55 protein-coding genes (2 of these 55 only partly in view) are annotated in these 56,481 nt (G+C 57.9%); 32 read left to right on the plus strand and 23 right to left on the minus strand.

The annotated features are described in order from the left end of the window. A protein-coding gene (locus tag B9Z41_RS04075) for a carbohydrate kinase family protein (RefSeq protein ID WP_100145339.1) crosses the window boundary here: on the plus strand, positions 1–687 show its 3' portion. It extends 213 nt beyond the left edge of the window; only the last 687 of its 900 coding nucleotides appear in the window; the start codon falls outside the window, past its left edge; it ends in the stop codon at positions 685–687. Here B9Z41_RS04075 and B9Z41_RS04080 read toward each other — a convergent pair. The 7 genes from B9Z41_RS04080 to B9Z41_RS04105 all read right to left on the minus strand — a co-directional run bounded on the left by B9Z41_RS04080 (position 657) and on the right by B9Z41_RS04105 (position 7,963). Beyond that, positions 657–938, minus strand: a complete 282-nt coding sequence (locus tag B9Z41_RS04080) for a DUF167 domain-containing protein (RefSeq protein WP_233202508.1) — start codon at positions 936–938, stop codon at positions 657–659. The genes B9Z41_RS04075 and B9Z41_RS04080 overlap by 31 nt on opposite strands. 133 nt (positions 939–1,071) lie before the next feature. Then, positions 1,072–1,515, minus strand: coding sequence for a histone H1-like DNA-binding protein (locus tag B9Z41_RS04085; RefSeq protein WP_100145343.1), 444 nt, complete (start codon positions 1,513–1,515; stop codon positions 1,072–1,074). A 188-nt stretch (positions 1,516–1,703) separates the two neighbouring features. Further along, a complete protein-coding gene (locus B9Z41_RS04090; protein WP_100145345.1) occupies positions 1,704–2,915 on the minus strand; it encodes a ribonucleotide-diphosphate reductase subunit beta in 1,212 nt (403 codons plus the stop codon). Between the two features lie 97 nt (positions 2,916–3,012). Further along, positions 3,013–5,931 (minus strand): ribonucleoside-diphosphate reductase subunit alpha, encoded by a 2,919-nt coding sequence (locus B9Z41_RS04095; RefSeq protein WP_100145348.1) that lies wholly within the window; start codon positions 5,929–5,931, stop codon positions 3,013–3,015. Between the two features lie 385 nt (positions 5,932–6,316). Continuing rightward, positions 6,317–6,922, minus strand: coding sequence for a 1,6-anhydro-N-acetylmuramyl-L-alanine amidase AmpD (gene ampD, locus B9Z41_RS04100; protein WP_233202509.1), 606 nt, complete (start codon positions 6,920–6,922; stop codon positions 6,317–6,319). A 10-nt stretch (positions 6,923–6,932) separates the two neighbouring features. Beyond that, positions 6,933–7,154, minus strand: coding sequence for a PP0621 family protein (locus B9Z41_RS17025; protein WP_108300836.1), 222 nt, complete (start codon positions 7,152–7,154; stop codon positions 6,933–6,935). Next, positions 7,151–7,963 carry an inner membrane protein YpjD gene (locus B9Z41_RS04105; protein ID WP_100145352.1) on the minus strand — a complete coding sequence of 271 codons (813 nt, stop codon included), beginning with the start codon at positions 7,961–7,963 and terminating at the stop codon, positions 7,151–7,153. Before B9Z41_RS04105 ends, B9Z41_RS17025 begins: the two co-directional genes overlap by 4 nt. A 56-nt stretch (positions 7,964–8,019) precedes the next feature. Between B9Z41_RS04105 and ffh the strand changes: the two genes are divergently transcribed. Next, complete coding sequence (gene ffh / locus B9Z41_RS04110; RefSeq protein WP_100145354.1) at positions 8,020–9,405, plus strand: signal recognition particle protein; 1,386 nt, start codon at positions 8,020–8,022, stop codon at positions 9,403–9,405. A gap of 65 nt (positions 9,406–9,470) precedes the next feature. Here the strand turns inward: ffh and B9Z41_RS04115 are convergent, their stop codons facing one another. The 3 genes from B9Z41_RS04115 to B9Z41_RS04125 are packed head-to-tail and all read right to left on the minus strand — an operon-like array spanning position 9,471 to position 12,723. After that, positions 9,471–9,800, minus strand: a complete 330-nt coding sequence (locus tag B9Z41_RS04115; protein WP_100145356.1) for a 2Fe-2S iron-sulfur cluster-binding protein — start codon at positions 9,798–9,800, stop codon at positions 9,471–9,473. Between the two features lie 23 nt (positions 9,801–9,823). After that, positions 9,824–11,326: a glutamine synthetase family protein gene (locus B9Z41_RS04120; RefSeq protein WP_100145358.1), complete on the minus strand. Its 1,503-nt coding sequence runs from the start codon at positions 11,324–11,326 to the stop codon at positions 9,824–9,826. After that, a complete protein-coding gene (locus B9Z41_RS04125; RefSeq protein WP_100145360.1) occupies positions 11,323–12,723 on the minus strand; it encodes a Rieske 2Fe-2S domain-containing protein in 1,401 nt (466 codons plus the stop codon). The genes B9Z41_RS04120 and B9Z41_RS04125 overlap by 4 nt, the downstream gene beginning before the upstream one ends. Before the next feature lie 106 nt (positions 12,724–12,829). Between B9Z41_RS04125 and B9Z41_RS04130 the strand changes: the two genes are divergently transcribed. Continuing rightward, a complete protein-coding gene (locus B9Z41_RS04130) occupies positions 12,830–13,231 on the plus strand; it encodes a gamma-glutamylcyclotransferase (RefSeq protein ID WP_100145788.1) in 402 nt (133 codons plus the stop codon). A 7-nt stretch (positions 13,232–13,238) separates the two neighbouring features. Here the strand turns inward: B9Z41_RS04130 and B9Z41_RS04135 are convergent, their stop codons facing one another. From B9Z41_RS04135 to B9Z41_RS04155, 5 genes are all read right to left on the minus strand, one after another. Beyond that, positions 13,239–13,607: a DUF86 domain-containing protein gene (locus tag B9Z41_RS04135; RefSeq protein WP_100145362.1), complete on the minus strand. Its 369-nt coding sequence runs from the start codon at positions 13,605–13,607 to the stop codon at positions 13,239–13,241. Then, positions 13,604–13,894 (minus strand): nucleotidyltransferase family protein, encoded by a 291-nt coding sequence (locus B9Z41_RS04140; protein ID WP_100145364.1) that lies wholly within the window; start codon positions 13,892–13,894, stop codon positions 13,604–13,606. Before B9Z41_RS04140 ends, B9Z41_RS04135 begins: the two co-directional genes overlap by 4 nt. A gap of 27 nt (positions 13,895–13,921) precedes the next feature. After that, positions 13,922–15,265, minus strand: coding sequence for a tRNA (N6-isopentenyl adenosine(37)-C2)-methylthiotransferase MiaB (gene miaB / locus B9Z41_RS04145; protein ID WP_100145366.1), 1,344 nt, complete (start codon positions 15,263–15,265; stop codon positions 13,922–13,924). Between the two features lie 199 nt (positions 15,266–15,464). Then, a complete protein-coding gene (locus B9Z41_RS04150) occupies positions 15,465–17,213 on the minus strand; it encodes an FAD-dependent oxidoreductase (protein WP_100145368.1) in 1,749 nt (582 codons plus the stop codon). Next, positions 17,210–18,016, minus strand: a complete 807-nt coding sequence (locus B9Z41_RS04155) for a shikimate dehydrogenase (RefSeq protein WP_100145370.1) — start codon at positions 18,014–18,016, stop codon at positions 17,210–17,212. The genes B9Z41_RS04150 and B9Z41_RS04155 overlap by 4 nt, the downstream gene beginning before the upstream one ends. 126 nt (positions 18,017–18,142) lie before the next feature. On the opposite strand from B9Z41_RS04155, the gene B9Z41_RS04160 reads away from it, so the two are divergent. From B9Z41_RS04160 to B9Z41_RS04190, 7 genes are all read left to right on the plus strand, one after another. Next, the gene (locus B9Z41_RS04160) at positions 18,143–18,958 is read left to right on the plus strand and encodes an IclR family transcriptional regulator (RefSeq protein WP_100145372.1); all 816 of its coding nucleotides are present in this window, start codon (positions 18,143–18,145) and stop codon (positions 18,956–18,958) included. Between the two features lie 6 nt (positions 18,959–18,964). Continuing rightward, complete coding sequence (locus B9Z41_RS04165) at positions 18,965–21,358, plus strand: FAD-dependent oxidoreductase (RefSeq protein WP_100145374.1); 2,394 nt, start codon at positions 18,965–18,967, stop codon at positions 21,356–21,358. A 15-nt stretch (positions 21,359–21,373) separates the two neighbouring features. Then, positions 21,374–22,198, plus strand: a complete 825-nt coding sequence (locus B9Z41_RS04170) for a sugar phosphate isomerase/epimerase (RefSeq protein ID WP_100145376.1) — start codon at positions 21,374–21,376, stop codon at positions 22,196–22,198. Between the two features lie 18 nt (positions 22,199–22,216). Then, on the plus strand, positions 22,217–23,377 hold the full coding sequence (locus tag B9Z41_RS04175; protein WP_100145378.1) for an acyl-CoA dehydrogenase family protein: 1,161 nt from the start codon (positions 22,217–22,219) through the stop codon (positions 23,375–23,377). A gap of 15 nt (positions 23,378–23,392) precedes the next feature. After that, on the plus strand, positions 23,393–24,982 hold the full coding sequence (locus tag B9Z41_RS04180; protein ID WP_100145380.1) for an acyl CoA:acetate/3-ketoacid CoA transferase: 1,590 nt from the start codon (positions 23,393–23,395) through the stop codon (positions 24,980–24,982). 187 nt (positions 24,983–25,169) lie between these two features. Continuing rightward, entirely contained in the window at positions 25,170–26,348 is a 1,179-nt protein-coding gene (locus B9Z41_RS04185) for a carbonic anhydrase (protein ID WP_158236134.1), read from the plus strand. Positions 26,349–26,474: 126 nt separating this feature from the next. Further along, complete coding sequence (locus B9Z41_RS04190; RefSeq protein ID WP_100145384.1) at positions 26,475–28,178, plus strand: tetratricopeptide repeat protein; 1,704 nt, start codon at positions 26,475–26,477, stop codon at positions 28,176–28,178. On the opposite strand, the gene fliN is transcribed toward B9Z41_RS04190, so the two are convergent. Genes fliN through B9Z41_RS04210 form a run of 4 tightly spaced genes read right to left on the minus strand, consistent with a single transcriptional unit; the run spans position 28,072 to position 31,981 of the window. Further along, a complete protein-coding gene (fliN, locus tag B9Z41_RS17205) occupies positions 28,072–28,491 on the minus strand; it encodes a flagellar motor switch protein FliN (RefSeq protein WP_100145386.1) in 420 nt (139 codons plus the stop codon). The genes B9Z41_RS04190 and fliN overlap by 107 nt on opposite strands. A 17-nt stretch (positions 28,492–28,508) precedes the next feature. Further along, positions 28,509–29,501, minus strand: a complete 993-nt coding sequence (gene fliM, locus B9Z41_RS04200) for a flagellar motor switch protein FliM (RefSeq protein ID WP_100145388.1) — start codon at positions 29,499–29,501, stop codon at positions 28,509–28,511. 9 nt (positions 29,502–29,510) lie between these two features. Next, positions 29,511–30,101, minus strand: a complete 591-nt coding sequence (gene fliL, locus B9Z41_RS04205) for a flagellar basal body-associated protein FliL (RefSeq protein WP_100145390.1) — start codon at positions 30,099–30,101, stop codon at positions 29,511–29,513. Between the two features lie 38 nt (positions 30,102–30,139). Further along, positions 30,140–31,981 carry a flagellar hook-length control protein FliK gene (locus B9Z41_RS04210; RefSeq protein ID WP_100145392.1) on the minus strand — a complete coding sequence of 614 codons (1,842 nt, stop codon included), beginning with the start codon at positions 31,979–31,981 and terminating at the stop codon, positions 30,140–30,142. Between the two features lie 188 nt (positions 31,982–32,169). Here B9Z41_RS04210 and flhA point away from each other — a divergent pair, with 188 nt between their 5' ends. The 8 genes from flhA to B9Z41_RS04250 all read left to right on the plus strand — a co-directional run bounded on the left by flhA (position 32,170) and on the right by B9Z41_RS04250 (position 40,594). Further along, positions 32,170–34,266, plus strand: a complete 2,097-nt coding sequence (gene flhA / locus B9Z41_RS04215; protein ID WP_100145394.1) for a flagellar biosynthesis protein FlhA — start codon at positions 32,170–32,172, stop codon at positions 34,264–34,266. Between the two features lie 45 nt (positions 34,267–34,311). Further along, positions 34,312–35,712 (plus strand): hypothetical protein, encoded by a 1,401-nt coding sequence (locus tag B9Z41_RS04220; RefSeq protein WP_100145396.1) that lies wholly within the window; start codon positions 34,312–34,314, stop codon positions 35,710–35,712. Then, positions 35,705–36,532: a MinD/ParA family protein gene (locus tag B9Z41_RS04225; protein WP_100145398.1), complete on the plus strand. Its 828-nt coding sequence runs from the start codon at positions 35,705–35,707 to the stop codon at positions 36,530–36,532. The genes B9Z41_RS04220 and B9Z41_RS04225 overlap by 8 nt, the downstream gene beginning before the upstream one ends. A 5-nt stretch (positions 36,533–36,537) precedes the next feature. Then, the gene (gene fliA, locus B9Z41_RS04230; protein WP_100145790.1) at positions 36,538–37,284 is read left to right on the plus strand and encodes an RNA polymerase sigma factor FliA; all 747 of its coding nucleotides are present in this window, start codon (positions 36,538–36,540) and stop codon (positions 37,282–37,284) included. Continuing rightward, positions 37,281–38,075, plus strand: a complete 795-nt coding sequence (locus tag B9Z41_RS04235; RefSeq protein WP_143474144.1) for a hypothetical protein — start codon at positions 37,281–37,283, stop codon at positions 38,073–38,075. The genes fliA and B9Z41_RS04235 overlap by 4 nt, the downstream gene beginning before the upstream one ends. A gap of 93 nt (positions 38,076–38,168) precedes the next feature. Further along, positions 38,169–38,591 (plus strand): flagellar export chaperone FliS, encoded by a 423-nt coding sequence (gene fliS, locus B9Z41_RS04240; RefSeq protein WP_100145402.1) that lies wholly within the window; start codon positions 38,169–38,171, stop codon positions 38,589–38,591. Positions 38,592–38,714: 123 nt separating this feature from the next. Next, complete coding sequence (motA, locus tag B9Z41_RS04245) at positions 38,715–39,575, plus strand: flagellar motor stator protein MotA (protein WP_100145404.1); 861 nt, start codon at positions 38,715–38,717, stop codon at positions 39,573–39,575. Beyond that, entirely contained in the window at positions 39,575–40,594 is a 1,020-nt protein-coding gene (locus B9Z41_RS04250; protein WP_143474145.1) for a flagellar motor protein MotB, read from the plus strand. Before motA ends, B9Z41_RS04250 begins: the two co-directional genes overlap by 1 nt. A 68-nt stretch (positions 40,595–40,662) precedes the next feature. On the opposite strand, the gene B9Z41_RS04255 is transcribed toward B9Z41_RS04250, so the two are convergent. Continuing rightward, positions 40,663–41,760 carry a sigma-54-dependent Fis family transcriptional regulator gene (locus B9Z41_RS04255; RefSeq protein ID WP_100145406.1) on the minus strand — a complete coding sequence of 366 codons (1,098 nt, stop codon included), beginning with the start codon at positions 41,758–41,760 and terminating at the stop codon, positions 40,663–40,665. A 142-nt stretch (positions 41,761–41,902) separates the two neighbouring features. Here B9Z41_RS04255 and B9Z41_RS04260 point away from each other — a divergent pair, with 142 nt between their 5' ends. Genes B9Z41_RS04260 through B9Z41_RS04280 form a run of 5 tightly spaced genes read left to right on the plus strand, consistent with a single transcriptional unit; the run spans position 41,903 to position 45,347 of the window. Next, on the plus strand, positions 41,903–42,421 hold the full coding sequence (locus B9Z41_RS04260; RefSeq protein WP_100145408.1) for an LPP20 family lipoprotein: 519 nt from the start codon (positions 41,903–41,905) through the stop codon (positions 42,419–42,421). 23 nt (positions 42,422–42,444) lie between these two features. Then, positions 42,445–43,536, plus strand: coding sequence for a hypothetical protein (locus B9Z41_RS04265; RefSeq protein ID WP_100145411.1), 1,092 nt, complete (start codon positions 42,445–42,447; stop codon positions 43,534–43,536). A gap of 8 nt (positions 43,537–43,544) precedes the next feature. After that, positions 43,545–43,961 (plus strand): FimV family protein, encoded by a 417-nt coding sequence (locus B9Z41_RS04270; protein WP_143474147.1) that lies wholly within the window; start codon positions 43,545–43,547, stop codon positions 43,959–43,961. A 1-nt stretch (position 43,962) separates the two neighbouring features. Next, a complete protein-coding gene (locus tag B9Z41_RS04275) occupies positions 43,963–45,054 on the plus strand; it encodes a hypothetical protein (protein ID WP_100145415.1) in 1,092 nt (363 codons plus the stop codon). Between the two features lie 17 nt (positions 45,055–45,071). Next, positions 45,072–45,347 carry an EscU/YscU/HrcU family type III secretion system export apparatus switch protein gene (locus tag B9Z41_RS04280; RefSeq protein ID WP_100145792.1) on the plus strand — a complete coding sequence of 92 codons (276 nt, stop codon included), beginning with the start codon at positions 45,072–45,074 and terminating at the stop codon, positions 45,345–45,347. Position 45,348: 1 nt separating this feature from the next. On the opposite strand, the gene B9Z41_RS04285 is transcribed toward B9Z41_RS04280, so the two are convergent. The 3 genes from B9Z41_RS04285 to flgA form a co-directional block, all read right to left on the minus strand. Beyond that, positions 45,349–45,783 carry a flagellar export chaperone FlgN gene (locus tag B9Z41_RS04285; RefSeq protein WP_100145417.1) on the minus strand — a complete coding sequence of 145 codons (435 nt, stop codon included), beginning with the start codon at positions 45,781–45,783 and terminating at the stop codon, positions 45,349–45,351. Between the two features lie 17 nt (positions 45,784–45,800). Continuing rightward, positions 45,801–46,121: a flagellar biosynthesis anti-sigma factor FlgM gene (flgM, locus tag B9Z41_RS04290; RefSeq protein ID WP_100145419.1), complete on the minus strand. Its 321-nt coding sequence runs from the start codon at positions 46,119–46,121 to the stop codon at positions 45,801–45,803. Between the two features lie 119 nt (positions 46,122–46,240). Next, positions 46,241–46,969, minus strand: coding sequence for a flagellar basal body P-ring formation chaperone FlgA (gene flgA, locus B9Z41_RS04295; RefSeq protein WP_158236137.1), 729 nt, complete (start codon positions 46,967–46,969; stop codon positions 46,241–46,243). Between the two features lie 171 nt (positions 46,970–47,140). On the opposite strand from flgA, the gene B9Z41_RS04300 reads away from it, so the two are divergent. The 9 genes from B9Z41_RS04300 to B9Z41_RS04340 all read left to right on the plus strand — a co-directional run. Beyond that, positions 47,141–48,292, plus strand: coding sequence for a hypothetical protein (locus B9Z41_RS04300; protein ID WP_100145423.1), 1,152 nt, complete (start codon positions 47,141–47,143; stop codon positions 48,290–48,292). Positions 48,293–48,479: 187 nt separating this feature from the next. Beyond that, the gene (gene flgB / locus B9Z41_RS04305; RefSeq protein ID WP_100145425.1) at positions 48,480–48,863 is read left to right on the plus strand and encodes a flagellar basal body rod protein FlgB; all 384 of its coding nucleotides are present in this window, start codon (positions 48,480–48,482) and stop codon (positions 48,861–48,863) included. Between the two features lie 6 nt (positions 48,864–48,869). Further along, positions 48,870–49,295, plus strand: coding sequence for a flagellar basal body rod protein FlgC (gene flgC, locus B9Z41_RS04310; RefSeq protein WP_100145427.1), 426 nt, complete (start codon positions 48,870–48,872; stop codon positions 49,293–49,295). A 25-nt stretch (positions 49,296–49,320) separates the two neighbouring features. Further along, positions 49,321–50,031, plus strand: coding sequence for a flagellar hook assembly protein FlgD (locus tag B9Z41_RS04315; protein ID WP_100145429.1), 711 nt, complete (start codon positions 49,321–49,323; stop codon positions 50,029–50,031). Between the two features lie 39 nt (positions 50,032–50,070). Then, positions 50,071–53,853, plus strand: coding sequence for a flagellar hook-basal body complex protein (locus B9Z41_RS04320; RefSeq protein ID WP_100145431.1), 3,783 nt, complete (start codon positions 50,071–50,073; stop codon positions 53,851–53,853). Between the two features lie 34 nt (positions 53,854–53,887). Beyond that, positions 53,888–54,652, plus strand: a complete 765-nt coding sequence (locus tag B9Z41_RS04325; protein WP_100145433.1) for a flagellar basal body rod C-terminal domain-containing protein — start codon at positions 53,888–53,890, stop codon at positions 54,650–54,652. Between the two features lie 30 nt (positions 54,653–54,682). Then, a complete protein-coding gene (gene flgG, locus B9Z41_RS04330) occupies positions 54,683–55,468 on the plus strand; it encodes a flagellar basal-body rod protein FlgG (protein ID WP_100145435.1) in 786 nt (261 codons plus the stop codon). A gap of 12 nt (positions 55,469–55,480) precedes the next feature. Further along, a complete protein-coding gene (locus B9Z41_RS04335; RefSeq protein ID WP_100145437.1) occupies positions 55,481–56,164 on the plus strand; it encodes a flagellar basal body L-ring protein FlgH in 684 nt (227 codons plus the stop codon). Positions 56,165–56,179: 15 nt separating this feature from the next. Further along, positions 56,180–56,481 carry the beginning of a flagellar basal body P-ring protein FlgI gene (locus B9Z41_RS04340; RefSeq protein WP_100145439.1) on the plus strand. 838 nt of this gene lie beyond the right edge of the window, so only the first 302 of its 1,140 coding nucleotides appear in the window; its start codon is at positions 56,180–56,182; its stop codon lies beyond the right edge, outside the window.

A 56,481-nucleotide genomic window follows, 5' to 3' on the forward strand; every position in this document is an offset into this window, starting at 1 on the left:
ATTGACGGCACGGACTATTTGCAGCGTTTGAAAAACTTGGGCATTGCCACTGAATATGTGCGTCAAGTTGAAGGGGCATACACTGCACAGGCCATGATCATGACCGATCATGACAACAACCAAATCACGGCTTTCCATCCAGGCGCCATGATGCAGGCGCACACCACACGTATCGAAAAGCGTGGCGATATCAAGTTAGGCATCATTTCTCCCGACGGACGTGATGCGATGTTGCAGCATGCCGAGCAATTCAACGCAGCCGACATTCCTTTTGTATTCGATCCAGGTCAAGGCTTGCCCATGTTTGACGGTGTTGAGTTGGCGCGTTTCATCGACCAATCCACCTGGGTCACGGTCAACGACTACGAAGGCAAGATGCTCTGTGACCGCACAGGCCTGAGCAGTGCGGATATCTCGCGCCGTGTCCAAGGCTTGGTCGTGACTTTGGGGGCTGAAGGATGTGAAGTCTGGATCGATGGTGAAAAAACGCTGCTCCCACCCGTCAAAGCACAAGCAGTGGTAGATCCCACAGGGTGTGGCGATGCGTGGCGCGGTGCTTTGTTGTTTGGCCTTGAGCAAGGCTGGTCACTTGCCAAATGTGCAGCTTTGGGCAATCAGGTGGGCGCCCTGAAAATTGCACAACGTGGCCCACAAAACTACAGCGTTGACGGTTTGTCTGTGGCTTGATCGCGCAGTGCCGACCAGTTCGCATGGCTGCTCACGGCAGCACTCACACGCAACTGTTTGCGTTTAGATGTTTGCCCACGTGCCAAACTGATATGGCTTTTGGCCACTTGCAAGGTGCTTGCCAACCATGCCATCAATGCCAAGTTGGCTTTGCCATCTACCGGTGGTGCATGTAAACGCACACGTAACGCACCATCGTGCAACCCATCCGCCTGGGTACGTGTGGCATTGGGAATCACGTGAATATCCACGATGACACTTCCATCTTTGTCCGTTCGCAAAAAGCTCAGTTTGGGTAAAGGCATGACGAGGCTAAATAAAAAGCCCGAGGCCTTGCGGCTTCGGGCTTGAGCTGACGGAGAACCGTCGCCACTGATACTGAAATCAGGGCTTGCTGGCGGTCGGGAATGGCCACGCAGCTTGGGGGTTCAGCGTCGTCTGCGCAGGGGCAGCGGGTGCTTTCGCAGCTTTCTTGGCGGCTGGTTTTTTGGCGGCTTTCTTGGCAGCAGGCTTTTTAGCAGCTGGTTTTTTGGCAGCAGCTTTTTTCGCTACTTTCTTGGCTGCAACCTTTTTGGCTGCTGGCTTTTTAGCGGCTGCTTTTTTAGCAACAGGCTTCTTAGCTGCAACTTTTTTAGCTGCTGGCTTTTTGGCCGCTACTTTTTTAGCAACAGGCTTCTTAGCTGCAACTTTTTTAGCTGCTGGCTTTTTGGCTGCTACTTTTTTAGCTGCTGGCTTTTTAGCGGCTACTTTCTTGGCTGCGGGCTTTTTGGCCACAACAGCTTTCTTTGCGGGGGCCTTTTTAGCGGCCGGTTTTTTTGCAGTTGCCATTTTTATGTTCTCCTAGATCAAGTTGAGATCATTGGGTGAAAAGCACTTCGCATCTGTTGGAGCATGCAAAGCGATTCATGGCGCTGGACCCGGGTCCAACCCCATGAACACAGTGAGTCCGGCACATCACCTCGAAGTGGGTGTTTGTGTCTGTGACGGACAAATTGGGTGACATAGTGTGTGTGATATCAATCCCAGGACAGAGCGCCACCTGATTGGTACTCGATCACACGGGTTTCAAAGAAATTGCGTTCCTTCTTGAGGTCGATCATCTCGCTCATCCAAGGGAAAGGGTTCTCTTCATTGGGGAACAACTGCTCCAAGCCAATTTGTGTGGCACGGCGGTTGGCGATGTAGCGCAAGTAACCCTTGAACATCGATGCATTCAAGCCCAGAACGCCACGTGGCATGGTGTCTTCGGCATAGCGGTATTCCAGTTCAACCGCCTTCATGAACAGCGCCTTGATTTCAGTTTTGAACTCAGCCGTCCACAACTGTGGGTTTTCAAGCTTGATGGTATTGATCAAGTCAATGCCAAAGTTGCAGTGCATGGACTCGTCACGCAAGATGTATTGGTACTGCTCAGCTGCGCCAGTCATTTTGTTTTGACGTCCCAAAGCCAGAATTTGGGTGAAACCTACGTAGAAGAACAAGCCTTCCATCAAGCAGGCAAACACGATCAACGACTTCAGCAATGTTTGATCGGTCTCTTGCGTGCCCGTGTGAAAGTTGGGGTTCATGATCGCGTCGATGAACGGGATCAGGAACTCATCTTTATCGCGGATCGATTGCACTTCATGGTAGGCATTGAAGATCTCAGACTCATCCAAGCCCAATGATTCCACAATGTATTGATAGGCATGGGTGTGAATGGCTTCTTCAAACGCTTGACGCAATAAGAACTGACGGCATTCAGGCGCTGTGATGTGACGGTAGGTACCCAACACAATGTTGTTGGCAGCCAAAGAGTCGGCCGTCACGAAGAAACCCAAGTTGCGTTTGATCAGGCGGCGCTCGTCGTCGCTCAAGCCATTGGGATCTTTCCACAACGCGATGTCACGCGTCATGTTCACTTCTTGTGGCATCCAGTGGTTGGCACATGTGGCGAGGTACTTTTCCCAAGCCCATTTGTATTTGAAAGGAACCAACTGGTTCACATCCGTTTGGCCATTGATGATGCGCTTGTCGGCAGCGTTCACGCGACGCTCGCTGGTCGCAGTGGCAATAGATGGTGTGGGAGATGTAGGTGCCGTTGCACCGTCATTGAGCGTGCGAACTGCGGCAGCAGGCTGTGTGGCTTGTGCTGCAGAAAGAGGTGGGAATTCCATCGAGCTGGCAGTTGTGCCGCTTGCTAAAGGTGATGGCGATGAGGGCTTGACTTCTTCGTCCCAGGTCAACATAGAAAATTTTCCAATACGCTAATTATGAATGCAACGAAGAGAAACGCAAAGCGTTGATTCACTTCGTTGCTTATTTTTGTTGCTCAATTGCAAAAAATCACTGACACGATTCGCAGGTGGGATCGTCCACACCACAGAACTTGATGTCAGTGGCAGGGATGGCATTCATCTGTGCTTGCGCAGCAGCGGCTGCTGCTTCGAGCGCACTCATGCCACTGGTGCTGGCACCGCTGGAAGACACCGCGTTGTGCGAGCCTGCTTGTACAGTGGATTTCTCCACTTGTTGTGCGCTGGATGTGCGCAGGTAGTACGTGGTCTTCAAGCCGCGCAACCATGCGAGCTTGTAGGTCTCGTCGAGCTTCTTGCCCGATGCGCCGGCCATGTAGATGTTGAGCGACTGTGCTTGGTCGATCCATTTTTGGCGACGTGCAGCCGCTTCAACCAACCAGGTGGCTTCGACTTCAAAAGCAGTGGCATACAGAGCTTTGATTTCTTGTGGCACGCGGTCAATGGGTCGCAGCGAACCATCAAAGTGTTTCAGGTCCATCACCATCACGTCATCCCACAGACCTAAGCGTTTCAAGTCACGCACCAAGTAGCTGTTGATCACCGTGAATTCACCCGACAAGTTGGACTTGACCGAGAGGTTGCCAAAGCAAGGTTCGATCGAAGCGTCCACGCCAATGATGTTGGAGATGGTTGCCGTCGGTGCAATGGCCACGCAGTTGGAGTTGCGCATGCCGTCTTGTGCAATCTTTTTGCGCAGTGCATCCCAGTCCAGCGTGGCTGAGCGGTCCACTTCCACATAGCCGCCGCGCTCTTTGGCCAACATGTCCAAAGTGTCGAGGGGCAACAGGCCACGATCCCACAGAGAACCTTTGTAGCTGGAGTACTTGCCGCGCTCTTTGGCCAACTCGGTCGATGCCCAGTAAGCGTAGTAGCAAATCGCTTCCATCGATGTGTCGGCAAACTCCACCGCCGCTTGTGATGCGTAAGGAATGCGCATTTCATACAAGCTGTCTTGGAATGACATCACGCCCAAGCCCACGGGGCGGTGGCGCAGGTTGGAGTCACGCGCTTTTTTCACTGCGTAGTAGTTGATGTCGATCACGTTGTCGAGCATGCGCATGGCGACTGTGATGGTGCGTTTGAGTTTGTCGTGGTCGAGCTCTTTGCCGTTGGGGCCGTCTTTCAAGTGCTGCGACAGGTTCACCGAACCCAGGTTACACACCGCTGTTTCGGTGTCGCTGGTGTTGAGCGTGATCTCTGTACACAAGTTGGACGAGTGCACCACGCCTGCATGTTGTTGGGGTGAACGCACGTTGCATGCATCTTTGAAAGTGATCCAGGGATGGCCAGTTTCAAACAGCATGGAGAGCATCTTGCGCCACATGTCTGTGGCTTGCACTGTTTTGCTAGGTTTGATTTCGCCGCGGCGTGCCTTTTCTTCGTAAGCCACATAGGCTTTCTCGAACGCTGAGCCAAACAGATCGTGCAGATCAGGCACATCAGAAGGGGAGAACAAGGTCCACTCACCCTTTTCCATCACGCGACGCATGAACAAATCAGGAATCCAGTTGGCCGTGTTCATGTCGTGGGTGCGGCGGCGGTCATCACCGGTGTTTTTGCGCAGTTCCAGGAACTCTTCTATGTCCAAGTGCCAAGTTTCCAAGTAGGTGCACACAGCACCTTTGCGTTTGCCACCTTGGTTGACGGCCACGGCGGTGTCATTGACCACCTTCAGGAAAGGCACCACACCTTGTGACTCGCCATTGGTGCCTTTGATGTGGCTGCCCAAAGCACGCACACGTGTCCAGTCGTTACCCAAGCCGCCTGCAAATTTGGACAGCAGGGCGTTTTCTTTGATCGACTCATAAATACCGTCCAAGTGATCGGGCACCGTGGTCAAGTAGCAGCTAGAGAGCTGTGAGCGCAACGTGCCGCTGTTGAACAGCGTCGGGGTACTCGACATGAAGTCGAACGATGACAAAACTTCGTAGAACTCAATGGCGCGGGCTTCACGGTCAATTTCGTCCAGCGACAAGCCCATGGCCACGCGCATGAAGAAGGCTTGCGGCAGCTCAATGCGTTGTTTGCGCACGTGCAGGAAATAGCGGTCATACAGCGTTTGCAGACCCAGGTAATCAAACTTCAAGTCACGGTCGGCTTTGAGTGCCAGACCCAAACGCTTCAAATCAAATTGCAACAGGCGCTCATCCAGTAAGTCGTTGTCCACACCCTTCTTGATGAATTGTGGGAAGTAGTCGGCATAGTGTTGATCCATGTCCGAGTGAGCCACTTCTTGGCCCAACACTTCGCGCACGATGGTGTGCATCAACAAACGTGCGGTGGCATAGGTGTAGTCAGGGTCTTTTTCGATCAACGTACGAGTCGCCAAAATGGCGGCCTTGTACACCTCGTCCATAGGCACACCGTCATACAGGTTGCGCATGGTCTCTGCCATGATGGGTTCGGGCTTGACATCTGCGCCCAAGCCCGTGCATGCGTCATGGATCAAGCCTTGCAGATGGTTCAGGTCAAGGGGGACACGTTGTCCGCCATCGATCACATGCAGCGCAGGTACGGCGGGAGTTTGTTGTTCTTTGGTATGTGCACGTTCCTGGGTACGACGCTCGCGGTACAGCACATACGCACGCGCGATTTCGTGATGACCACCGCGCATCAAGCCCAACTCCACCTGGTCTTGCACGTCTTCAATATGGAACGTGCCACCGCCTGGGCGTGAGCGCATCAGCGCACGCACCACACCTTGCGTGAGTGAATCCACCACTTCGCGTACGCTGGCTGATGCCGCGCCTTGCGTGCCATGCACCGCCAAAAACGCTTTCATCATCGCTACCGCAATCTTGGCCGGTTCGAATGGCACCACAGCGCCATTGCGGCGAATGATTTGGTAGTGCGTCAACATCGAGACGTTGTCTGAAGCGACCCTGTCTTGAGGTGTCGATTGGTGGCTTGTGCTGGCAGTAGATGCCGCAGTTTCAGCGATTTGCATGACGTGTTCTTCCTTGTTATATCTAGACGTTGCTGGTGGTCTTGGCAGCGTGCGTGTTTTGTCTGCCTGAGGTACCTTGGATGCGCACTTTGTAGCAAAGTGCGCCATCAACAGGACACACTATATCTGGTGTTGAACCACCCTTCAAGACACTAGGGGTAGTGTTTTAAGGTGTAGAAATTGATTTCTTGTGGCGGGTGTTGTGTCATAGCCCCAGGTACATTTTTGGCGCATGCAATCCGGGCCCAATCGGCATGCGGGTGTGCAAATGAAACGCTTGATTTATGGGCCTTTGGGGCATGTTTGACGCGCCAATGCCCATGCAGACATGGGATGTGAAATACGGTGAATCAGCAGCGCACAGCGCAGGTGCACGCGAAAGGGCTTAGGATTTTTTTTCTTCTGTCGATGAAAGAAAAATATTTTCGGGAAAACACCTGTCCGGCCAACCCAAGTACTGTTGCAAAAACCGCCACTCAAAGCCAGCACCTGGGTCTTGTTTGCGCCCAGGCGCCACGTGTTCGTGTCCCGCTATGTGTGCAATTGGATAGTGTTGTGCGATGGCTGTGGTCAGGTGCCCCAGCGTTTCGTACTGTGGTTCTTCAAAACGCTGGCCATCCAGGCCTTCGAGTTCAACCCCAATCGAGTCGTTGTTGCAATCGTCGCGTCCCCGGTAGTGCGAGCGTCCTGCATGCCAGGCCCGGTCATCACAACTGACAAACTGCACCAGGTCACCATTGCGCCGGATCAAGAAGTGGGCCGACACCTCCATGCCACGAATGTGCGCAAAGTAAGGATGGGCGTCCCAGTCCAGGGTATTGGTGAACAAGGCCTGCACTTCGGGGCCGCCGTACTGCCCTGGCGGCAAGCTGATGGCATGGACCACCACCAAATCCACCTCAGCACCTGGTGGGCGTGGCCCAAAGTTGGGTGAATGGATGTGCCGGGCAAACTGGTACCAGCCTTGGCGCCACAGCGTATCAACCGTCAAGGTGTGGCCCTCAACCTTGCGCCTGCTGGCGATGTGCTTCGCTGCAATACACACCTTGCAGGCCTCGCACCGCATCGCTTTCTGGCAGGTGTACGCCACATTGGGCGCAAGTCACCATCGTTTGAGGACCAGAGGGTTGACGCGACTTTTTGGTCTCCGTGTGTTGCGGGCGTTGCTGGCGAATCCACCAGATACCTCCCAATACCATCACCAGCAAGATCAGGTATTTCATAGGCTTCTGCCCAACACCACTTCCAGCACAAAGCGGGAACCGGCATAGCCCAGTAGCAACAAGCCAGAACCGATGTACAGCATGCGCACGGCGGTGCGGCCACGCCAGCCAAAGCGGCTGCGGCCAATCAGCAGCGCTGCGAAAGTCAGCCACGACAAAACAGAGAACACCGTTTTGTGGTTCCAGCGCCAGGCGGCTTGTTCACCATACAAGCTGTCGCCAAACAACCAGCCCGCAGCCAAGGTGGCTGTCAACAACGCAAAGCCGCCGGCGACAAAGCGAAACGTCAAGCGTTCCAGCGTTAGCAAAGGCAGGCCCACATGGGTGTCAGTGCCTGAGCGCATGTTTTTTTCTGCACGCATCATCAGCCACGCATGCACCACGGCGGCTGCAAACAAACCATAAGAGGCAATGCCCAGTGCCCAATGCAACGGCAACCAAGGCGATGCGGCCATGTGCAAGGGCGCTCCTGGAAACACAGCGGCCAACAGCACCACCACAGCACCCAAGCTGGCCAGTGTCCAGCGGATGCGCAGCTGTGGGAACCAATGCTGCTCCAATAAATAAAAGGTGAACATCAACCAAACCGTGACCGACAAAGCAGGGGCAAAACCAAAACGCGCAAAACCCTCTTGTGCGCCAAACAGTGCAAACACCAAACCGAGCCCATGCAAGACCCATGGTACGGTCAACAAGCGGTGGCTGATTGAGCTGGCGATGCGCGGACCCATCAGCGCCGTCAAGGCATAGGCCGCCGCAGTGGGCAGGCCAAGCCATAAGCTGTGAGGGACGTCGCTGGCTAAAATCATGGTGCAAGTTTAGCGTTTTGCTTGACCCATACACCAAACCCACCTTGGGGCTATTGATGGCTTCCACCCTCACCGACAAACTCTCACGCCTGGTCAAACACATCAGCGGACAGGCCCGCATCACCGAAAGCAACGTGGCCGACATGTTGCGCGAGGTGCGCATGGCCTTGCTGGAAGCCGACGTGGCCCTGCCCGTGGTGCGTGACTTCATTGCCCGCGTGAAAGAAAAAGCCCTGGGTCAAGAAGTCATTGGCTCATTGCAACCGGGCCAAGCCTTGGTCGCCATCGTCAACCAAGAGCTGGCGGCCACCATGGGCGAGGGCGTGAGCGACCTCAACTTGGCAGCACAACCGCCTGCCGTCATCCTGATGGCGGGTTTGCAGGGCGCGGGTAAAACCACCACCACTGCCAAACTCGCACGTTGGCTCATCAATCAGCGTAAAAAGAAAGTGCTCACCGTCTCGGGCGACGTGTACCGTCCAGCCGCCATCGAGCAGTTGAAAACCGTCACCGCACAAGCAGGGGCTGAGTGGTTCCCCAGCACCCCCGATCAAAAACCCGAAGACATTGCGCGTGCGGCGCTCGACTACGCGCGCAAACATTACTTTGACGTGCTACTGGTTGACACTGCTGGCCGCTTGGCCATTGACGAAGCGTTGATGCAAGAAATCAAGACCTTGCATCGCGTGCTCAACCCGGTGGAGACCTTGTTTGTGGTCGATGCCATGCAAGGTCAAGACGCCATCAACACCGCCAAAGCCTTCAAAGAGGCTTTGCCACTCACTGGCATTGTGTTGACCAAACTCGATGGTGACTCACGCGGTGGCGCGGCCTTGTCGGTGCGCCAAATCACGGGTGCCCCCATCAAGTTTGCGGGTACCAGCGAAAAACTCGATGGCCTGGAACTCTTCGATGCCCAACGCCACGCAGGTCGCGTCTTGGGCATGGGTGACATCTTGGCCTTGGTCGAGCAAGTCACTGCCGGTGTCGACATGGAGGCCGCGCAAAAGCTGGCCGATAAAGTCAAGCGCGGTGACGCCTTTGACTTGAACGACTTCTTGGCCCAAATTCAGCAAATGCGATCCATGGGCGGCTTGTCGAGCTTGATGGACAAACTGCCTACACAGATGGCGGCCAAAGCCAGCGAAGTCGACATGACCCGCGCCGAGAAAGACATCGGTCGCAAGCAGGGCATCATCCACAGCATGACCGCGCTGGAGCGCCGCAAACCCGACCTCATCAAAGCCACACGCAAGCGCCGTATTGCCGCTGGTGCCGGTGTTCAAGTGCAAGACGTCAACCGCTTGCTCAAAGAGTTTGAGCAAATGCAAGACATGATGAAGAAGATGCGCGGCGGCGGCCTCATGAAAATGATGAAGCGCATGGGTGGCATGAAAGGCATGCCCGGCATGGGCGGGGGCGGCTTTCCCGGCATGCGCTGAAGCCGCTTGGCCCTGATGCGCTCGCCTTGTGCCTGCTGGTTGCGCCAGCAGCACAGTCTGCAGATTCAGTACTGGCTCGCCGGCAAATCCACCTGCATACCGTCCATCGCTTCGGTCAGCGTGATCTGACACGACAAACGGCTGTTGGCTTGGCGTGTGCAGGCAGCAAAGTCCAGCATGCCGTCTTCGTCGTCGCTCATGGCGGGCAACTGGCTTAGCCAGGGTTCGCGCACCATCACATGGCAAGTGGCGCAGGTCAGGGTGCCGCCACAGTCGGCGGCCACGCCCTCGATATCGGCTGACACGGCGGCCTTCATCAAACTGTGTCCTGGCTTGGCCTCGATGGTGGTGCCTGGCGTGTCTTGGGCGTGGTTGAACAGGGTGATGCGAATCATAAAAATGGTCCTTGTGCGCGCTGTCAGATGCGGCCGAAATATTCTCGGCGTTGAAACTCTAGCGTGTCTTCGGCGGCCTCAAAGCGTTGTTGCTCCGCTTGCTTGATGCGGCTGTAGTAGCGCACAAACGCGTCGCCAAAACCTTGCGCCATGGCCGCATCGGCTTGAAATGCCTTCAAGGCTTCGCCCAAGTGGCTCGGAATACGTGTGCTGCCCGTGTCGTCGACGGGCAGGGTTTGATAAGGCGCTTCGGTGGCCAGCGGCGGCATGCGCTGTTGCGCGATGCCTGCCAAGCCCGCGTGAATTTGCGAGGCCATGTACAAATACGGGTTGGCAGCGGGTTCGCCCAAACGGTTTTCAATCCGTGTGGCGCTGTCGCCTGCCTGGCCAATCACACGCAGCATCGCGCCTCGGTTGTCGCGTCCCCAAACAATGGACTGTGGGGCCAGCGCATTGGGCTGAAAACGTCCGTAGCCATTGGCCGTGGGCGTGCACAACAGCGTGCTGCCCTTGGCATGGTCGAGCAAGCCTGCCAAATAATGCGCCCCCACATCAGACAGGGTGTGGCGTGCGTCATGGGCTTGGGTGAGGGGCGCAGCCTCGTCGCGCATCAGCGCATTGCGGCCGCTGTCAAGGTCCACCAACGACTGGTGCAAGTGCCAGCCGCTGGACATGATGTGTTGAAACGGCGGGCGGCACATGAAGGTCGCGTGGTAGCCCGCACGCCGCAGCGCCTGGCGCACCCCATTGCGAAACAGCACCATGTTGTCGGCAGCCGTCAGTGCGTCCGTGGCACTGAACACCGCTTCCACTTGGCTGGGCCCGAACTCAATTTCCAGCGACAACAAAGGCAACCCCAAGCCCTGCGCGGTGTGCTGCACGATGCGCAGCGGCTCCTCGCATTGGTCCATGTCGTGTTCTGACAGCAGACGGTAGCCCGGGTGAATCATGTGCACCGCAGGCGCGCGGCCTGGCCAGGCCGCCAAGTCGGGGTCGAGGTCGTTGCCCTGCGTGGCGTCTTGCAAACGGTAAATGTGAAATTCAATTTCCAGGCCGCACTTCAGCCCTAAACCTTGCTCGGCCAAATGTGCGAGTGCGCTTTGCAATTGGTAGCGACTGTCCAGCTCAACAGGCTGTGCGTTGGGAAACCAGGGCTGGCATTGCAGCCAAGCGGTGTTGTCCGCCCACGGCAAGATGTGCAGGCTGTCCGGGTCGGGCATCAGCAGCAAGTTACTGGCAAATTCAAAGCCCGGCAACTCGTCGGAGATGCTGGCTTCAAACACCTTGAACGCGGTGCGATCGGACGTGTCTTTGAGCAGCAAGGTGCTCACCATGCCGACGCCGTTGTGCAGCGCTTCAATGGCGGCTTCGGTCACCAAAGTTTTGCAGCGTGTCACGCCATGCACATCGCACCAGGCCAAACGCACCAGCTCAATGCCGCTGGCGCGCAGCAGTTGTGTGGCGTGTGCCACGGCGGCTTGTCGTGCTGGGGTGTCTAAGCCGCAGCGTGTGGCGAAGGGGCTCATGCGCGGACCTGGGCGTTGTGTGGGTCGGCATCGACCTGCGAGGTGGGCAACGCCGCAGGCCATGGCGCGCCGGCACGCTTGGCCACCACCGCGTGCTGCCACCACGCTTGCCAGTCGTGTGCGGGTGCAATGCCGTCCACCGTGTCGGGGCCGATGCGCTGGGCCGCCACCTCGGGGTTGGCCAAGCCGGGTGGCAGCTTGCCCGCCGCCACATCGTCAATCGCTTGCAGCAGGGTGCGGCGGTTGGCCATGATGGCTTTGTCGCTGGTGCCCAGGTGCTCGCGGGTGCGGTCTTGAATCGGCCCCATGCTTTCGCAGGCCCATTGGTCGTGCACATTGATGTCGTTCTCGCCCATCCCTAAGTAAGTGCGCGTCATTTGTTCTTGCGGGTCAAACCCCCACTGGTTGTGACGGCCTGATTTGGGTGTGTAGTTGGGCAAATCAATCGCTTGCAAACGTTGGTTGCGCATGGCCTCTTTGTCCACCGGCCCCTCAAAACTGGTGAACACCGAATACCAATACGTGTGCGTGTCATCCACCGGCACATGCATCTGGGTGATGGTCATGGTTTCAGACAGCGGAATCACAAAGGTGTGCGGAAAAATCGCATTCGTCACCCGCACATGGGTCAAGGCCTCGGTCATCGGGCGGAGGCTGGTCAGACGCATGCCAAACGGCATGGCCTCCACGCTGATCTGTGGCTGGTCGAACTCGCGCATCACCCGGGTCATGGGCCAGCGTTGCCCGTCAATCTCGCCAGCACTGGCGCCGCGAAACTGTTTGCCATAGGTGTCGTCCAACGACGCGTCGTTGAAAAAACGGTGCAAGAACGACGCATGCGCCGGGTCCACGCCCACCTCAAAGGCCTGCAACCAGTTGCATTGCCACAATCCTTTGAAGGCAAAGGTGTGGCTGTTGGGGGCGGTGAAACAGTCGAGCGCTGGAAAGGCTGGGGGCGTGCTGTCTTGCGGTCCGAACCAGCCAAACAAAATGCCGCTGCGCTCCACCAACGGGTAGCTGCGTTGCTTCACATGCGCGCACAGCTTGCTGCCCGTGGGCTCGGCCGGGGTCTCGGTGCATTGGCCGGTCACATCAAATTTCCAGCCGTGAAACGGGCAGCGCAGGCCATCTCCCTCGTTGCGTGCAAACGCCAGGTCTGCGCCCCGGTGCGCACAGTCACGGTCGAGCAAGCCAAACATGCCTTGCGCGTTTTTGAACAGCACCAAGTCTTGTCCCAGCACCCGCACCGCCTTGACAGGGCGCACGCCCATGCGTGCATCGAGCGTGGGGTTGAACTCGTCCACCAGCGCCACCGGTTGCCAGTAGTGGCGCATCAAGTCGCCGCACGGTGTGCCCGGGCCAATGCGCGTGATGCGCTCGTTGAGTTCTGCTTTCATGGCTTGCCTCTGTCTCTTGGTGATGCGCTCTTTATACAACGCAGGCGTTGCGTCTTTTTTGACCTGGCACAGCCCGCGTGCACGTGGGCGACAGCACAATACGCCCATGACGCATCTGTTGTTTGTGTACGGCACCTTGTTGCCTGGCTTGTGTCGCCATGAGGTGATGCAAGGCGCACGCCCTGTGGGCGCTGCCCACGTGCCAGGCAGTTTGTTTGACTTGGGCGCTTACCCCGCGCTGGTGGGCGGTGCAGGCCAAGTACTGGGCCAAGTGTTTGAGGTGGACGACGCCATGCTCGCGCGCCTGGACGAGGTGGAGTCCTACCAGCCTGAACGCCCCGAGCGTTGCGAATACCTGCGCGAACGTGTGGTGGTTGACCTCAGCGATGGCCGCAGCTTGCAAGCGTGGACTTATGTGTACAACCGCAGCTTAGAAGGCTGTGTGCCGATTCCCCACGGTGACTACCTGCGCTATTTGAAAGACACGGGGTACACCCCGACGTGGTGATGCGTGTTTAAGGGTTGGGGGCGTCGCGTGCTTGCTGACGCACAGCGCGCAAGTGCTGCAACAACTCAGGCAGTGCTGTTTGCAAGGTGTCCCACACCACATCAAGGTTGATATCAAAGTAGCCATGAGCGATGCGGTTGCGCATGCCTCGCATGCTGCGCCATGGCACTTGCGTATGCGTCTCTGTGAACTCGGTGTAGCCGTCCATCACCTTTGTCGCGGCTTCGCCAACGATGATGAGGCTCATGATGACCGCTTGCTGTGTGCGTTTGTCCTCTAGGAAATCTGCTTTCTCCATACCTTCAACAAAGATGCAAGCATCTGTCGCAGCTTGCTGCATATGGTCAAGGTAGTCGGCAAGTCGGTTCTCACTCATACCGGCTGCGCCTGAGCAAGTACTTGAGCCCGAAACTTGGAGGGCAGGTCAGCAGGGGTCAACAAATCGACACGAATGCCCAGCAGCGATTCGAGTTCATCTTGTAGTCCGCCTAAGTCAAACAGTGTGGCACCAGGCAGTGCGTCGACCAACAGGTCCAAGTCACTGCCGTCTTGGTCAGTCCCGCTGAGCACCGAGCCGAAGATGCGCAGGTTCGCAACGCGAAAGCGGCTTGCCGCTTCATGCATGGCTTGTCGATGGAGGGCAAGTACGAGCGAGGGTCGCATGGGCACCTTTCCTGTTTGATTCGTGCTTCAAACCGTTTCTTTGACCAACACCTGTCCACGCAGCGAGTGCGGATAGGCTTCGCTGATCGTCACGTCGATCATTTGTCCCAGCAAGCGCTCCGAGTTGGGGCCACCTGCAAAGTTGACGATGCGGTTGCACTCGGTGCGGCCCATCAGCTCAGTGGCATCTTTGCGTGACCAGCCTTCCACCATGATGCGTTGGGTCGAGCCCACGCGCTGCACGTTGATGGCGCGCACGTTGTCGTCGATGATTTTTTGCACCTCTTGCAAGCGGCGCAGCTTCACGCTGTGCGGTGTGTCGTCGTGCAAATTGGCGGCCGGTGTGCCGGGACGTGGACTGAAGATGAAGCTGAACGAGTTGTCGTAATACACATCGTGCATGAGCTTGATCAGCTTTTGATGGTCTTCCTCGGTCTCACCGGGAAAGCCCACAATAAAGTCGCTGCTCATCGCCATGTCAGGGCGGATGGCGCGCAGTTTGCGCACCGTGCTCTTGTATTCCATGGCGGTGTAGCCGCGTTTCATGGCCATCAAAATGCGGTCGCTGCCGTGCTGCACGGGCAAGTGCAAATGGCTCACCAGCTTGGGCACCTTGGCGTACACATCGATCAAGCGCTGTGTGAATTCATTCGGGTGACTGGTCGTGTAGCGGATGCGCTCCACGCCTGGAATTTCAGCCACATATTCAATCAGCAGAGCAAAGTCGGCGATCTCAGCCGTGCCACCCATCACGCCCCGGTAGGCATTGACGTTTTGGCCCAGCAGCGTGATTTCTTTCACGCCTTGTGCAGCCAAGCCCGCCACTTCCACCAGCACATCGTCAAACGGGCGGCTCACCTCTTCGCCACGGGTGTAGGGCACCACGCAGTAGCTGCAATATTTGCTGCAGCCTTCCATGATGCTCACAAAGGCGCTGCCGCCTTCCACCCGTGCGGGGGGCAAGTGGTCGAACTTTTCAATCTCTGGAAAACTGATGTCCACCTGGGGCCGCATCTGCGATTCGCGCTGGTTCAACAGCTCGGGCAAGCGGTGCAGGGTTTGCGGGCCAAACACCACATCCACATAAGGCGCGCGCGCAATGATGGCGTCCCCCTCTTGGCTGGCCACGCAGCCACCCACGGCAATCTTGACGCCTTTGGCCTTGAGGTGTTGCACCCGACCCAGGTCAGAAAACACTTTCTCTTGTGCTTTCTCGCGCACCGAGCAGGTGTTGAACACAATCAAGTCGGCCAGTTCGGGGTCGTCGGTTTTTTCGTAGCCATCGGACTGCCCAAGCACATCCGCCATCTTGTCCGAGTCGTACTCGTTCATTTGGCAACCGAAGGTTTTGATAAAGACTTTGCGGCTCATGCGTGAGCCTCCCCGAGGGGACAAGTGCAGCGTTTCATGGGGTTCATCCAGAGGCTGTTGAAGAAGACCGCCATTGTAAGTGCGGCCTGCTTGCGCAGGCTTTGTGATGTGCCTCGGGCGGTCATCTTTCCATGCTCAGGCATTGCAGGGCACACGCACATGGGGCATGGCCTGCGTGCATGTTGACGTGTGATGGTGTTTACGCGCCGCGTGCGCGTGCCACCGCGTGCTCGGCGGCCAAATAGCCAAAGGTCAAGCCCGGGCCGATGGTGATGCCAGGACCCGGATAAGCCCCGCCCATGATCGAGTGCATGTCGTTGCCACAGGCGTACAAGCCAGCGATGGGCGTGCCTTGGGCGTCCAGCGCGCGGGCATGCACATCGGTGCGCAAACCCGTGGCTGCACCAATGTCACCCGGGTACAAACGCAGGGCACAAAACGGCGCTTGCGTGAGCGGGCCCAAACAGGGGTTGGGGCCATCCCAGGTGGCGTCGCCGTTGGCGCGTTGGTAATCGGTGGTGCCACGCGAAAACGCGGTGTCTGTGCCCTTAGTTGCCATGGCATTGAATTCGCGCACCGTGGCTTCCAGCGTGCCAGGGTTCATCCCCAGTTTTTGTGCCAACTCGCTCAAGCTGTGGGCTTGCGTCAAGTAGCCATCGGCCAAGAACGGTGCCAGGCCGCCACCGCCTGGTCGCACCATGCCCATGCCGTAGCGCTTCAAGGCCGCAGCGTCGGCCAGCAACCAGGCCGGCACGCTCGGCGCGTGTTGGTGGGCTTGCTGCATGGCGATGCCAAACAGGTGGTACGAGGTGGATTCGTTCACAAATCGCTCGCCCGCTTGGTTCACCGTCACCATGCCAGGCTTGCCTCGGTCCATCACAAAGTGGGGAAACACGGCGGTGCTGCCATCGGCGCGTTGGCGCGTCGACACCGGGGCCCAAAACGCATGGCTCATGCCGCCCGTGCCAAAGCACGCACCCGCAGCCAATGCCAAGTCTTGCGCCGAGCCGGTGTGGCCCGGTGCACCGGGGCACCAACGCACATCGGCACCGGGCAACATTTCGCCGCGTTTTTGCGGATGTCGGTTGAAGCCACCACTGGCCATCACCACACCGCCCCTCACGCGCACGGTGCGTTGCACATCGCCTTGGCGCAGCACCACCGCTTGCACGGCATCGCCTTCTTTGACCAAGCGTTCCACCTGGGTGTTTGTCACGATCGTCACCCCGCGTTGCAGCAGCGAATACAACAGCCGTGCGATCAAGGCGTTGCCCATCACCAAGCGTGTGCCACGTCCCCACAGCAGTTTGTCCAACGCGTGGCGCACGATGATGCGGGTGGCGTATTTGAACGATGTCCACGACTGGCCAAGTTTGAGCAAGTGGCCAATGTCGTCGCGGTCCACCATCATGCCGCCGAGCACGGTGAATTCAGGAATCGGCGGGCGAATCAGCTTCAAGGCCGCGCCTAAGCGGCGTCCGTCAAACGGCATGGGTTCAATCGCGCGGCCGCGCAACACCGAGCCCTCCAACTCCGACAGATAGTCCGGGTGCAGTGTGCGCACTTGGTACTGCACCTCGGTGTGGGCTTCTAAGGTCGCCACGGCTTTCGCGCCATGGTCCACAAAGGCGTTGCGCAGGGCCGCGTCGGCCTTGTCGCCCACCGCATGGTTCAAAAAGGTTTTGGCACGTTCAAGCGTGTCGCCAGGCTCCACGGCCAAGCCCTTGGCGGTGCCAGGAACCCAGCTGGTGCCGGCCGACAACGCGGTGGTGCCGCCCACGTACTCGGTGCTTTCCACCAACAGCACGCGTGCGCCTTGGAGCGCCGCAAACAGGGCCGATGACATGCCCGCCCCGCCAGCACCGATGACCAGCACATCCACGCTGGCGTCCTCGCTGAGTTGGTCGAGCTGGGTGTTGGGTGGCGTGCTAGGAGACCAGGTACTCATGGTGTGGGCATGCTTTCCAACAAAAACTGCACCATCAAATCGCGCACTTGCGCAAACATGTCAGCACCCGTCAGGGTGCGGCAGCCCAAGGCGCGTGCGGCGTCAATGAGCGGCGTCACGGCCGGGGCGGTGATCACACAGCCCACCAACGTGTCGCGACTGAGGCCTTGCACATCCAGGGGCAAGGGGTCGGTACTTGCCATGCCGATGGGCGTGGCGTTGATGGCGATGTCAAAGCCTGCGGGGTTGGGGCTGCCTGCGCTCACCTGGGTCAGCCCCAGTCCGGCCAAACGCGCCACCAAGGTGTCGCGCCGCTTGGTGTCGGGGTCGTGGATGGCCAGTTCGCGCACACCCGCCATCACCAAAGCATGGGCAATGGCCGATCCAGCGCCTCCTGCGCCCACCAGCAAAGCCTTTTGGCCCTCGGGCGCGCAGCCTTTCAAGCGCATCGCTTGCACATAGCCCAGGCCATCGAACATGTCGCCGTGCCAACTGCCGTCGGCATGGCGGCGCATGGTGTTGACGGTTTTCAAAAACTCGGCACGCGGCGAGGCCGTGGTGCACAGGCCATAGCAGTCAAACTTGTGCGGCACGGTCACGATCACGCCATCCACATTGCGTGACTTGGACACACCGTCCAGCCAAGCCGGCAAATCGGCGGTGGCCACATGGGCTGGCACGCAAACCGCATCGCGACCGGCTTGCTCAAACGCCTGGGTAACGCCGAAGGGCGATTTGACTTGGGCGATCGGGTCCCCCACGATGAAATGCACCCGGGTGGCACCACTGAAGTTGTCGAGCATGTCTGAACTCAGAAATTGGAAACAGGCTGATCATAGTTAAAAGTGGAATACCATTCAACTATTGAATTTAATTCTGAAAATAGCTAGACTGCCCGCCAATCCCCACCCCAGAACGGTTGCACAACGATGAACGGTGTCCTCGAACGAACCCTCGGCTTGCTGGAGCTGCTCAGCGCCCATGGCGAAGGCATGGAGCTGGCGGCCATGGCCGACCAGCTCAATATCCCGCGCAGCGCGGTGCACCGCTTGCTGGCCGATCTGATCCGCTGTGGCTATGTGCGCCAAACCCGCGACCACGGCGACTACGTGCTCACCACCAAGCTGGTGTCGATGGGCCTGAGCTTTTTGAGCAACACCGGCATCGTCGATGTGGCCCAGCCGCTGCTCGACCGTTTGGCCGCCATCTCGGGTGAGCTGGTGCGTTTGTCGGTGGTCGACGGCGAGCGCCTGACCTGGGTGGCCCGCGCCCAAGGGGCCCGCCAGGGCCTGCGTTACGACCCCGACATGGGCAACGACGCCCGCTTGAGCTGTTCGGCCTCGGGCTTGGCCTGGCTCATGGCGCTGCCAGACGACGCGGCTTTGGCCTTGGTCTCCAAACAAGGCCTGGGCCTGCCCGCCGACTACGGCCCCAACGCCCCCACCAGCTTGCAGGCGGTGTTGGACCAACTGCACGCGGCACGCGCACGTGGCTACAGCCTGACGCAAGAAACCTTCACAGCGGGGCTCAATGCCATGGCCGCGCCCGTGTGCCTGAACGGCCAGCCACCCATGGGCATCTTGACCATCGCGGGGCCCACGGTGCGCTTCACCGAAGCGCGCATGCTGGCCCTGGGCGACGAATTGCAATCGTTTGCGGCGCAACTGGCTGCGGCCAGTGGGGCGTCGCCGTTCTTCAACCAACGGGCCTCGGCGAAAGATCGCCAACCGATCTACGCCCCTTAAAGCTCCATGCCGTCTTCGCACCTGCCGTCAGACGCGGCCTCCACCACCTGCGACCTGTTGGTCGTGGGCTCGGGTGCTGGCGCGCTGTCGGCCGCTGTGACGGCGGCGCATTTGGGACTCAAAGTCATCGTGGTCGAGAAAGACCCGCAGTACGGCGGCACCACCGCTTGGTCGGGCGGCTGGATGTGGATTCCACGCAACCCACTGGCATTGGCCGCTGGCATCGCCGAGCCTTTGGAAAAACCGCTGTCCTACCTGCGCCATGAACTGGGCGCGCAGTTTGACGAGGCGCGTGCCTTGGCCTTTTTGACCCAGGCCCCGAACATGGTGCGTTTCTTTCAGCAGCACACCGCCTTGCAGTTTGTCGATGGCAACAGCATTCCCGACTTCCATGGCCGCAGCCCCGACGCGGCCACCGGTGGTCGCTCCGTCTGTGCCGCGCCCTTCGATGGGCGCGCGTTGGGTGAGCACATCGCGCAACTCAAACCCCCGTTGTATGAGACCACGCTGTGGGGCATGGGCATTGCGTCGGGCGCTGACCTGCGGCACTTCTTCAACAGCTTGCGCAGTTGGACCTCTTTCGTGCACGTCACTGCGCGTGTGTTGCGTCACGTGCGTGATCTGCTCTGGCACGGCCGGGGCATGCAGTTGGTCAACGGCAACGCCTTGGTCGCCGCCTTGGCCAAGTCGGCGCTGGATGCCGGCGTGGACCTGCGCGTCAACAGCCCGGCGGTGTGCTTGCTCACGCAAGGGCAGGGTGGTGCGCAGGGTGATGCGGTGCGCGTGTGCGGCGCCGTGGTGCGCACGCCCCAAGGCGAGCAGCAGGTGCACGCGCGACGCGGGGTGGTGTTGGCCACCGGCGGCTTCCCGCACGACCCCGCGCGCAAACGCGCCTTGCTGCCACACGACCCGCAAGGCGACGCCCATTTCTCAGCCGCTTCACGCGGCAACACCGGCGACGGTTTGCGTCTGGGTGAAAGCGTGGGTGCGGTGGTGGCCAACGACTTGCGCCAAGCAGCTGCCTTGGCTCCGGTGTCGCTGGTGCCGCAGCCAGACGGCGGCGTCACCCACTTTCCACATTTGATGGAGCGTGCCAAGCCCGGGCTCATCGCGGTCACGCGCTTGGGCCAGCGCTTCGCCAACGAGGCCGATTCGTACCACGACTTCATGCAAGGCTTGATGCAAGCCCTGCCTGCGGGCGAGCCCGTGCAGGCCTGGTTGGTGTGCGACCACCGCTTCATCCGCCGCTGGGGCCTGGGTGCTGTCAAGCCCGCCCCCATGCCTTTGGCTAAGTGGCTGGCCAATGGCTACTTGCAACGGGGCGCCACCTTGCCAGAACTGGCCGAGCGTTGTGGCATTCAGGCCGATACCTTGCAAGCCACTGTGGCGCGCTACAACGTGATGGCCCACACCGGCAGCGACGCCGAGTTTGGCAAAGGCGAAACACCCTACAACCGCATCCAAGGCGACGCCACGCACCCCGGCCCCAACCCCTGCATGGCAGCGCTGCAACACGGGCCTTTCTACGCCGTGCGCGTGGTGGCGGGCAGCTTGGGCACCTTTGCCGGCTTGCGTTGCAACGAACACGCCCAGGTGCTCAACGCCCAAGGCCAAGCCATTGGGGGCTTGTACGCCGGGGGCAACGACATGAACAGCATCATGGGCGGCCACTACCCCAGTGGCGGCATCACCCTCGGGCCCGCCATGACCTTTGGCTACATCGCCGCCCACCACGCGGCGGCCCAACCGCTTCACCACACATTTTTCAAAAGGACATCCATGTATTACGAACTCGCCACCCTGACCCTGCCGTTTGGCACTGCGGTCCAAGCCGCTAAAAACGTCGAAACCTTTGCCGCCCAAGGGCAGGGCGAGTTGTTGGGCTGCTGGTTCACCGACATCGGCACCTTGAACCAAATGGTGGTGTTGCGTGGCTTTCATGACTTGGCCAGTTTGCACGCCGAGCGCGAGCGCACCCAGCGCAACGCCAGCCCCTTTGGCTGTGGCGACATTTTTCAATCGTTGGAGCAACACAGCTACCAGGGCTTTCCATGGATGAAGCCGGTGCGCCCCAGCGCCGAGAGCGGCATCCACGGCCTGGTGTATGAAATTCGCACCTATGGCATCAAGCCGGGTGGTGTGCAACCCACCCTCGACTTGTGGGAGCAAGCCGTGCCCGCGCGCGACAAACTCTCGCCCTGTGTGGTGGCCATGGTGGCTTTGGATGGTCCGCTGCGCTTCACCAACATTTGGGCCTACCCCTCGCTGGATGCGCGCGCAAAAGCCCGTGCCGATTCGGTGGCCCAAGGCATTTGGCCACCTAAGGGCGGGCCTGCATGGCTCACCACCGCCATGACCTCGACCATTGCCATGCCTACGGCGGTGTCGCCTTTGAAATAAATCCCGGGGGTTGCCATGTCACGGATCTATTCGCAGGCCTACCTCACGGCCGAGGCTTCCACCGCCCCCGAGGCCATTGCCCAGGCGGGGCAGTTGGGCTACCAGTTCGTGGGCTTGCGCCTGCTGCCCAACGCACCGGGCGGGCCACACCAGCGTTTGCTGGGTGACAAGGCGGTGCTGCGCGAATGCCAGGCGCGCTTGGCCGACAGCGGTGTGGGGGTGTTTGATTTGGAGATCATCCGCATCGGCCCTGCGTTTGACCCCACGGACTACCTGCCCTTGCTTGAAGCAGGAGCCGCGCTCCAAGCGCGTGCGGTGTTGGTCGCCGGTGACGACCCCGACTTGAACCGCTTGAGCGACCACTACGCCCAGTTGTGCGCGCTCATGCAGCCTTACGGCATGACGGCCGATTTGGAGTTCATGCCCTGGACGGCGGTGCGTCACGCCCGCGAAGCCTTGCAGGTGGTCACCGCCGCAGGGCGCCCGTCCAACGCGGGCATCTTGGTGGACGCGCTGCATGTGGCCCGCTCCGACACCTCCTTGGCTGACATTGCGGCGCTGCCGCGCGCGTTGCTGCACTACGCGCAAATGTGCGATGCCCCCAGCACCAACGCCCAAGGCAGCAGCGACTTGAGTGTGGACGACATGATCCACACCGCGCGCTGCGAGCGCTGGCTGCCGGGTGAAGGGGCGATTGATTTGCGCGCTCTGTTTCAGGCCTTGCCGCCAGACCTGCCCATCAGCGTGGAAGTGCCCCACCACGTGCGTGCCCGCGCGGTGGGTGACCTGGCTTGGTCGGGCCAAGCCCTGGCGGCGAGTCGCGCCTTGCTCGACCTTTGATTTGATCTGGAGACCCCCATGGATTTCGCCCTCAACGATGAACAAAAAATGATGATCGACACCATCCGTCGCTTCATCGCCGAAGAACTGCACCCGCTGGAGCAACAGGTGGAAGACCAGGGCTTTCTGGCCCCCGAAGTGGCCCAAGCCATCCACGACAAAGGCAAAGCCTTGGGGCTGTATGCCCTCAACATGCCCGAGCACTTGGGCGGCGGTGGTTTGAGTGCGGTGGACCGCATGTTGTGTGAAGAGCAGTTTGGCCACACCAGCGACATCTTGATTCGCCGTGCCTTTGGCAATGTGTACGAAGCCTTGTTGGCCTGTGAGGGGGCGCAGATTGAGCGTTGGCTGACACCCTGTGTGCGTGGCGAGCGCGTGTGCGCCATTGCCATCACCGAGCCCGGAGCGGGGTCAGACGCGCAGGGCATCAAAACCCGGGCCGAAAAAACAGCCACCGGTTGGGTGCTCAACGGGGCCAAGCACTTCATCAGCGATGGCGAGGTGTCCGACTTTTTTCTGGTCTCGGCCAAAACCGGCGACAAAGAAATCTCGCTCTTCGCGGTGGACAAAGGCCTGCCCGGTTTCACCGTGGGCAAAGACCAAAAAATGATGGGCTTGCGCGGCACACCGCACCTGGAGCTGTGGTTTGACAACGTGCCCTTGGAACCCATCGCCATGCTGGGCCAGCAAGGCCAGGGCTTCAAGATGGCCATGGGCGTGTTGGGCCAAGTGCGCTTGGCCCAGGTGGGCGCACGTGCCGTGGGTAAAGCCAGTCATGTGTTGTCGCTGATGGTGGACTACGCCAAACAACGCCAACAATTTGGCCAAGCCATTGGCGACTTCCAACTGGTGCAGCAAATGCTGGCCGACAGCGTGATCGAGATCAACGCCGCGCGCTGGATGGTGTTGCACGCCGCTTGGATGTTGGACCAAAAAATGGACGCGCGCGACCACATCGCCATGGTCAAGGTGCACGCGGCGGAAACCTTGGGCCGTGTGGTGGACCGCGCGGTGCAAGTGTTTGGTGGCATGGGCTTTTGCAAAGAATTGCCGATTGAGCGTTATTACCGCGATGCACGCATTTACCGCATCTTTGATGGCACCAGCGAAATTCACCGCACCGTCATTGCCAAACGCGTCATGAAGCAGGGCGATGCCTTGTTTGAATTGAACAAATAAGCAAAGGCATACAGCATGAGCAAGTTCATGTCAGCCGCCGACGCGGTGGCCTTGATTCGCGACGGTGACACCGTCGGCCTGATGGGCGGTGGTGGCGGTTTGATGGAGGCCACCTGCCTGTTTGAAGCGGTGCAAGCGCGCTATCTGCAAACCCAACACCCCAAGCGCCTGACCGTCATCCACGCCTTGGGCATTGGCGACAAACACACCAAAGGCATGAACTGCTTTGCCCACGAGGGCTTGGTCAAGCGCGTGGTGGGCGGGCACTGGGTGTGGTCACCCGCCATGCAGCAATTGGCCGAGGCCGAAAAGATCGAGGCCTACATCTTGCCCGGCGGCGTGTCGTCGCAACTCATGCGTGAGATCGGTGCCGGCCGCCCCGGCTTGTTCACCCACGTGGGTTTGGGCACCGTGTGTGACCCACGCTTGGGCGGCGGCAAGATGAACGCCAGCGCCCAGGAGGACCTGAGCGAAGTGGTGCAGATGGATGGGCGCGAGTACCTGCGCTACAAACCCTTTCCCATCCACGTGGCCCTGGTGCGCGCCAGTGCAGCCGACGAAGACGGCAACATCAGCTTCGAGCACGAGGCGGCCAACCTAGATTCGCAGTCTTTGGCCCTGGCCGCGCGCAACAGCGGTGGCAAGGTGATCGTGCAAGTCAAAGAGCGCTTGCCACGCGGCGCGCTCAAAGCGCGTGAGGTGCGCATCCCGGCCGCTTGGGTGGACGCCATCGTGGTCGACCCGGACCAGCGCACCAGCTACGGTATTCCTTTTGACCCGGCCCTCAGTGGCGAGCTGCACGGTCAGGCCCGCTTGAGCAGCGAAGCGGCCGACCAAGCCGCTGAACAAGCGCAAGCCGCCGAGCAGTTCAGCGAGCGCCAGGCCATTGCGCGCCGTGCGGCGCTGGAACTCTTCAACACCGACAAAGAACGCCCAGTGGTCAACTACGGTGTGGGCGTGCCCGACGCCGTGGCCAAGCTGCTGTCTGCACGCGGCGAGATGCACCGCATCTACCAAACCATTGAACACGGCACCTACGGCGGCACCTTGCTCGACGGCGTGCTGTTTGGCTATGCCCGCAACGCCAGCGCCATGCTCGACGCGGCCACCCAGTTCGACTTTTACGCCGGGGGCGGTTTGGACATTGCCTTCTTGGGCTTTGGCGAGTTCGATGCCCAGGGCAACGTCAACGTGTCGCGCTTAGGGGGCTTGACGGTGGGGCCTGGCGGCTTCATCGACATTGCGCAAAACGCGCGCAAGGTGGTGTTTTGCGGCACCTTGAGTGCCAAGGGCGTGCGCTTGCAAACCGGTGACGGCCAGATGCGTGTGGTGCAGCAAGGGGCGGTGAAAAAACTGGTGCTACAGGTGGAGCAAATCACCTTCAGCGGTGCGCAGTCTTTGCTGCGTGGGCAACAGGTCTTGTATTTGACCGAGCGTGCCAGCTTTCGTTTGACGCCGCACGGAGTGGAGCTGTTTGAAGTGGCACCCGGCATCGACGTGCAGCGCGATGTGCTGGATCAAATGGACTTTGTGCCCCAGCTCGCGTCGCCCTTGGGCGTGATGGCTGCTGAGCACTTCTTGTCAGCCCCGTCCAGTCAAGGGTAATGCAAAAGGCATCACAGAGAACCAGCGGCAATAATGCGCCGCTGCAAGAAGCCATTAAAGCTTCCGCTACACCGTGCCGATACCAGCTTACCTGCCCAAAGTGGATGCGCGCTGCGTGTTTGCGAAGGGCGCTTCATCGGATGCACCCACTCAAAAGTGAATGGCTATGAAAAAATATTTACGCTTAATGGTTGAAGTTGTCTTAGGTCTGCTGCTGGCAGGTGCCTTGGCTTTTGGTTACTGGAGCTACACCGGTAAAACCCACGCCATGCATGAGTTGACCGATGCCAGCGAAGGCATGAGCGAAGCACAAGAAGAACTCGACAAGCTCACCAAAGAACTGGCCGAAACCAAAGAAAAGGTCGACGAGTTAGAGCCAGCAGCCAAAGAATTGGCAGCCGTCAAAGACTCGTTTGCCAACGGTGTGGTGTTGCAAGACTACGAAGCGTTCATCAAAGCTCAAAAGGGTCAAATCATCAGCGAACGCCAATTGGGCTTGGGCGCATTGCGCTTGTTGACCAAAGGTGCGCAAGATCCAGAAACCGTCAGTGCCTTCCAAAAAGCACTGGAGATGGCCGAATGGTCGTCACGCCTGAAGTCGATTTGCGCCGCGCAAAACGCCTTGGCTGCTGCGGGCCAAAAAGTCAAAGTGTTGGCTGATTGCGCCGCTGAAAAAGAAGCAGGTCACGGCAAAAAAGGTGGCCATGCCGTGCATTGGGACTATGCCGGTGAAATGGGCCCTGAAAACTGGGGTGACGAATTTCCTACCTGTGGCAAAGGCCTCAAGCAGTCGCCGTTGAACATCACCGGTCCGTTCGAGAAATCGAAAGACACCTTGGTGGTGAACTACAAAGAGGGTCCGCTGAAAATTTTGAACAACGGTCACACCATCCAAGTCAACGTGGAGCCAGGCAGCACCCTCAAGATCAACAAAGACGTCTACAACCTGTTGCAATTTCACTTCCATCGCCCCAGCGAAGAACAAATTGATGGCAAGCCCATGGCCATGGTGGCGCACTTTGTGCACAAAAATGCCGAAGGTAAGCTGGCTGTGTTGGGTGTGTTGCTCAACGAAGGTAAGGACAACGAGGCCATCAACGTGTTGTGGGACAACGCACCCAAGAGCGAAGGCCCTGAGGTGATGCCTGAGAAGGTCAAGTTCAACCCCACCAGCTTGGTGCCAGCCGCCCTCACGCACTACAGCTACGAAGGCTCGCTCACCACGCCCCCATGTACCGAAGGTGTGAACTTCTACATCCTCAAAACCACGGTGGACATCGCCAAGAAGCAAGTGGCCGACTTCCCCTTCAAGCGCAATGCACGTCCAGTGCAGCCTTTGAACGGACGCAAGATCAACGCCAACTGAGCCCGACGTTGCCCCTCGAAAAACGCCTGCTGATGCAGGCGTTTTTTTGTTTAAGCACCGATTGCACGACTGAGTACGCGATATGGCGCTCCATATACTTGTACATCCTTTGTATTATTTTTATGTATGGAAAAAAGTCTTGCCTCTCAAGATGAGTCGTCTCAAAACACGGTCGTGCCAGATCTGAAAACCCGCCTGCAACAAGCGTTTGAGCACCATCAAAGGGGACGGCTAGAGCAAGCACGTGCGGGTTATGAACAGATTCTGTTCGAGCAACCGCAGCATGCCGATGCACTTCATCTGTTGGGCGTTGTTGCCATCCAGACCCAGAATTATTCCCAAGCTGTTGAATGGATTGGCAAAGCCATCCAGGTGAATCCGAAGGCGCCAGCGTTTCATGCCAACCTCGGCTGCGCGTTGCATGAACTCAAACAGTACGAGGCGGCGGTGGCGGCCCATGACCAGGCCATTGCGCTACAGCCCGATTTTGCAGATGCCTATACCAACCGTGGCAATGCATTTCGACAACTCAAGCAATGGCAAGCTGCGTTGGAGAGTTATGACAAGGTGCTCCACCTCAGGCCTGATCACGCGCAAGCACATGCCAACCGTGGTGTCGCTCTGCGCAAGCTTGGGCAATGGATGGGGGCGTTGGAGAGTTATGACACTGCGATCCGTTTGGCACCCAACGAGGCGGGTGCATACAACCGGCGTGGCAATGTGCAAAAAGATTTGATGCAACTGGAGGCTGCGCTGGCAAGCTACAACCAAGCCATCGCGTTGGATCCGAATTTCGCCAACGCCTACTTCAACAAATCGTTGCTACTTTTGTTGATGGGTGACTTTGCACAAGGTTGGCCATTGTATGAGTGGCGTTGGACGCAAGACCCGTTGCTCTCCGCCAAGCCCCGCCTTACCCAGCCGCTGTGGTTGGGTGACGTGTCGATTCAAGGCAAAACCATTTGGCTCTACGCCGAGCAAGGCTTGGGAGATACCTTGCAGTTTTGTCGTTATGTTCAGTGGGTGGCCGACTTGGGTGCGCGGGTGGTGCTGACCGTGCCACAGTCTTTGCTGGCTTTGCTGCGTGGCTTGGATGGCGTGACCGAGCTGCACCAAGAGGGGCAGCCCTTGCCAGTGTTTGACTACCACTGCCCTTTGATGTCGCTGCCATTGGCCTTCAAGACACAGAAGGGGACCATTCCCAGCTACTCGTCGTATCTCTCGTGCGACCCGGACCTGGTGCAGCAGTGGGCACAAAAACTCGGCCCCAAAACCAAACCAAGGGTGGGCCTGGTGTGGTCCGGCAGCACGCGGCACGACGACGACCACACCCGCAGCCTGACGCTGGCGCAATTGCTGGCCTATTTGCCTGCAGACATCGACTATGTGAGCTTGCAAAAAGACGTGAGGCACGCAGACCAAGCCACACTGCAAACCCATCCCGGCATCCGACACCTTGGCGATCAACTCGGCGACTTTGCCGATACAGCCGCTGTGTGTGCGCTGATGGATGTGGTGATCAGCGTGGACACCAGCGTCGCGCATCTGAGTGCTGCGCTGGGTCAACCCACCTGGATCTTGTTGTCGTATGTGCCCGATTGGCGCTGGTTGTTGGCGCGAGAAGACAGCCCGTGGTATCCCTCGGCCAAGCTCTACCGACAAACACAACACAGAGCCTGGGCCGAGGTGTTGACCCAGGTGAGGGCAGACCTGACCGGTCTGTTTAAATCAGCTTCAGACGCTCAGAAGAAGGCACCACACGCGTCAGACGCACGCCATAGCGGTCGTTTACCAGCACGATTTCGCCTTGGGCCACCACCGAGTTGTTGACCAACAGATCGAGCGGTTCGCCCGCAATGCGGTCGAGTTCCACCACGCTGCCTTGGGTCAGGCGCATCAGGTCTTTGATCTTGATTTGCGCACGGCCGACCTCGATCGACAACGTGACCGAAATGTTTTGCAACACCTCGGGGTTGATGTTGCCGGGTGACATCGGCTTGAAGTCCTCCAGCGAGGGGTCTTCGTTGTGGCCATGTGCCGATGCGTGGTCGTCGTGCTCGTCCACGCTCACTGCGACGTGGTCGGCCTCAGCCAGGGCGGCTTCGCCGTCTTCGGCGTTAGGGTGTTCGGTTTTTTCAGTCATGGTGTGTGTCCTGTCTCTCAAAGTTTGCCGTGAACGTGTTCGTGGTCAATTTGCACGGCCACTTGCGAGCCACGCGTTCCCACATTCACGTGGAAGGTGGGCACGCCGTTGGCAGTCATCAGCGCGGTGTCGTCTTTCTTGAAGAACAGCAATTCGCCTTCTTGCAAGTTGTTGAGGTGTTGCAGGGTGGTTTTGATTTCACCCATGGTGACTTGCAATTCCAGGCGTGCATCGCCCACTGCCGCGGCCAGGTCTTTGCGCCATTTGCGGTCTGATTCCTCGTTGCCTTCGCCGCTTTGCACGCGGCTGCTGAGCAACTCTCGAATGGGCTTGAGCGTGGCATAGGGGTACACCAGATCGATGAAGCCTTTGCCGCCGCTCACGGTAGCGTCGGCTTCAAAGCGGCTCAACACGACCAAGTCGTTCTCGTCTGCAATTTGGGCAAACTGTGGGTTGATCTCCGAGCTCACGTGCTCACACTCGATGGGCATCAAGGGCCCCCAAGCTTCAGTCAGTGAGCGAAAGAACACTTCCAAAATGATCTTGATGATGCGTGTCTCGGTGGGTGTGAACAAACGGCCTGAAGGCAGTTCGCCCACCCCTTTGCCAAAGCCACCAAAAAAGCTGTCGAGCGAGCTAAACACCACGTTGGGGTCGATGATGATCACCGAGTTGCCACGCAGCGGGTTCATGCGCACGATGTTCACGGACAACGGGGCTTTGAGGCCTTTGAGGTAGTCGCCGAACTTCAGAATCTGCACCCGTGTGGGGTTCACCCGTGGGCTGGTACGCAGCACCTCCAGCAAGCCCAGACGGAACAGTCGAATGAAACGCTCATTGATCATGTCGACCGACGAAACGTTCACTCCCAGGCTGCTGTCTTCGCTGGCCAGGTCGTGTTTGCGCACGCGCGCGCGGGTGTTAAAGCCCGTGTCGGTCTCGATCGAACCGTCGCGCACCCCGTCAGACAGGGCGGCCAGTTCTTCTTGCGAGAGCAGGTTGGATTTCATGGGCTTGGCTTACTGCATCACAAACGAGGTGAAAAACACATCTTCAATGCCACCGAAGTCTTCGTACTTCATCAGCATTTCATTCATCACCACTTTGATCTTGGCCGCCAACTCGGTGCGGAAGTCAGGCCTGGCCGTGTCGGCCTCGGTCGACTGACGCATCACATCCAGAATGGCTGAACGGATGGCGAACTCATGCTTTTTGACGTTGTCAAACACGCGTGCGTCGTAGTGGGTCATCACAGCAATCTGCACCACCATCACCTTTTTGCTGCTGGTGATGTTGGTCATGAACTCTTTGTCGATCTGAAGGTAAGTGTTCTCAAAGCGCGTGGCTTCGGCTTCTTTCTTCACCTTCGATGGACCTTCGGGCATGGCGTGTGCGTCTTCTGCGGCTTTGTCGAGCTCGTCAATCTTCTCGTGCGCGGCGGCTTCGCTCTTGTGTGCGAAATAGCCTGACATGAAAAGTGTGCCGAACACCACCGAGACAATCAAAAGAATCACCGACAAAGCGATCACGGCGATCAGAAGAATCGGCTTCTTCTTTTTGGGTGCGCCTTCGACTTCTTCGGTGCTGGGGGCTGCTGCTGCTTCTGCCATTTTTCGTACTCCTGTTATTCCAGATTGTCGTGCGTCATTTATGCATAGAGGTCAAGCAAGGACGCATTGGCCTTGGTGGACACAGCCTCAGCGCTGGTGACGCTGCTGCTGCTCTTGACTTGCGAGGGTGAATTTTCGCCAGGTTGAGACTGCTTTGCAGAGCCTCTCGATGGGTTTTGCTGTGTGCCACGGCTGTCTTGGCCGATGTGGAATTGACCCGCATGAATGCCAAAGTTTTCAAGTGCATCGCGCAAACGCTGACTGCTGTTTTGCAACAAGTCACGCGTGAGTGGGTTGTCGGCATGAATCACGGCATCGAGCTTGCCATCTTTCATTTCAAGCTGAATTTCAACGCCGCCCAAGTTGGCAGGACGCAAACCAAACTTCATCTTCCATTCGCCGTCGCTGAGTTGCTTGTGCATGCGTGCGGCCATCTCGGTGGCCATCTTGTCGCTGAGCTGGTCATAGACCTCGCTCATGTGCACATCCGATGCCGCATGCGTGCTGCTGACGATGCTCGTGTTGGTTGGCACAACTTGGCGTGACATGGCTTGGCCAAATTGGCCCGCGCTGGCGTCACCGCTGGAGGCTTGTTGTTGCCCGGCGTCTTCGCCTGCAGTCCCTGGCTCAAAGCTGGCAGCCAATGCGGTGATGTCTTGTTCGTTCACACCAGAGCCCATCAACGACAACACCGCAGCGGTGCTGGGCGTGCTGCTGATGGCCGAGGTCAGTGCCACAGCGGGTGGCAAGACGGTGATTTGAATGTGTTGAATGCTGGCCAGGTCGCTCGGCGTCAAGCCTTGCAACGCGGCCCCCACGGTGGTGGGGGGTGTGGATGTGGCGGTAGGTGTGACCGTCGTGGCGGCCATGTTGTTCACCACGATCGTTTGTGTCAGATCAGCGTTGGGGCCTGGGGCCGCCAGCGCGGCGATGTTGACGTGGATGTTGCCATTGTCATTGGCTTGAATCGCGACGTTGAGCAAAGGCGACGCCAGTTTGTCGGCCAGCTGAGCGGATGGATTGTTCAGCGACACCGTCAGTTCAGACACGGTATCCGTTGTGCTGGGTGTGGTCGCGCCAGGCTGCACATCGGCGCTGGTGGACACAGGGCCCATCAGCTTTTGAATGGCGGCTTCGTCCAGGCCCATGGACTTGGCAAAGGCCGTCAAGCTTTCAGGGCTGGGTGCTTGGCGTGGGTCGGTGATGATGCGCATGTGGGGACTCAACGCCACGGTGCGCAACGGTGTGGCCGTGGCTGCATCGCTGCTGGGCAAGGCCACGTCTTTCAAATAAGGGTTGGCTTGCAGCGCTTGAGGGCGAACTTCTGCCGTGCCTGGTGTGGGCAAGGGCGCCGCCGCGAGCACCGTGACTGGGGTGTCGGAGGACACCACGCTGGGGAGGGGACTGGCACTGCTGGCACTGATGGCGTCGGTGGCCACGCTGTTTTCTGGGCTGGCTTTGTGCGGTGCCCGTTTGCTGGTGTGTGTCTGGCCTGACGCATCGTTGGCGTTGGACGAGTACTCGTCGGCGCGTGCCTGGCTGTTGCGCGTGTCAGATCCTTCATCACTGTTTGCGGCATCGAGTGCCTGCCGATGGGCTGTTTGCTGGCTCTTGTCATCGGCTTGCGCTTGGGCATTGGCACGTGTGGTGCGTGTGTTGTCCGTCGCAGGTGATGGGGAGGGAGAAGGAGCGGCAAAAACTTGCCGCTGTGACGATGGCATGCGTTCGAATTGCCGCGCCATGATTTTGGCGAAGTCCAGCCCCAGGCTGGCACCCGCAGCAAGGCCCACCCCTGCCGCAGCCCCTGCGGGCAGGGCGGTGCTGGGTGTTGGTGACACCGACGGAGCCGGTGGCATTTGAAGGTAACTGGACAAGTTCATGTTGGTTCAAATCGAGTTGACCCAGGAGTAAAGCAAAAACCGTGACAGGTCAGTTCTTGCCGTTTCTCATGTGGTTTGCTCACCATGTCAGTTTGGGCTGGCACATCGATTGCTTGAGGTACTTGCCGAGGAAATCATTTCCCGACAAAAAGAAACCTAAACGTTCCACTTTCAACTGGATTTCACTGATGAGCACGCTCACTCTGTCAACGATTCGACAGAACTTGTCAAAGTTTGACCTCAACGGACTAAGTATTCCGGTGGTCGTGCTCGTCATCATGGCGATGTTGGTGTTGCCACTGCCCCCGCTGTTGTTGGACTTTTTGTTTACTTTCAACATCATGTGCAGCTTGGTGGTCATCATGATCGCCATCGGTACCCGCAAACCGCTGGAGTTCTCTTCTTTCCCCACTGTGCTGTTGTTTGCCACCATGCTGCGCTTGGCGCTGAACGTGGCATCGACCCGCGTGATCTTGGTCCATGGCCACGAAGGCGCGCATGCTGCTGGCAAAGTGGTGGCGGCGTTTGGTGAGTTTGTGATTGCCGGTAACTATGTGGTGGGCTTCATCATCTTTGCGATTTTGATGATCATCAACTTCGTGGTGGTGACCAAAGGTGCGGGCCGTGTCTCTGAAGTGAACGCGCGTTTCACCTTGGACGCCATGCCTGGCAAACAAATGTCCATCGACGCCGACTTGAACGCTGGCGTGATTGACCAAGAGACGGCCAAGAAGCGTCGCGCTGAGTTGGCCCAAGAGTCTGACTTCTTCGGCTCGATGGACGGTGCTTCCAAATTTGTCAGTGGCGACGCCATGGCCGGTTTGTTGATTCTGCTGATCAACTTGGTCGGTGGCTTGATCATCGGTGTGGCGCAACACGACTTGCCCGTGGGCGAAGCCGGCAAGCTCTACACCTTGTTGACCATTGGTGATGGTTTGGTGGCACAAATTCCATCGTTGCTGTTGTCCTTGGCCACTGCCATCGTGGTGACCCGTGTGACCACCGCCGAATCTATTTCAGAGCAGGCCTCTAGCCAATTGGCCAACCCGACCGCGCTGTTTATTTCTGCTGCCATTTTGGTGGTGTTGGGCATGGTGCCTGGCATGCCTCACCTGATGTTCATCACCCTGGCCGTGGCTTCAGCCGGCTTGGCGCTGATGATCGTGACCCGCGAAGTGCAAGACGAGCAAGCCGTGCAAGCCGTCAAAGATGCCGCGCCTGTGGAAGCCCCCAAAGAGCTTGACTGGGACGATGTGGACCAGGTCGATTTGATCGGTTTGGAAATTGGCTATGGCTTGATTCCTTTGGTCAACGCCGACACCGGTGGCGAGTTGATGAACCGCGTCAAAGGCGTGCGCAAAAAGCTCTCCGCTGAACTGGGCTTTTTGGTGCAGCCCGTGCGCATTCGCGATGACCTCAACATCGATCCCGACGCCTACAACATCGTGCTCAAAGGCGTGGTGCGCGGCAAAGGTGAAGTCAAAGTGGGCCGTGAATTGGCCATCAACCCCGGTCATGTGTACGGTCAACTCGAAGGCATTGCCACCCGCGAACCCGCTTTCGGTTTGGAAGCGGTGTGGATTGAACCCTCACAACGCGACCAAGCGCGCACACTGGGCTACACCGTGGTGGATGCGGCGACTGCCATTTCGACCCACCTCAACAAAGTGCTGCGTGAAAACGCCTCTGAAATGTTGAGCCATGACGAAACCCAACAACTGCTCGACAAACTGGCCGCCAAGTCGCCCAAGATTGTGGAAGACCTGGTGCCTGGCAAGTTGTCATTGGGCATCTTGACCCGCACCTTGCAAAACCTGTTGGCCGAGTCGGTGTCGATTCGCGACATGCGCACCATCGCCGAAGCTTTGACCGAGGCCAGCACACGCACCCAAGACCCCGAACAACTCACCGCCATGGTCCGTCCCAAGCTGGGCCGCATGATCATGCAAAGCCTGGTCGACAGCGACAGTGGTTTGCAAGTCATGACCTTGGAGCCTTCGTTGGAGCAGCTCTTGCACAACGTGTTGCAACAAAGCCAACCTGGCCAACCCGTGGTGATGGAGCCTGGTTTGGCAGAAAACTTATTTGCCGGTTTGCGCGATGGCGCCCGCACTGTGGAAGACATGGGCCACCCCGCCGTGCTGGTGGTCTCGCCTGTGATCCGTGGCTGGTTGTCCAAAGCGGCACGCTTTCGGGTGAACGACTTGACAGTGCTGTCTTACAGCGAAATCCCAGATGACCAGGCTGTCAAAGTGATCCACACCGTGGACGCCAAAGCCCGATAACCCCTTGATACCTATAACAACTTCAAAGACTGAGTGAGCTGACACATGGAACTGAAACGAATCCTTGCCCGCGATGCACGTTCCGCCAACGAAAAGGCGGTGGCCCAGTACGGCCCAGATGTGATGGTCATCTCTACCAGTCAAGTCAATGGTCTGACCGAACTGATCGTGGCTGTCGACTTGGCGCCGCTCACCCCCGAGGAGGCCGAGCCATTTTTGAAGACAGACTTTGCGCGTCCTCACAGCTTGAAGCCCACGCCGAAATTCGATGTGTTGTTGGGCCAGACACTGGACCACAACAAACGCACCTCGCGTGAACGTCAAGCCACCCAAGTGGCCAAGTCGATTGTTGAAGTGTCTGCCAACCCCACACACACGGCAGCTGTGAAAACCAAAACAGTGCCGCACAAAGCCAGCAAGCCAGTGGCTGACGAGACAGACTCTGTCAAGGCGCAAGAACACGACAGCCTGCGTGGCAAAGAAATCGTGGCCTTGGTGCGTGAAGAGCTGGCCTCTTTGCGACGTGAATTCAAACTGGGTCAGCAAATGGCGGCGTGGCAAGGTGGCATACCACTGCCCGCTGCACTCAACCCCTTGCGTGACGCGCTCAACGATGCCCCTATTCCTGTGGCCTTGCGTGCTTTGCTGATTGACAGCATCAAAGACCACGACAACTTGGCCGACGCCATGGGTGCGCTGCAACGCCAACTCAGCCACGCCGTGGCGCAAACGCCGGCACCTGCCCCGATGACTGGCATGCATGTGCTGGCCGGCCCGTCGGGTGCTGGCAAGTCGCTGATGGTGGCGCGTTTGGCCCAAACCGCAGCCGTGCAACATGGCTGCGAACAAGTCATGGTCATCAGCTACCAAGACCAGCGCGCTGGCGCCTGGAACCAAACCCAATTGCTCAGCGCCCAGTCCGGCGTGGATTGCTTTCGCGCCACCAGTGCGGCCACGCTGAAACTCTTGCTGGAAGAGCATGCAGACCGTCAACTGGTGATCATTGACACCCCCGGCGTACAAATGAACGAGCGTCTGGCCGATATCCGCGCCTTGCGTGCCGATGTGCAGTGCCACGCGGTGGTGCCCGTGGATGCGTCTGCGGCCACCCTGCGTCGCGTGTTTGAAAACACCGACAACCGCTGGGCCAGCCTGATGTTGAGCAAGCTCGACGAAGCCTGCCAGCCCTGGGCGTTGTTGCAGTTTCTGACAGAAAAAACCTTGGGCGTGTCCGTGGCCAGCCGCGGCGACCGTACCGCTGACTTGGTGCAAGATGTGTCGATGGGTGACTTGGTGCAGCGTGCCTTGGATAATCTGCCCTTGGCGCCCAGCGACGAAGCGTCGCCCAGCTTGCGTGATGCTGCCGTGAACAGCCTGGCTGCTTCCAAGCTGTCGCAAATCGCTGCGCGATTTCAACCCGAAACCACAGGCATGACCCATGAATAAACCTCGCAAAACAGAAGTCATTGGCATCGCCAGTGGCAAAGGCGGCGTGGGTAAAACCACCACCTCCATCAACCTCGCGGTGGCTTTGAGTCAGATGGGACACAAGGTCATGCTATTTGACGCTGACCTCGGTTTGGCCAATGCCCAAATTGCTTTGGGTGCGCGCGCCGAATACAACCTGGGTCACTTCTTGGCAGGACAAAAGAGCCTCAACGAGATCATGGTCACCACACGCCAAGGCATCCGCTTGATTCCGGGTGCATCGGGCATGCAAGAGTTGGCCGCCTTGAGCCAGCTGCAAGCGGCCAGCATCGTGCAGTCGTTCAGCGTGTTGGCTGACGATGTGGACTACTTGATCGTTGACGTCGCAGCCGGCATCTCGCCTTCGGTGTTGTCGTTCTTGGCGGCCTGCCAGCGTCGCTTCATCGTGGTCAAAGACGACCCTTCCTCCATTGCAGATGCTTACGGCACCATCAAAATTTTGACCAAAGAGATGGAACTCAACGAGATCTATCTGTTGCCCAACATGGTTCACAGCCAATCCGATGGCTGGAAGCTGTACAAAAAACTCAACGACGTGTGCGTGCGTTTCTTGGGGGAGCCCGTGCATTACCTGACCTCGATCGAAGAGGATGAAATGGTGTTGCGTGCCCTCAAAAAATACCAGTCAGTGCTTGAACTCGCGCCTGGCAGCGGGGCCGCACGCGATTACCGCCGCTTGGCCGAAGCCTGCACACAGCTGCGTCCCTTGGGCCACCTGCGCGGTGGAATGCAATTTTTCATGGAGCGACTGATTCAAACCAGTCCGTCAGACACATGAAAGCCATGTCACCCGTTCAAATGTACGAATCCTGCAAGCCCAAGGGCGAGGATTTGGTCATGGCCCATCTGGGCTTGGTCAAGCGTGTGGCGCTGCACCTCAAAGCACGCATTCCCGCCTTCATGGAGCTTGATGAGTTGATCCAGGTCGGCATGATTGGTTTGCTCGAAGCCTCGCGTGCGTTTGACCCCGTCAAAGGCGTGGAGTTTGAAAACTTCGCCCACAGCCGTGTGCGCGGTGCCATGCTCGACGAGGTGCGTCGCCTGTCGTTTTTGCCTCGCTCAGCGGTGGCGTTCAACAAATCGCACAACGAAACCATCCACACCTTGGCGGCTGAGTTGGGGCGCACGCCCACCCAAGCCGAAATTGCCGATTACATGGGCAAAGATTTAGAGGATTTCCACAAAGAGCGGGGCAAGGCCAAGCGCTTTGAGACTTACTCGATGGAAGTGGTCACTGAAGAGGTCATGAGCATTGCCGACGATGCATCGCAACAGCCTGATGTGATTGTGGAAGAAGCCCAGTTCATGGATGCGGTGACCGATGCGATTGCACAGTTGCCCGAACGCGAGCAACTGGTTATGCAGCTTTACTACGTGGAAGAGTTCAACCTGAAAGAGATTGGTGAGACCCTGGGGGTGAGTGAATCGCGGGTGAGCCAAATTCTGTCCTCGGTGGTCAAGAAACTCCGTGGCACCTTGAAAGTGGACGGGGGGGAGACGGATACACCCGCCATGAGGAGACGTGCATGAGTAACTTCATGATGAACATGATCTCGTGGGTCTTGCTGCTCTTGGTGATTTTGACTTTGTATTTGATCGACAAGGTCAACCATCTGGCCAAACTCTATGAGCCGCCCAAACCGCCAGAACCTGTGGCACAACCCGAAGCAGAGCCGTCGGGTGACTTGCTGTTTGTCGGCCTGGAAGGCAAGAAGCTATGGGACGCCATGAACGGCAAAGCCGTCGACGGCTTTGACAGCAAGTTGCTGGACTCCTTGCGTTTGCACTACGAGCCCATTTTGCGCGCGCACATCAGTGCTGCATTCCACGACGGCGTGCGTGACGCCAACGAAGCCGAGGCCCAAACGCCCAGCTCGCAACGCCAAATCAGTACCGTGCGTGGTCATGTGCAGTCGTGGTTACCGCCTCAGCATTTGGGCAGTATTTATCGCGTCGGTGTGGAGTACGGTGGTGCTTACGCCAAAGACCCCAATCCCGATGTGTTGGCACGCCTGAAACAAACCCTCGACAGCGTGAGCAGCATGCTGTACCAGCGCGCAGGTGTCACTTTGGATGTGCCGTACTCCGAGCTTTTGTTGTCGCCCCCTGAGCCCGAGCCGCAAGCGGAGGCGCAAACACCCGAAGACGTGCTGGCACTGACCGACCAAACCGATCAAGTGCAGGTGTTGGAGCCCAACCTGGCCCAAGGCCTGGAGCACGCACAAGCATATGAAGAGCAGCAGCGGCAAGATCTTGCCGCTGGGGCGGATGCCGAGGTGATTGAAGCCACCTTGTCTGAGCACGAACTCAAGCCCGCGTAAGAACATCGCGATGTGCACCATCTCCTATCTCAAGTTTGGCGTGTCGCTACCGATACTGCCTGTGTCAAGTAGAAAACACAGGAGTTAAATCACATGCGAGCCAACCAACGAGCCATCCAAAGTTACGGCGATGTCAAAGTCACCAGTGGCGTGTCCTCGGCCAACAATGTGCAATTGATTCAAATGCTGTTTGATGGACTGCTCGAAAGCCTGGTGGCTGCACGGGGTCACATCCAACACAAAAATATCACCGAAAAATCCAAAGCCATTGCACGTGCCAGCCGCATCGTGATTGGTTTGCAAGGTGCTTTGGATTTCGAAAAAGGCGGCGATCTGGCCAACAACCTCAACGAGTTGTACAGCTACGTGACCCGCCGTTTGTTTCATGTCAACGCCCAAAACGACGTGCTTGTTTTGGACGAGATCCATGGTTTGATGCGCGAGATTCGCGATGCCTGGGAAGGCGTGCCCGCCTTGGTTCCCGCGACTGCCCGACCTGCTAGTTTCATGAATTGAGAAAGCTTTCTTGCTGTGAGGCGAGATAGCTCTCTTTTTAAGTTAATCTAGCAGGTTGACGAGAAATTTCAGGCGCATATCAGAGATCCCTCTGAATGCGCCATCCTGCTTAGGGAGTGTTAGATGTCAGCAATTATTGGTTTGGTGGTTTTGTTCATTTGCGTGTTCGGCGGCTTCGTGATCGCCGGCGGCAGCTTGGCACCCATCATCAAATCCACTCCCTTCGAGATGTTCATCATTGGTGGTGCCGGTGTGGGCGGCATGATCACCGGTAACTCCAGCCACATTTTCAAAGGCGCTTGGGGTGGTATGGGGCGCGTGATCAAAGGCCCCATGTACAAGAAAGAAGATTACATCGGCATCATCGCGGTCATCTCCAAGCTCATGAAGACGCTCAAAGCAGAAGGGGCGGTGGCGATGGAATCGCACGTCGAGAACCCTGAGGCCAGTGCCATTTTTGGCGAGTGTCCCAAGATGCTGCATGACCACGGCCTGGTGGCCTTGGTCTGTGACACCATCCGTTTGATGGTGGTGTCTTCAGGCACCTTGAGCCCTTATGCGGTGGAAGATGTCATGACCGCCTCTATCAAGCTGCATCACCACAACGAAATGAAAAACGCCGAAGCGATTGCCACCCTGGCGGGCGCCTTGCCTGCGTTGGGCATTGTGGCTTGCGTGTTGGGTGTGGTGAAGACCATGGGCGCGATTGACCAACCGCCTCCTGTGCTGGGCGGCTTGATTGGTGGCGCTCTGGTGGGTACGTTCTTGGGTGTGTTTTTGGCTTACGGTATTTTTGAGCCCTTTGGCAGCCGCCTCAAACAGATCATTGACGAAGACGGTGAGGCCCTCAACGTGGCCAAACAAATCATCATCGGCAACATGCATGGCTACCCCGTGCCCTTGATCATTGAAGCTGGACGCGTGTGCATCAGTCACACCAACCAGCCCTCCTTTGGCGAAGTCTTTGATGCGCTGAGGAAATAATGGCTGAAGAAAAAGACGAAGCCGCCCTGGCTGCACAAGCGGCGGCCGCTGCTGCGGCTGCTGCCGAAGCAGAAAAGGCTGCCGCTGAAGCCGCTGCGGCAGCAGCCGCACCTGCGCCTGTCATCATCATCAAGAAAATCATTGACGATGGCCATGGCGGAGCGCACGGCGGCGCTTGGAAAATCGCTTTGGCCGACATGATGACCGCCATGATGGCGTTCTTCTTGTTGATGTGGCTGTTGGGCGCGTCCAACGAAGACCAGCGCAAAAGCATCGCTGACTACTTCAAGCCCACCTCGCAAAGTCTGGTGGCCATTGGACAACTCGCAGGCTCTAACGGTGTCTTGGGTGGACGCTCCATCATTGACCCCGACGGCTTTCCATTTGCGGCCAAACAAACTGCGTTGCTGGAACGTTTGACACCTCGCTCGGAGGGCGGGCCCAACCCCAGCACCGACCCTGGCCAAGAAAATAACAACCCCTACTCAGACCCCGACAAGTTGACGCCTGAGCAGAAAAAAGACATTGCTGCTGCGCAAGAGAAAGCCGACTTTGACAAGTTGGAAAAAGAGATCGAACAAAAGCTGTCTGAAAACAAAAAACTCGGCGGTCTGAAAGACCAAGTGTCTGTCACGCGTGACAAGCAGGGCTTGCGCATTGAGATCATTGACAAAGCCGACTTTGCGATGTTCCCCAGCGGTGGCATGAGCATGCAGGGCAAGGCGTCGAGCCTGATCAGCGAAATTGCGGCTTCTTTGGCAGAAATGCCCAACAAGATTGCGATTCGTGGCCACACCGACAGCGTGCCGTTCCAAAACAAAGAAGGTCGCAACAACTGGTCGCTCTCGGCCGAGCGCGCGGAAGTCACGCGTGCCTTGCTTGAAAAGAGTGGCATCAAAGAAAATCGTTTTGCGCGCATTGAAGGGGTGGCTGACACCGATCCGTTCAACCCCAAAGATCCACGCGATCCGCGCAACCGGCGCATGAGCATCACGGTGCTCTACAACGACCAAGACTAAAAAAAGCAGCCCTCGGGCTGCTTTTTTCATGGGGACAGCGCGTGGCGCATTTCCTAGGTCGTGAGGGCTCAAGCCGCCCGTAACTCATATTTGTTGATCTTCTCAATCAAGGTGGTGCGTTGCAGGTTGAGCAACTTGGCCGTGCGTGACACATTGCCCGAGTTGCGCTCAAGCGCTTGCTCAATGATGCTGCGCTCGATTTGCGCCATGCGCTCTTTCAGAGACAAGCCCTCGGGTGGCAGATGCGGCATGCCTTGTGCCAGCATGATGATGCTTTCCACATCGTTTTCTTCTGATTCGGGTTGCTCTTGCATTTCCGCCAACACCTCGGGGGGCGGTGTCATTTCCAGCTTGGCCAGCAATGGTGCTTGGGCTTGCAGTTCGGCCTGCGCGCTCACCAAGCCTTTGGGCAGCAAGGTGGGTGGGATGGCGCGCAGGTCTAGCTCTTGGCCCGCGTACAAGGTGCTGAAGCGGTCAACCAGGTTGGAGAGTTCGCGCACATTGCCTGGCCAGGGGTACTTTTGCAAGGCCGCCATGAAGTCGGGTTTGAAGCGAATGGCTGGCTTGCCAAAGTTGACACATTTCTGCGCGTAAAAATTCAGCAGCTCAGCCACATCGGCGGCGCGTTCGCGCAACGGGGGCGTCACCACGGGCAACACATTCAAACGATAGTACAAATCTTCGCGGAAACGGCCAGCAGAAATTTCGTTCTCTAAATCGCGGTGTGTGGCGGCAATGACACGCACATCCACATGCACCTGTCGGGTTCCGCCAATCGGGTCGATGGTGCGTTCTTGCAAAACACGCAGCAATTTGACCTGCATGTCCAACGACATGTCGCCAATTTCGTCCAGAAAAATGGTACCCCCATGTGCCAATTCGAAGCGGCCCACACGGTCTGCCACAGCACCCGTGAAGGCACCTTTGCGGTGACCAAAGAGTTCACTTTCGAGTAGGTCTTTGGGGATGGCGGCGCAATTGATAGGCACAAAGTTCGCGCCACAGCGGTGTGACTGGTCATGCAACAAACGTGCAAGCAGCTCTTTTCCGGTACCACTTTCACCTGTGATCATGACCGTGGCATTCGAGTTTGCCATGGTGGCGACAAGGTCGCGCAAAGCTTGTGCTGACTCGCTCGAGCCGATGAAGTTGGTGATGGGTTTCATGTCAAAAATTCCTACACTGCATTGTCTGAAACTTCTCAAATTTCACAAGACAGAGAAAGTATTCATCGCTCATTCATCGCCTGAGTTAAAGATGCTTTGCTTGGTGTCGAATCGTGGGGGAGACCTATTCAAGGACAACGACATGAAATGCTTTACCTCTTCGGCGCTGGTTGCCGCAGCCTTGCTATTGGGCGGATGCTCTGCGTTCAAGTTCAACCATGTGCATGAGTGGAAAAACGACGAGTCCGCAGCCAACAGCGAGCGCAAGCCTGCTGAGCCCGTGGCCACCATGATCAGTCCCATGACCGACAAGCGTGAAACACTCATGGCCACCGGTTATGCCGTCATCAGCATTCAGAACCACCGACTCCCAGCACAACAACGCTTGCTCGCCATTCGTGCGTCCAAGCTGGATGCTTACCGTGCCTTGACCGAACAGGTCTACGGTCAACAACTCGATGCCAACACCACCGTGGCTGACATGACCGTGATGAGCGACACCTTCCGCGCGCGTGTCGAGGGTGTGATTTATGGTGCGGTGTTGGTCAGCATCACGCCGGTGGGCGACGACACATACGAGACCACCATGTCGCTCGATCGCAGCTTGGTCAACGACTTGCGTTCGCTGTATGTGGCGCACCTCACCAGCAAGCGTCGTTGAGTTTGAGACACCAAGGTTTGGCCATGTTCCCTCGTCGTGTGTTTCCTCATGCTTGGCTGCGTTGTGCGCAGGTGCTGCTGCTGTCGGCATGCTGTGCCCACGGTGTGCTGCACGCCGCTGAATTGAACCCAGAGCAACGCTTGCAAGCCATCCGCCAGGCACTGGTGGAGGCCGCCATGAAAAGCAACACCCGTGTCAGTGCCACCAGTTGGATGGACTCGACCGGTGCACTGCGCGAGTTGAACCGCTTCTCGTCTGAAATCAAAGTCCGTGACTTGCAAGTCACGCGTTACGGACGTGACGAAGCACAAGAGCCTGAAGCTGACATCGTGGCAGTGAGCACCCAAGCGGTTGAGCCCACCCGATGCACAGCACCGCAAGCCAAATCTGCCTTGATGCATGTCATGTCACTGGGTCTGGACTTGTCACCCAGCCTGACTGCGAGTCAACGCTACATGGCACAGCAAGTGGGCCTCAGTGCGCGCCAGCGTGTGCTGCAGGCTGCCACGCAGGCGCAGCACTGGCGCGTGATGACGGAGCCTGTTTACCCTCGCACCTACGAGCGCTTGACCTACAGCCATGGCGAAGAAAAGGTGCAGTGGCACATGCAACTCACTGTGGCGCCTGCGCCGCCGGGTTTGAGCACCGACGACAGTGCAGCCTTCGTGTTGCTGTGGCATGTGCAAGCTCCCGGGCAACTGCATGCCATGCACAGTTCGCAAGACGTGTTGCTGGGGTCACCTGTTCCTGTCAGCGCGACCACCCCCAAGTTGGACACCGACATGCGTCAAGCCATCGATCAGGCCGTCACACGCATGGGTCGGGCGTTGGATATTCAGTTGTCGTGCGAGCCCCCCAGCATTGAAGTGACCCAAGGCGACAGCGGACGTTTGACAGTCAATGCCGGAGGACGCGCGGGCTTGCGAGTGGGGGACAAGCTGATGTTGTCCGATGCCCGTGTGCTGCCCAAGCACGCGCTGGAAGCAGGCGCACTGGACGCTGCTGTGTTGGTCGAAGTCAAATCCGTCAGCCTGTACCAGGCTGAGCTCAAGCAAGTGGCGGGGCGAGCCCAGAAGTTTCAGGGCGCCTGGGTGGCATGGCCCTATACCTATTGATCATCCAGATGACTGTTGATTGGAAAACCGAGATGAAAGCGTTGTTTGTTGGGTCACGTTGGGTCTGTGTGAGCACATGCCTGGTGGTTGCGTCAGTGGCCCTGCCTGCATGGGCTCAGCCCAGCACCTACGAGGTCAAGCCGGGTGACACCGTCGAACAGGTCATTCGCCACACCATGGGCGACAGTCCGCTGAAAACATCGGTCTTGCGACAAGCCTTGATGGCACACAACCCACAGGCCTTCACCCAATCCACGCCTCGCGTGCTGATTGCGGGTGCCATTCTCAAAGTGCCAAGCACGGAGAATCTCTTGCACCAGCAATTGCCCAGCAAATCGGCCACCCCAGCCGTGGCACCTGTGGGTGGCTACACCACCGCCGACATGAACATGAACGAGCGCAAAAACTGGGTGCGCTTTCCCTGACATGGCCATCCTCGGGCCCGAGGGCGTCCACCAGATCCCGCGTGTTGCACCCGTCCATTTGGACATGCGGCAGGTGTATGTCGAGGCGGCTGTCGCCCGCCAGCTGGGTTTGCACGATGGCCAAGTGGTTCAGGCTACGGCCGCTTTGCGGCACGATCAGCTCAAGCTGGTGCTCAATGAACATGTGTTCAACCTGCCCCTGTCGCCTTACATCAAAGAAGGTGACCTGGTGCAACTGCGTGCCCACCTGTTGCCCACCGGGCAATGGTCTTTGCAGCTCTTGCACTCGGGCAGTTTTGCGGGGCACGACCCGCTCAATCCGGCACCCGCACAGCCTTCACGCCTGAACACCTTGTTATTTCAGCCCTCGGGCTTTGCCAATTGGCTGGGCTTGCTGCGTCCCGGGGTGTTGGAAGCCTTGCTCCCCGCTGGGCAAAGCCAAGGACTTTTAGAGCGCTTCAATGCCCAGCGTTTGTCCATGGCCAGTTTGCAGCCGCAAACACTCAAGCGTTGGGTTCTCAAGCACACCAAATCGGCAGAGGCCAATTTGGCCGAAGGCGTGACCGTGCAAGACGATCCCAAAGTCTTGCTGCGATGGCTCCTCAACGCACAGGCCAGCGAAGACACGCAAGAGACCCAGGCCAATTCAGACATGTTGCAACACGCCCTCGATGAGCTGGAAGGCGCACAGGTGCAGGCTGTACAAGACCTGCACAAGGGAGATGTCAATTTCTCCCTGGTGATTCCGTTTGCCGACGCCGACCCCCTGGAGATGCAGTTTGAGCGCCAAGGCCACAAGCCTGGTCAACCTCACAACCCGATGGTGGTGAACATGCACACGCACAGCCGAAGCTTGGGCGAGGTGTGGCTCAAGACCACCATCCGTCAAAACGCACAAGTGGACTTGACCATGTGGGCGGTCAAGGAAGAGGTGGCATCACTGGCCCGCTTCAACGCCAGCGAGCTGACCTACGAGTTGGAGAGCGCAGGCTTGGTGATGGGGAGTTTTCAAGTCTTCAATGCCCGACGTCCCGACAGCCAGCCCATGCGCGAGCCAGTGGACCACGGCGCCCTCATTGACACGCGGGTGTAAGAACCGTTGTGAAAGCCATGAATCCCAAACCCTACACAGAAGCCGTGGCCCTGGAATATGGCCGCAACAAAACCCCGGTGGTCAGTGCCAAGGGCGATGGTGAGCTGGCGCAACGCATTGTGCGAGAGGCCCAGCGTCAGGGGGTGTATGTGACCGAAGACCCACGCTTGCTGGCCATGCTGAGCCGACTCGATGTGGGGCAAGAAATTCCAGCCGACATGTTCAATGCCGTGGCGGTGATTTTGTCTTGGGTGTACTGGCTCAAGGGCATGCAGCCCGGCGACGAGAAATGAATCAAGCGTCGCTGTAACCGCGCCCGCGCCCACGCCGCGTGCGTGAGAGCTGACCGAGGCGGTCATAGATTTCGACCGTGCTGGTCGGGTCCTGGACCTGCAAACTTTGCAGGGCACCACGGATGGCGTCAATTTTTCGATGGATCAACACTTCGTTGCGGCGATGCAAGTCGCGGCAATGCACCATGTGTGCTTTGAAGCCGTCCCACTCGGGGCTCAAAGCGTCCGCAGACTCAGGGCCTTGAATGTCTGCGAGTTGCGTGAGCTCTTGCAGCAGGGCGTTCTTGCGCACTTGGGTGGCCTCAAAGGCATCCAAGTTTTGCGCTTTCAGGTGCTCGAACTCAGTTTCCAACAAGGCTTCGAGTTCGCCAGCCACAGCCAAAGCACGCGACAGGTTGTCGCTTAGTGCTTCAGCGCTGGCTACGGAGCTGTGCATGTTCAGTCAGAGACCGTTCAGTTCGAGATCATTTTTTCCAGCGCCACAAAGCTCTCGGCGATGCGGCGTGGATTGATGGGGTAGTTGCCATCTTTGATCGCTTGCTTGATGGACTCCACCTTGGCGCGGTCAAAGTCCGGCTGTGCCATGACTTTCTGGGCAACGTTGCTCAAACTCACTTTGTCTGCTCCGGCTGCTGCCTTGTCAGGCGCTTGCGTGGTGGACTCTTCTTTGCTTTGTGCGGCTGAAGAGCTTTTCTTGTCGACCTTATCGATGGCGCTGCGCATTGCAGCATTCGATTGGGCCATTCGTCCGTAGTTCGAAATAGCGTCACTCATGATGTTCTCTCTTTCTTGAACCCGTCAAAGCGGGTCAAAACCTTTTCACAACACTTCAATCGACCCCAAATTCTAGAACTTGAGGGCTTTTTTTGAATTCTTTTCGAGGCTAACACTTTTCACCTCAGTCGAGCCGTATTGGGCCCAGTGATCACTGCTGTCAAAGATCGACCCGACTCGCTGTTTTTCAAGCGAATTTGCTCACCCAAACCACCATCTTGCAAAGATTCTGCGCGCATGGTGATCAAAAAGCCTTGCCCGGCTCCAGCGGTGACCTGAACTTCTTGACCGCGCTTGACCAGAACGGCCATTTTGAGGTCATAAGTTTTCAAAGGGGTGTTGGGTGTCAGATCACGCACCAGCTCCATGTTGGCAATCAACTGGGGGTCGATGATCAATTGGCTCTCCATCCCCGCAGCGGGCATCTCGGCCACGCTGAACATGGACGGGCTGAGTTGGGTGCCGCGCTTCAACAATTCCTTGCTCACCAAAACTTTGTGCAACACGGGCGCTGCAGGCCCCCCGCGTGTGACCACGGCAGGTTCAGCGCCCTGGTTCAAGGTCACATACAACTGCCATTGCGGTTGTGGGCAGCGCACACGCACCGACGGTTGGCCTGGAAAGGGTTGGTCAAATTGCAGGGTTTGTTGACAGTTTTGCACGTTGATGCGGCTGTCCAGTGGTGCCACGTGCACGGTTTTGCCCTGGAAAGCAGGGGCGCTGGCCGCCCATTGCAGCGCTTGTTTTTGCAGCACATCGAAGGCGCTGGGTGGGGCTTGGTTGGGTTCTGCCGCAGCTGCCTCGGTCAGGCTGAGCGCCCACCACAGCAGGCTTGCAAGCGCCAGCATCCATCCCCAGCGCCTGGCCTGGAGGGCAGGGCGACTGTCGGAATTTATTAGGCACAGCACTTGCATATTCATTCGGGTCTGGTGTTGGTTTTTTGACTTTTTTCGAAAGACCTTCACCCTGTTGCAAGAACGAGACCAGCTTTTTTAACCACGGACTTCACAAGGCCAGCCATGCGATTTGATCCGCCCACGACCCCCACGGTGACCAACACCGATGCCTCTGGCTTCCCCCAGCTGGCTCGCAGTCCCTTGGCGTTCGCGCGCTCGGCGCCTGCCTTCACGCGCGCACTCGCGGCAGCCCAACCGCAGCCCAGTGGCGATCTGGTGGTGCCTGCGGGGCTGTCAGCCAGTCTGTCCGCCGGTTCAGCGCCTGTGGCCAACGCCGCACCCTGGAATATTTCGGTCCAGGCGGGTCAAACCTTGAGTGGCATCGTGCGCGACCAAATGGCGTCGCGGGGTGTCAGTATTTCCAACAACGAGGCCATGCGTTTGTCGCAAAGCGTGGCGCGCGCCAACAACATCAACAACGCCAACCTGATCCATCCCGGTCAGCGTGTGAGCCTGGACAGCCTGACCCCCTTGGTCAATCAGGCCCAGGCGGCTTACAACGCCAAAGCCGTCACGGCTGGCAACAACAACGCGACCACCACCGCATTGGCAGGCACGGCCCAGGTGCAACTGTTGTCACGCATAGACCGCAGCAACAACCCGGTGTTGGAGAAGACCATTGACCGTGCGGTTGAAAAAGGCTTCATTCCCGCGCAAGACAAACAAGCCGTGATGAACAAAATTGTGCAGTTGTCAGAGCAACACCGCTTTGCGCCCGATGACTTTGCCCGTCTCACCTTGATGGAGAGCGATGGCATGAATCCCAAAGCCAGCAACAGCCGCTGTCACGGCATCATCCAGTTTTGCGATGGTCCTGACCGTGGTGCGGCCAGTGCAGGGTTCGGCGCCAACCCCAAAGCGATTCTTGGCCACAGCGTCTTGAAGCAACTCGACATGGTGGACAAATACTTTGAAGACACCGGGCTGAAAAACTTTGGCCCTGTGGGTTTGGATGATTTGTATTTGACCGTGCTCACGCCCTCCGCGCGCAACGAAACGCGTCCCAATGTGGCGCTCAACATTCCAGGCCAGCAAGCGGCTTACCTGCACGTCAACCGCGACACGCGCGCGCCCATCACACGCAACTCCATCTTGGCGGGCTTGCACCAAAACGCCAACGAGCGCTTGGGAACCGATGTGGCTCAGCGCAACAGCTTGCAAGCCGCGCGCATGAGCGCATATGCCGCGCAAGCGGTGGTCACCGAAGTGAACTGAAGCACGCGAGCCGCTTGAACCAAGCCCAGACGTGGGGCTCGGGCTGAGAGCGGCAACACAGCGGCAAGTTGTTGCCGCAAACAGCGTCAAAAACACTTGGCACATCTTTTGCACCCATCGACATGAAGCCTCACAACTTGAGGTTAGGTGTCAATGAATTGGAGTCAATCCAGATGGGAGCTGTGTGATGGATGTTTTTTCAAACGCATTTGGAATACACGAGAAAGCGTTGGGCGTGCGCAGCCAACGCATGGAAGTGTTGGCGCGCAACATCGCCAACGCGGACACGCCCAACTACAAAGCGCAAGACGTTGACTTCAAGGCCATGCTCAAAGAAGCCAAGACCGAGTACTTGACGGCCACCAACGAAAAACATTTCGCGGGTATTCAAGAAGCACCTGACAACGGCATGCGCTACCGCACGCCTTTCAACAGTTCGTTTGACGGCAACACCGTCGAGATGAACGTTGAACAAGCCCAATACGGTAAGGCGGCCACGGACTACCAGGCCACCTTGCAATTTTTACAAAACCGCATCGGCGGTCTGCGCAAAGCCATGCGCGGGGAGTGATGACACATGCAACTCGATAACGTCTTTGGCATTGCAGGCACGGCGCTCAACGCGCAGTCCATCCGCATGAACACCACGGCCTCGAACTTGGCCAACGCCAACTCGGTGGCCGGCAGCGAGGCCGAGGCCTTTCGGGGCAAACGCCCCCTGTTCAAGGCCTTGATGAAAGAAGAGATGACCCACGCAGGCGCGCAATTCGTCGGCGGCGTCAAGGTGGACCGCATCGTGGACGACACCGCGCCTGTGCGCAAAACCTGGGAGCCGGGTAACCCGTTGGCTGACAAAGAAGGCTATGTCTTTCACTCCAACGTGAACGAAATGTCTGAGATGGTCGACATGATGGCCGCCTCGCGCTCTTACCAAAACAACGTCGAGGTAGTCAACACCGCCCGACAACTGATGTCGCGCACCCTCGACATCATCAAAAGCTAACAGCTAACGCTGCGGAGAAACACACATGGCGATTGACACCACTTCCAGCCTGAGCGCATTGCCCAGCAACATCATGAGCACGGCGCAGTACAAGGCACAGCAAGATGCTGCCAAGTCTGCGGCTGCCACCAAGGGCATGGGCCAAGACGCTTTCCTCAAGCTGTTCACCACACAGTTGACCAACCAGGACCCCACCGACCCTGTCAAGAACGAAGCCTTCGTGGCCCAGTTGGCGCAGTTCTCGCAACTCGAAGCCACCACCGCCATGAAGACCAGCATGGAAAACATGGCGGCCTCCATGAGCGGAGACCGCATGCTGGGCGCTGCGTCGCTGATCGGTAAAACGGTTTCGGTGCCCGATGGCCCGGTTGCCGTGACCGACACCACGGTGGCGCAAGGCGTGATCAATTTGCCCACGGGTGCCGACGGCATCAAGTTACAAGTCTTCAACGACAAAGGCGCGTTGGTTCGTTCGCAAATCATTGGCGCGCAGCCGGTGGGCGACTTCACCTTGGCGTGGGACGGCATGACCGACGGCGGTGCTGCGGCACCCAACGGCACTTACCGCTATGTCGCCACGGTCAACAGTGCTGGCAAAACAACCACCCCCACTGTCAACACCTACGCCACGGTGCGTAGTGTCAGCAGCTCATCCACGGGCGACGGCACTTTGTTGTTGGAAGTTGATGGCGGCAAAACCGTGAATTTGGCAGACGTCAAGCGCGTCGGTTCCTGATCCGCAGATTTAAGAATTTCTCACTGGAGTTAAAGCACCATGTCTTTTTATACCTCTCTGACCGGCTTGAACGCCGCCACTGCCCAGTTGGGTGTGACCGCCAACAACATCGCCAACGTGAGTACCGTTGGTTTCAAGCGCAGCCGCGCTGACTTTGGTGACATTTTTGCCACCTCGCCTTTGCAAAAAGCCTCTTCGACCATTGGCCAAGGTGTGTCGCTCAAACGTGTGACGCAAGAGTTCGGGCAGGGCAACATGACCTTCTCGTCCAACACCTTGGACTTGGCGATCAGTGGCGACGGTTTCTTCCCGCTCAAATCGCAAGACGGTTTCCAAGACATCTTCACGCGCAACGGCTCGTTCATGATGAACGACCAATACAACGTGGTGAACTCGGCAGGTCAACGTTTGATGGCGGCGTCAGTCGACTCGTCCGGCAAGGCCAACTTGACCGACATGAATGTGTTGACCATTCCGCAAAAAACCACCGGCATGGCCACGCAGACCAGCAAGGTGCAATTGGGTCTGAACTTCCCGGCTGACGCGCCGGTGATCAAAGCAGATTTCAACCGCAACGACCCCACCACCTACAACAAAAGCACAGCGTTGACGGTGTATGACGGCGGTGGTAACGGTTACCTGGCCACGGTGTATTACGTCAAAACACAAAACGCGAGTCAAGCAACCCCCAACAACAAATGGCAAACCTTTGTCTATGTGGGTGACCAATTGGTCGATGCCTCTTTGCAGCAAGCCACCAACAAGACCGGTGACTTGATGTTTGTCAACAAATACGGCGAACTCAAAGCGAAGGGCGACTTCAAGTCAGCGGAAGACATTGCCGCCTTGAACAGCAGCTTCTCCAAGAAAACCTACAAATTCTCGCTGGACCAGTTGAACGATGTGCGCACCTCTCAGCCCGCAGCCATCACTGGCGGCAGCGCCATCAACCTGGGCACTGGCTCCAACGACGGCGTGGACTTTTCTACCTACAACGATTTGAACAAATCCGACCTGCTGTGGAAGCAAGGCAGCAGCGCTGTCACCTACGCTTTGAGCACAGGTAGCTTGGCCACCACGGACTCCGTGTCTTTGACCTTCGGCAGTCCGACCACAAAAACCATTTCTGTGCCGGTGGCCGCGTCTACCGAATTGACCACAGCCGCCATGGCCAAGGCCTTGAATGCTGACTCCGACTTTGGCGCTAAATATGTGGCCCAAGTGCCCACCACAGCGACTTTGACTGGCGTGTCTTTTGGCTCTACGCCCGCTGCGGGCGACTTCTCCAGCTTTTCCATGACCTTGGGTGGCAAGTCCATCAGCATCAGCAACCTCGCGCCCGTGTCAGGCTCCCTGACCTCGTTGGCCGCTGAGTTGGAAACTCGCTTGCGTCGTGAAGACGGCGGCAAAACAGACATCAGTGTGAGCGTGAACGGCAGCAACCTCAACATTGTGGATGCCTCGGGGCGCCTCATCACCACCGCCGCACTGACCAAGACCGTGGCTTCTGCGGCCATTGGCACCTCCACCTTCTCCAGCGGAGAGCTCAAAATCACGGCCATCGACCCCAATGTGTCTGCCACTGCCATTGCAGCAGACATCGCCGTGTCTCAGGCTGGAACGCCCCTCGCGACAGGCTTCATCACAGCCAACGACACGCCCTACCCGCGTAGCCAAGCAGGCTATGTGTTGACGGCTGCGAGTTCTCCATTCAAAGCCACCTTTGGTCCAGATGCAGCGCCCATCACGGTCACCGGTACCAGTGTGGCCGCCTTTGCCCAAAGCTTGAACGACGAAGCGACTTTTGCCCAGTCTTACAAAGCCAGTGTGTTGCCCGATGGCGTGACCTTGGTCGTCACGGCCTTAGACCCGACCACCGCCAACGCTGCGGCGATCACAACCGCCCTGAATATTTCTCAAACCCCATCTGGGGGCAGCTACACCCCTGTCCTCAGCTCGGCAGCTTCAGCCAGTGGACCGACCTTCAACGGACGGCCCGCTGACGCCAACTTCGCAGGTAAGAAAAGCGTTGACGATTTGAAAGACTTGTTCTCTATCAACATTGACAACTCGATCGACCCGGTGACGGTTGGCCTAGAGAGCTTGGTGGGTAAAAACTTGCGACTCTCGGGTGCTCAAATTGCAGCCGAGTTGACCAATGCCATCAACCGTGCCTATGGTGACGAAAAGCCTTTCAACTTTTCGTCTTTGATTGGGCCAACCTTTTCAATCCAACTCACCCCAGCCAACGGGTCGACACCACCAGCCAAGCTAGACATTGACTTGTCGCAAGCGGGTGACGCCAGCCACAACATGCGTTACGAAGACTTGGTCAAGTCAGTGCAGTCGGTGGTGGACGCCAACCCAGCCTACAAAGGCATTGTTGTCTCCTACGACACGGTGACACAAAAACTGGTGTTCACGCCTGGTGGCAACGACAAGGTGACCATCAGCAGCATTCAAAGCTCGATTGGCTTGACCAATCCTGCCGTGCAAGGCGTCAACGACGACAACGTGGGCATCAGCTTGAGCCCCTCTGCATCGGCCAGTTCTTACCGTGCCGTCAACGATGAACGCTTTGGTGCCAAGGTCGAGTACGACGCGGTCAAAGGTGCGTTTGTGTTCAAGTCCGGCACCACAGGTGACGCGTCCAGCGTGATCATCTCCAACATCAAACCCAACAGCTTGGCGACCCAAAGCTCCAAAGGTCTGGGCATGACAGGGGATGCCAACAACTATGTGGTCAAACCCTCCAAGGTGGACGCCATGCGCGGCATCAGTTCATTGCCGGCGGTGCTCAATGGCAACGCCATGGCGGTGAACGTCGACAACAACTTTTCGGTGGATGACACCAACAACAAATTCGTGGTTTCGGTCAATGGCGTGACGGGCACGGTGGTCGTGCCCCCCAAAGACACCTACACCTTGGGTACCTTCATGGAAGCCCTGCAATCAGGCATCAACAGCTTGCAAGGCCCGTCTGTCGATGGCGCTACCCCGCAAACGGTAGATGGTGTCAAAGTCACTTTCGACTCGAAGAAAAATGCCCTGGTGTTCACCACCGGCACGGCATCCACCGAGTCCTACATCAAGGTCACAGGCGATTCGCGTTGGGGCTTGGACGGTTTGGATGCCCAGTTCGGTAAAACCACCACGTGGATCAAACCCACCCCATTCAAGGACGCGAAAAACGCCACGGTGTACATCGACGGTTTCGGCAAAGAGTCCTCCACGGCTGCGGGCTTTGATGTCTTGCCCGAGTGGTCACCGGTTTACTTCGACAAAGGCGAGCTGACCTTTGACACGGCGGGTAACTTGGTCTCTCCCAAACAAGGCGCACAACTCGACACCGTGTATCTGCCAAACGGTAAAGGTTCTTTGACCATCAACATCGACTACTCCAAGTCGACCCAGTTTGCCTCGCCCTATGCGGTGTTGTCGCAGTCGCAAGACGGCGCACCCGAAGGTGACCTGGTGGGCTTGGCCATCAAGGACGATGGCTTGGTCAACGCCAGCTATTCCAACGGCGCCCAAAAGTCGCTTGGCAAAGTGGTGTTGGTGAACTTCTCCAACCCCACGGGCTTGCGCCAGATTGGCGACACCAGTTACTACAAAACCTCTGACTCCGGCACGCCTAAGTACGGTGAGGCAGGTTCAGCTGGTTACGGCACGGTGCGCTCGGGCGCGACCGAACGTGCCAACGTGGACTTGACGCAAGAGCTGGTGGACCTGATCACCGAGCAACGTAACTTCCAGGCCAACGCCAAAGCGATTGAGACCAGCACCTCGCTGACCTCGACCATCATTCAAATCCGTAACTAAGCGGATTGACGCACGCATCGACTGAAAGAGTGACATGGACCGCTTAGCCTTTAACGCGATGGCCGCGATCAACGAAGAGCGCATTGGGCGCCACCAGTTGTCCAACGACATCGCCAACGTGTCCACCGTCGGTTTCAAAAGAACCTTCGAAGTCACCTTGCAGCCACACCAAGCCGTGGGCGAGGGCTTTGACTCACGCTTGCAGCCGCGCATGTATGCCAACGACCAAATCATTTTGGACCCTGGTCCTTTGATGGTCACCGGGCGTGACTTGGACGTGGCCATGAACCACAAGACCGTGTTGGGCGTGACCGCCAGCAACGGTGAGTTGGCTTTCACACGGCGCGGTGACTTGAAGGTCAACTCCAATGGCGTGCTGGAAACCGGCTCGGGCCACATTGTGCGCAGCCAAGACGGTGGGCCCATCACTGTGCCGCAAGGCTTCAAGCTGTCGTTTGGCTCAGACGGCAACCTCTACGCCATCGACCCGGCCCAACCGGGCGTGCCGCAACAACAAGTGATTGCACAGCTCCTGCTCAAGGACGCCAGCGACACCGCCTTGGCCAAACGTGAAGACGGCTTGTTCAAAGTTGACGGAAAACCTCCTGGCACAGACTTTGCAAGTGGTACAGGGCCAGTTTCTTTGACACCGCAGGCCCTAGAGGGCAGCAGCGTCAATCCAATGGCATCGATGGTCAAGCTGATTGAACAGAGCCGCTCGTTTGAGCATCAGGTTCGAATCATCAAAGAAAGCAAGTCCAACGACGAGTCCGGCGCTTCCATGATGAAGGTCGGCTGAATTTGACAGATTACTAGGGAGCGAACAACCATGGACGCATCATTGTGGGTAGCCAAGACAGGTTTAGACGCGCAGCAAACGCGTATGAACGTGATCTCCAACAACTTGGCCAACGTGAACACGACCGGGTTCAAACGCGACCGCGCGGTGTTTGAAGACTTGCTCTATCAAAACATCAAGCAACCCGGTGGCCAAACCACGGCCAACACACAGTCTCCCACCGGCTTGATGCTGGGTACGGGTGTGAAGATCAATGCCACTGAAAAACTGCACATGCAGGGCAACATGGTCAACACGCAGGCGCCGTTGGATGTGGCCATCACGGGTGACGGTTACTTCCAAGTTCAAATGCCCGATGGCACCACCAGCTACTCGCGCGACGGCAACTTCAAAATCTCCAGCACCGGTCAATTGGTCACGGCTCTGGGTTTCCCGATGGTGCCCAACATCACCATTCCCAACAACGCAGCTGCGTTGACGATCGGCCGCGATGGCGCGGTGAGCGTGGAGTTGGTGGCAGGTGCAGGAGCACAAAACATTGGCCAGGTTCAATTGGCGCGTTTCGTCAACCCAAGTGGCTTGAAGCCCATTGGCAACAACTTGTACGAAGCCTCACAAGCCAGCGGCGCTGCGCAAATTTTGCAACCCGGTGTCAACGGTGCGGGTACTTTGAACCAAGGTTCTTTGGAGGCCTCCAACGTCAACGTGGTGGAGGAGATGGTCAACATGATCGAAACCCAACGCGCCTACGAGATCAATTCCAAAGCCATCTCGGCGGTGGACGGCATGCTCAAGTTCTTGAACCAAAACGTTTGATCAAGGCACATCATGAACACGCTGCGCTCCCTCTCTGCTTTGGCCCTGGTGGCCTTGTTGCAAGCCTGTGCTGCCGACAACACCGAGTTGGTGTTGAAGCCATCACCCGAATTTGCCCCGGTCTATCCACTGGCCTCCGACCGGCCAAAAGTTGCCACCGGCGGCATCTACAGCAACCGCCAAAGCGATGCCTGGTTTGGCCGTGGCCGCAATTACCAAGTGGGCGACATCATCACGGTGTTGTTGAACGAATCCACCCAAGCCGCACGCACTCAAAACAGCGAAATCAACCGTGATTCGAAAAACACCTTGCCCTCGGGTTTCAGCACCCAGGTGGGCAAGATGAGTCCGTTCTTGAACGGCATTGATTTGACCAACAACGCCATTGACAGCAAGAGCAAAGGCCAAGCAGACCAACAGGCCTCCTTGGTGGGCTCGGTGGCTGTGACGGTGGTTGAAATTTTGGCCAACGGCAACTTGGTCATCCGCGGTGAAAAGAAACTCGGTTTGGCCGAGGGCACCGAAGTGATTCAAGTCACCGGGGTGATTCGCCCTGAAGACGTGGGCCCCAACAGCACCGTGCAGTCGCGCCGTTTGGCCAACGCACAAATTGCTTACCGTGGTACCGGCGACTTGGCCAATGCCACACGCGTGGGCTGGGGAACCAGCTTGATGCACAAGCTTTGGCCTTTCTGATTGAACGAGATACTTATGACGCGCTTTTCTCACATGGTTAAAACCTGCCTGGCTGGCTTGTGCCTGTTGGCTGCGGGTGCAGCGTGCGCTGACCGCGTTAAGGATTTGGCTTCTCTGGCTGCCCAACGCCCCAACCAATTGATTGGTTATGGTTTGGTGGTGGGCTTGCAAGGCACAGGTGACGACGCCTCAGTACCTTTCACCACCCAAAGCATGAAAGCCATGTTGGCGCAAATGGGCGTGCGTATCGACGGCCCGTTGACCGACTTTGAACAAGCCACCACGGCGGCACGTGTGGACATCAAAAACACCGCCGC

Origin of the sequence: Limnohabitans sp. JirII-31 (genome assembly GCF_002778315.1) — a bacterium.
Lineage (GTDB): Bacteria > Pseudomonadota > Gammaproteobacteria > Burkholderiales > Burkholderiaceae_C > Limnohabitans.

Excerpts from the sequence above, each read along its gene's own strand:
- B9Z41_RS04085 (WP_100145343.1), bottom strand. The coding sequence starts at position 1,515 with ATGGCAACTGCAAAAAAACCGGCCGCTAAAAAGGCCCCCGCAAAGAAA.
- B9Z41_RS04090 (WP_100145345.1), bottom strand. The coding sequence starts at position 2,915 with ATGTTGACCTGGGACGAAGAAGTCAAGCCCTCATCGCCATCACCTTTA.
- B9Z41_RS04095 (WP_100145348.1), bottom strand. The coding sequence starts at position 5,931 with ATGCAAATCGCTGAAACTGCGGCATCTACTGCCAGCACAAGCCACCAA.
- B9Z41_RS17025 (WP_108300836.1), bottom strand. The coding sequence starts at position 7,154 with ATGAAATACCTGATCTTGCTGGTGATGGTATTGGGAGGTATCTGGTGG.
- B9Z41_RS04105 (WP_100145352.1), bottom strand. The coding sequence starts at position 7,963 with ATGATTTTAGCCAGCGACGTCCCTCACAGCTTATGGCTTGGCCTGCCC.
- ffh (WP_100145354.1), top strand. The coding sequence starts at position 8,020 with ATGGCTTCCACCCTCACCGACAAACTCTCACGCCTGGTCAAACACATC.
- B9Z41_RS04115 (WP_100145356.1), bottom strand. The coding sequence starts at position 9,800 with ATGATTCGCATCACCCTGTTCAACCACGCCCAAGACACGCCAGGCACC.
- B9Z41_RS04120 (WP_100145358.1), bottom strand. The coding sequence starts at position 11,326 with ATGAGCCCCTTCGCCACACGCTGCGGCTTAGACACCCCAGCACGACAA.
- B9Z41_RS04125 (WP_100145360.1), bottom strand. The coding sequence starts at position 12,723 with ATGAAAGCAGAACTCAACGAGCGCATCACGCGCATTGGCCCGGGCACA.
- B9Z41_RS04130 (WP_100145788.1), top strand. The coding sequence starts at position 12,830 with ATGACGCATCTGTTGTTTGTGTACGGCACCTTGTTGCCTGGCTTGTGT.
- B9Z41_RS04135 (WP_100145362.1), bottom strand. The coding sequence starts at position 13,607 with ATGAGTGAGAACCGACTTGCCGACTACCTTGACCATATGCAGCAAGCT.
- B9Z41_RS04140 (WP_100145364.1), bottom strand. The coding sequence starts at position 13,894 with ATGCGACCCTCGCTCGTACTTGCCCTCCATCGACAAGCCATGCATGAA.
- miaB (WP_100145366.1), bottom strand. The coding sequence starts at position 15,265 with ATGAGCCGCAAAGTCTTTATCAAAACCTTCGGTTGCCAAATGAACGAG.
- B9Z41_RS04150 (WP_100145368.1), bottom strand. The coding sequence starts at position 17,213 with ATGAGTACCTGGTCTCCTAGCACGCCACCCAACACCCAGCTCGACCAA.
- B9Z41_RS04155 (WP_100145370.1), bottom strand. The coding sequence starts at position 18,016 with ATGCTCGACAACTTCAGTGGTGCCACCCGGGTGCATTTCATCGTGGGG.
- B9Z41_RS04160 (WP_100145372.1), top strand. The coding sequence starts at position 18,143 with ATGAACGGTGTCCTCGAACGAACCCTCGGCTTGCTGGAGCTGCTCAGC.
- B9Z41_RS04165 (WP_100145374.1), top strand. The coding sequence starts at position 18,965 with ATGCCGTCTTCGCACCTGCCGTCAGACGCGGCCTCCACCACCTGCGAC.
- B9Z41_RS04170 (WP_100145376.1), top strand. The coding sequence starts at position 21,374 with ATGTCACGGATCTATTCGCAGGCCTACCTCACGGCCGAGGCTTCCACC.
- B9Z41_RS04175 (WP_100145378.1), top strand. The coding sequence starts at position 22,217 with ATGGATTTCGCCCTCAACGATGAACAAAAAATGATGATCGACACCATC.
- B9Z41_RS04180 (WP_100145380.1), top strand. The coding sequence starts at position 23,393 with ATGAGCAAGTTCATGTCAGCCGCCGACGCGGTGGCCTTGATTCGCGAC.
- B9Z41_RS04185 (WP_158236134.1), top strand. The coding sequence starts at position 25,170 with ATGGTTGAAGTTGTCTTAGGTCTGCTGCTGGCAGGTGCCTTGGCTTTT.
- B9Z41_RS04190 (WP_100145384.1), top strand. The coding sequence starts at position 26,475 with ATGGAAAAAAGTCTTGCCTCTCAAGATGAGTCGTCTCAAAACACGGTC.
- fliN (WP_100145386.1), bottom strand. The coding sequence starts at position 28,491 with ATGACTGAAAAAACCGAACACCCTAACGCCGAAGACGGCGAAGCCGCC.
- fliM (WP_100145388.1), bottom strand. The coding sequence starts at position 29,501 with ATGAAATCCAACCTGCTCTCGCAAGAAGAACTGGCCGCCCTGTCTGAC.
- fliL (WP_100145390.1), bottom strand. The coding sequence starts at position 30,101 with ATGGCAGAAGCAGCAGCAGCCCCCAGCACCGAAGAAGTCGAAGGCGCA.
- B9Z41_RS04210 (WP_100145392.1), bottom strand. The coding sequence starts at position 31,981 with ATGAACTTGTCCAGTTACCTTCAAATGCCACCGGCTCCGTCGGTGTCA.
- flhA (WP_100145394.1), top strand. The coding sequence starts at position 32,170 with ATGAGCACGCTCACTCTGTCAACGATTCGACAGAACTTGTCAAAGTTT.
- B9Z41_RS04220 (WP_100145396.1), top strand. The coding sequence starts at position 34,312 with ATGGAACTGAAACGAATCCTTGCCCGCGATGCACGTTCCGCCAACGAA.
- B9Z41_RS04225 (WP_100145398.1), top strand. The coding sequence starts at position 35,705 with ATGAATAAACCTCGCAAAACAGAAGTCATTGGCATCGCCAGTGGCAAA.
- fliA (WP_100145790.1), top strand. The coding sequence starts at position 36,538 with ATGTCACCCGTTCAAATGTACGAATCCTGCAAGCCCAAGGGCGAGGAT.
- B9Z41_RS04235 (WP_143474144.1), top strand. The coding sequence starts at position 37,281 with ATGAGTAACTTCATGATGAACATGATCTCGTGGGTCTTGCTGCTCTTG.
- fliS (WP_100145402.1), top strand. The coding sequence starts at position 38,169 with ATGCGAGCCAACCAACGAGCCATCCAAAGTTACGGCGATGTCAAAGTC.
- motA (WP_100145404.1), top strand. The coding sequence starts at position 38,715 with ATGTCAGCAATTATTGGTTTGGTGGTTTTGTTCATTTGCGTGTTCGGC.
- B9Z41_RS04250 (WP_143474145.1), top strand. The coding sequence starts at position 39,575 with ATGGCTGAAGAAAAAGACGAAGCCGCCCTGGCTGCACAAGCGGCGGCC.
- B9Z41_RS04255 (WP_100145406.1), bottom strand. The coding sequence starts at position 41,760 with ATGAAACCCATCACCAACTTCATCGGCTCGAGCGAGTCAGCACAAGCT.
- B9Z41_RS04260 (WP_100145408.1), top strand. The coding sequence starts at position 41,903 with ATGAAATGCTTTACCTCTTCGGCGCTGGTTGCCGCAGCCTTGCTATTG.
- B9Z41_RS04265 (WP_100145411.1), top strand. The coding sequence starts at position 42,445 with ATGTTCCCTCGTCGTGTGTTTCCTCATGCTTGGCTGCGTTGTGCGCAG.
- B9Z41_RS04270 (WP_143474147.1), top strand. The coding sequence starts at position 43,545 with ATGACTGTTGATTGGAAAACCGAGATGAAAGCGTTGTTTGTTGGGTCA.
- B9Z41_RS04275 (WP_100145415.1), top strand. The coding sequence starts at position 43,963 with ATGGCCATCCTCGGGCCCGAGGGCGTCCACCAGATCCCGCGTGTTGCA.
- B9Z41_RS04280 (WP_100145792.1), top strand. The coding sequence starts at position 45,072 with ATGAATCCCAAACCCTACACAGAAGCCGTGGCCCTGGAATATGGCCGC.
- B9Z41_RS04285 (WP_100145417.1), bottom strand. The coding sequence starts at position 45,783 with ATGCACAGCTCCGTAGCCAGCGCTGAAGCACTAAGCGACAACCTGTCG.
- flgM (WP_100145419.1), bottom strand. The coding sequence starts at position 46,121 with ATGAGTGACGCTATTTCGAACTACGGACGAATGGCCCAATCGAATGCT.
- flgA (WP_158236137.1), bottom strand. The coding sequence starts at position 46,969 with ATGCTGGCGCTTGCAAGCCTGCTGTGGTGGGCGCTCAGCCTGACCGAG.
- B9Z41_RS04300 (WP_100145423.1), top strand. The coding sequence starts at position 47,141 with ATGCGATTTGATCCGCCCACGACCCCCACGGTGACCAACACCGATGCC.
- flgB (WP_100145425.1), top strand. The coding sequence starts at position 48,480 with ATGGATGTTTTTTCAAACGCATTTGGAATACACGAGAAAGCGTTGGGC.
- flgC (WP_100145427.1), top strand. The coding sequence starts at position 48,870 with ATGCAACTCGATAACGTCTTTGGCATTGCAGGCACGGCGCTCAACGCG.
- B9Z41_RS04315 (WP_100145429.1), top strand. The coding sequence starts at position 49,321 with ATGGCGATTGACACCACTTCCAGCCTGAGCGCATTGCCCAGCAACATC.
- B9Z41_RS04320 (WP_100145431.1), top strand. The coding sequence starts at position 50,071 with ATGTCTTTTTATACCTCTCTGACCGGCTTGAACGCCGCCACTGCCCAG.
- B9Z41_RS04325 (WP_100145433.1), top strand. The coding sequence starts at position 53,888 with ATGGACCGCTTAGCCTTTAACGCGATGGCCGCGATCAACGAAGAGCGC.
- flgG (WP_100145435.1), top strand. The coding sequence starts at position 54,683 with ATGGACGCATCATTGTGGGTAGCCAAGACAGGTTTAGACGCGCAGCAA.
- B9Z41_RS04335 (WP_100145437.1), top strand. The coding sequence starts at position 55,481 with ATGAACACGCTGCGCTCCCTCTCTGCTTTGGCCCTGGTGGCCTTGTTG.